This window comes from Arthrobacter sp. UNC362MFTsu5.1 (assembly GCF_000685965.1).
GTDB lineage: Bacteria > Actinomycetota > Actinomycetes > Actinomycetales > Micrococcaceae > Arthrobacter.
In genome coordinates this window covers 1-56,900 of sequence record NZ_JMLE01000017.1, presented here as the reverse complement: position 1 = coordinate 56,900, position 56,900 = coordinate 1, and the positions used below count along the sequence as shown (strand labels likewise).

Here is a 56,900-nt window from a genome sequence, read left to right as displayed (position 1 = left end):
GGGGAAGTGAGCCAGGAAAACGTTCGGATGGGCGGCTGGAGATCTCGTTCAAGAAACGCTGCCGTCGTCGCTTCCGGGCCTCAGAAGATTCCCGGGATGGCGTCGTCGGTTTCAGAGAAGGAGGTTTCCTTTTCTGCCAGGTACTCGTTCCAGGCCTGGGCATCCCAGATCTCCGCCCGGGAGCCTGCGCCGATAACGGCGAGCTCCCTGCCAAGACCTGCGTATGCCCGGAGTGCGGGAGGAATAGTCACGCGCCCCTGCTTGTCAGGTACCTCGTCCGAGGCTCCAGAGAGGAAAACCCGGATGTAGTCACGAGTCTGCTTGGAGGAGATGGGCGCCTCCCGCATTTGCTCGTGAATCCGCTCGAATTCCCGCTCACTGAAGACGTAGATGCAGCGTTCCTGGCCCCTTGTGAGAACCAGTCCGCTGGCAAGTTCCTCACGGAACTTCGCTGGGAGGATGATCCGCCCCTTTTCGTCCAGACGCGGTGAGTGAGTGCCAAGAAACATGGCCACCCGCCTGTCTGTCGTCAGGAGCTGCACGTCCCCTGTGCTGCCACTACCCTCTTACCTGCTCCACTTTACTCCACATCGCTCCACAGTCAACGCGACACGGAAGATTCGTCCCGGGTTTGGACAAATCCCGCCCCGGAAATCCGGGGTTCTGGGCGGGTGGTGGAAAGTGGAGGGATATCGGCGCCTGGAGGGGCGCGAAGAACAGCACGACGGCGGACGGCACGGACGGGACGGCGTCGCGTCCGCGAGCGCCGGCCGTTAAAAGCAAAAGACCCGCCGCGGCGGGTCTTTCTGCAGGTCTGCCAGGGGCAGGTGGTGCGAAGTGGAGCGTTAGCTGAACGCTGTCACGGTCGGGTTATTGCTGCTCACCCCGGCGCCGTTCATCCCAGCGTTCTTCAAGGCCGCTCATGAACGAACTGCGCCCCTTGCCGTTTTTCTTGCCACCGGTTGATTTCGCTTTGCCGGCGGCGGAGCTGCGCATCGTTGCGAAATAGACTCCGGCTCCCATCACGATAAATCCGAGGACACCAACAAAAATGCTCTGAAGTGATACGCCCACCAGCAGGAGGAGGACACCGGCCAGTGTGGCCAGCACGCCGATCACGATGTGGCGCGTGGACCAGTTGCGGCCCGGATCCGATCCCATTGAATTGGCAAACTTCGGATCGTCCTCGTGCAGCTGCTTCTCCAGCTGCTCGAGCAGCTTCTGTTCGTGCTCCGAGAGCGGCATCACGACCTCCTTAAGTCGGCCAACGTCGGGACCTGCCCTGGTCCTGTGTTGTCAATCCACTAACGTCCGGCATGCGCGGGAGGTTCCCGGCCACCGTATAACGAAAGGCCGGATTCCACGCATTCGGACGGCGGACCTGTTCAGCAGGGTGTGCGGTAAGTCCAGACGTTCGAAATCTATGTATATCTAAGGATAGTTTGTTGCGCCCTGTTCTGAAAGACACTCCGGCGCGGCGGAACGGTCACTCTCCGGGCGTGTGCGGGTCCATCAGGCGCGCCGGGAGCACCGATTTCGAGCCGAACTTGGCCGCCACCTTGTCCAGTGCTTGTTCCGCGGCCCGCCAGTTGTCGTCGCGGCGGTCAAAGCTCAGCTGGAGCGAAGTCTGGGCAGCTTCCTCAAGCTGTTCGGCCCGGACGCCGACGAGCCGGACCGTCATGGCCCGCGGACCGAGCGATTCCAGGAGCTGAACGGCCACTGCGTAGATCAGCTGTGCACTGTCGACCGGGGCGTGCACCGTGCGGCTGCGCGTGATGGTGGAGAAATCGGTGTAGCGCAGCTTGAGGGAAATGGTCCTCGCCACCATCCCCGTGCTTCGGAGCCGCTCGGCGGTCCGGTGGGACAGGCGCAGCAGTTCACGGTGCAGGAGGGCGTCGTCGGCTGTATCAACGGCGAACGTTTCCTCGGCGCCGATACTCTTCTCGAGGCGGACGGGGGTTACGGCACGGGGATCAATCCCCCACGACAGCCTGTAGACGTGCTCCCCTGACGCCCCCAGCAGCTTCTTCAGTACCGACGGCGGCGTCGCGGCGACATCGGCCACGCTCCGGATTCCCATGCGGGCCAGCACCTCGCCCGTCTTCGCCCCCACGCCCCACAGCGCGTTGACGGGAAGGCTGTGCAGGTAGGCGACGGTCTCATCCGGCCCGATCAGCAGGAGCCCGTCCGGCTTACAGCGGGTGGATGCGATCTTGGCGACAAATTTGCTGGCCGCAATGCCGACGGAGGCCGTGATGCCGAGTTCCTCGTGCACGCGCCGGCGGATGATCCCGCCGATCTCGCGCGGACTGCCCAGCCGCCGGATTGCTCCGCCGACGTCGAGGAAGGCCTCGTCGACGCTCAGCGGCTCCACCAGCTCCGTAATCGACCCGAAGATGGCCATGAGCTGGGCGGAAACCTCGTAGTAGAGCTTGTGCCGGGGTTCGATAATGACGGCCGAGGGGCACATGCGCGCCGCTATTGCCATGGGCATCGCGGACTTGACCCCGAATTTCCGGGCCTCATAGGACGCGGACAGCACCACCGAACGCTCCGCCGGGTAACCCACAATCACCGGTTTGCCGCGAAGTTCGGGCCGGGTCCGAAGCTCCACGGAGACGAAAAAGGCGTCCATGTCCACATGCATGATGCTGCTTCGCCGGAGCTCCCGGAGGGTCGCTTCGAGCTGCTGTTTATCCTGTTCCGACCCCACGTCTTCAATCCTATGCCGTGGTACTGACTAAACTGGAGGCTGCATCCGGCGTCAACACCAGGAGGAATGTCCCTGTGAAGGTAATTGGAAAGCTCAAGCCTGCGGGCTGCGCCGTGATCGTGGCCGGCGCGGTGCTGGCCCTGGCGGCGTGCACCCCGGCCAATCCCGGCGCCACAGCCACCGGGACTGCCAGCGCTTCAGCTTCCGTCACCGGACAGGCATCCGCCACCGCCCCCGCGAGCCCCACCGCCTCCCCTGGAACCACCGCCGCCGTCGGCGCATTGGTGGCCGGCTTCCCCGAGAAGCTGCTGCCCGTGATGCCGGGGGCAAAGGTGGTGTCCAGCAGCTTCGACAAGACCTCCACTCCGGCAACAGCGGCATTGGTGGGAAACATCACCTCCCCGGCTGCCGCCGTCGTAGCGTTCTACACCAAAGAGCTTGAGGCCCAAGGCTTCAAAGCAGTGCCCGGCGAGAACGTGGGCGCGGTCGCGTCCAAGGACTTCCTCCGCGGTGACAACGAAACCGTGAACATCGCAGTGGTGGAAACCGGCGGGGTCTCCACGTTCACCATCGGCGCCAACGTCGCAGCTGAGTCCGCGAAGTGACGGTCGCGGAGCAGCTGCGCCTGGAGCAGACGGCCTACGTAGCCGCTGTCGCGGGCAAGCTCAATGACTTCCTGGCGACCCGCCAGTCCGTGATGTCCGCCATTTCCCAGGACATCGACCCGCTGATGGGGTCCATCTCCAACCTGGTCACCGGCGGCAAGCGGCTGCGTGCGCTGATGTGCTACTGGGGGTGGCGCGGCGCAGGCGGGGATGCTGCTGCCAATGAGGTGATCACTGCCGGATCGGCACTGGAGCTCTTCCAGGCGGCGGCATTGATTCACGATGACATCATCGACCGGTCCGATACGCGGCGCGGCGGACCCAGCGTCCACCGGCGCTTCAGCCAGCTGCATGAAGACCAGGGCTGGGCCCTGGACAGTGAGCGGTTCGGCCATGCCGCAGCCATCCTGACCGGCGACCTCTGCCTGTCGTTCAGTGAAGAAACGTTCACGGACATCGGCCAGGCGGCAGCATCAGGGAGCCAGGCACGGCTGATCTTCAACCTGATGAGGGCCGAGGTGATGGCCGGGCAGTACCTGGACATCCTGGAAGAAGTCGCAGGTCCCATGCGCGACCGGGCCGGAGCGGTCAGCCGGGCCCAGTCAATCATCCGGTTCAAGTCGGCGAAGTATTCCACGGAGCACCCGCTCGCCCTCGGAGGTGCCCTGGCCGGAGCGTCCGATGAACTCCTCCGCGGCTACTCAGCGTTCGCGCTGCCGCTGGGCGAAGCGTTCCAGCTCCGGGACGACGTGCTGGGAGTGTTCGGCGATCCCGTGACCACCGGAAAGCCGGCGGGCGATGACCTCAGGGAGGGAAAGAGGACGGTCCTGGTGGCCTTCGCCCTCGACCAGGCGTCCCCGGAGGAGTCCCGCTTCCTCGACGCAAAGCTCGGAAGCCCGGACCTGTCCGACGATGATGTGGAGGAAATCCGCCGCATCATCGTGGACTGCGGTGCGCTCCAGGCCACCGAAGTCCTGATTGAGGAATTCGGCCGCGCCGCCTTCAGCGAGCTGGACATGCTTCCACTGGAAGACCTTCCCAAGACGGCCCTGCGGAAACTCGCCGAGGCCACCGTCAGCCGCGCCTCCTGATTTCGGGGGGCGCGGCCACCGCGCGTGGAATAACCGCGCGGTACTGCCGGGCGGGGATTACCAGGCGAGGGATTGTGCCCTGCGGCGGATTTCCGTCTTCCGGCCTTCACGCAGGGCGTCAATCGGACGGCCACGCAGTGATTCATCCGGGGTGAAAAGCCACGTGACGAGTTCCTCGTCGGAATACCCTGCATCCGACAGGACCACAATGGTCCCCTTAAGGCTCTCGACCGGATGGCCGTCCTGCATAAAGTCCGCCGGCACCGACCTGATGCGGCGTTCACCGACCCTCAATGCCACCAGTGCTTTTTCGTCCAGCAAACCGTGGACCTTAGTAATGGAGACGTTCATCATTTCTGCAACGTCGGGCAGGGGCAGCCATTCGCCTACAAGGCTTTCTACAGTACTCACGGATCAAGATTGCCACGCGGTGCACTGTTGCGCCTAGTCAGCACAATGAGGCGGGCGGAAGGCGTAAATCGACACTCCGAAAAAAGGCATATAAGAGATGCCATACATTTCTTGTGCTAATCAGCAATTCGTGAGAGATTCACATAGATCACACTTGCATCAACGCTAACTTTAGTAACACTAGTACCATTCGTAACAACGGCCTGACCGACAGCATTCGCCGCTGAGAAGAGGATCACTCCCATGACGACGCCCCGATCGCCAAAGCAGCACCCCAGGCCGAGCCTGCCTATGATTGCGGCGACGACGGCCGCCCTTCCGGCCGTCGTCCTGTCCTCTCTCGCCATCGCCCAGCCGGCGGCCGCGGAAGCCCGTCCGCGGGTTGTTCCTGCCACCTTGGCAGCCGCGATGCAGGCCCAGGAAGCCGCCCTCAAGGCGGGCATCATTCCGGCCGCGTCGGTCTCCACCTCAATCCCGGCCTCCCTCCGGCCCGCCCAGCCGTCCGCTCCGGCTGAGTACACCATTGCCCGCGGTGACACCATCAGCGGCATTGCGGGCCGCTACGGCCTCGACACCAATGCCATCCTGAAGCTGAACAACCTGCAGCCCAACACCATCATTTACCCGGGCCAGAAGATCAAACTGACCGGGTCAGCCCCGGCGCCTTCCGCTCCGGCGGCGAAGCCCGAGGCTCCTGCGCCCGCCACGTCCGGCGGAAGTGTCTACACCGTAAAGTCCGGTGACACCCTGGGGGCCATCGCCGCGCGCCACGGAGTGAAGCTGTCAGAGGTGCTGAGCTGGAACGGCCTCAACATGAATTCCATCATTTACCCGGGCCAGAAGATCAAGATCGGCGGCGGCCAGTCCTCCGCCCCGGCACCTGCCCCGGCCCCCGCGGCCACCCCGGCTCCTGCTCCGGCCCCCGCCCCCAGTTCGGGCTCCTACACGGTGAAGTCCGGGGACACGCTGTCCGCCATCGCCGCAAAGCACGGCGTCAAGCTGTCAGACATCCTGTCGGCGAACAAACTCACCCTGTCCAGCGTTATCTACCCCGGCAACAAGCTGGTCATCCCCGGCGCTTCGATCCAGCCGGCTGCCAGCGTCACTCCCCTGGTGCCGAGCTCCTTCCTTGGTTTCACCTACCCCGCTGCAGTGGTCTCTTCCGCCAACCAGAACAAGGCCCTGCTCAACGCTTCTCCCGTACCCACTCGGGAACAGATGAAGTCGATCGTCGCCGATACGGCACGTCGGATGGGCGTGGACCCCTCGCTGGCCCTTGCCTTCGCCTACCAGGAGTCCGGCTTCGACCAGCGCGCAGTCTCGCCGGCCAACGCCATCGGCACGATGCAGGTCATCCCGACGTCGGGCGAATGGGCCTCCGACCTGGTGGGCCGCAAACTGAACCTGCTCGATCCCTATGACAATGCAACCGCAGGCGTAGCCATCATTCGCCAGCTGATCCGCACGAGCAAGGACCTGGACCACGCCATCGCCGGCTACTACCAGGGCCAGTATTCCGTCAGCAAGAACGGCATGTTCGACGACACCAAGGCCTACGTGGCAGCCATCAAGGCGCACCAGAAGAACTTCGGCTAGAGCCATAACGGCACCGCAAAGGCGGGTGCCGGGAGGGTAACGATACGGGTCCGGATTGCATGTCGATTCGGGCCCGTTTCCGTGTAGCACTTAGGATCGTAAGGTGCAGGAAAAAGTGTCGGACTCCCTCGTTGGAACCCTGGTGGACAACCGCTACCGGGTTCAGTCCAGGCTGGCGCGCGGCGGAATGTCCACTGTCTACCTGGCCACGGACCAGCGTCTTGAGCGCGACGTCGCACTCAAGGTCCTCCATCCGCACCTCGTCAATGACGGAAACTTCCTGGACAGGCTGGGCCGGGAGGCAAAGGCCGCGGCCAAGCTGTCCCACGCCCATGTGGTGGGCGTCCTGGACCAGGGCAGCGACGGTCACACGGCCTACCTGGTCATGGAGTACATCAAAGGCCACACCCTCCGGGACGTCATCAAGGAGAAGGGCGCGCTGTCTCCGCGGCTGGCCCTGGCGCTGATCGACCCCGTGGTGGAAGGCCTCGGAGCGGCGCACTCCGCCGGGCTGATCCACCGCGACATCAAACCCGAAAATGTCCTGATCGCCGACGACGGCCGAATCAAGGTGGGCGACTTCGGGCTGGCCCGTGCCGTCACCACCTCGACGAGCACCGGGGCACTGATCGGCACCGTGGCCTACCTGTCCCCCGAGCTCGTGCTCGGCAGGCAGGCCGACGCCCGCAGCGACATCTACTCGGTGGGCATCATGCTGTACGAAATGATCACCGGGAAGCAGCCGTTCGACGGCGAAGTCCCCATCCAGGTGGCCTACCAGCACGTAAACTCCTCCGTCCAGGCCCCCTCGGCGGTTGTGCCGGGGCTGGCTGCCGAGGTGGACGAGCTGGTGCAGTGGTGCACGGCGCGTGACCCTGAACAGCGTCCGGTGGACGGCAATGCCCTGCTGTCCGAACTCAGGCACATCCGCACCAACCTGACCGACGCGGAACTGGATCTCCAGCCCCCGGCGGCTATTGCCGCCGTCGCCCATTCTCCGGCCGGACTGCGCCCTCCCGCCCACCCGCCTTCCGGTCGACCCGCCGCGGCCCGGCACCCTGAGCACCAGGACCACACGGAGGTCCTGTCCGCCGGCCAGCATCCGACGGAAATCATCACCCGCCAAAGCAATCCCACCACGGTGCTGTCTGCTTCCCCCGGGCGGTCGGGCCGGTTTGGCGCCCTGGCGGCCCCGCCGGAAACGGAATCCGACTTCGCGGATGCCGGCGACGACGGGCCGGACGACGCGGTTCCATTGAGTAAGCGGGCACAGCGCAAGCAGGACCGCGACGCCGCCAAGGCACAGTCGAAGGCGGCGTCAACGCCGGTCCGGTCCCTTCGCGAAGGTAGTCCCCGCCGTCGCGGCATCCTGTGGATCATCATCCTGGTCATCGCCGCGTTGCTCGCAACGGGCGCCGGCTGGTTCTTCGGCATGGGACCCGGCTCCCCCGGCACCATTCCGCGGGTAGCCAACAAGACGGTGGCCGAGGCCCAGCAGCTGCTTGGCACTGCCGGGTTCCAGTCCACCACAAAGGATGTTTTCGACGACGATATCCGGGCCGGGCTCGTCGTCGGCACCGAACCTGAGGCAGGGCGGGAAATCCGCAAGTTCCAGTTGGTGTCGCTTTTCGTGTCCAAGGGCCCCCAACTTTTTCCGCTTCCCGGACTGACCGGCAAGTCATTGGATGAGGCCAAGACCCAGCTCAACGGGGCAGAGATGGCCTTGGGCAAAGTCACGGAGACCTACAGCGAAACCGGTCCGGCGGGATCTGTCCTCGCCCAGGAACCGGCGGCGGGCACCCCCGCCCGCCGCGGCACGCCCGTCAGCCTCACTGTCTCGAAGGGGCCGGAGCCCATTGCCGTCCCGGATGTGCGCGGGCAGGAACAGGGCGCAGCAGTCAAGGCGCTTGAGGCGGCCGGACTGAAGGCAGTGATCTCCCCCGAAACGGTCAACGACAAGAAGGTCCCCAAGGGCGCCGTCGTGGCCCAGGACCCGTCCTCCGGCACCCTGACCCGGGGCGATACCGTCACCCTGACGGTCTCCAAGGGACCCAAACTCGTGGATGTGCCCAGCTACATCGGCAAGCAGGCCAATGATGCCCGCAAGGCGCTGGAGAAGCTCGGCTTCGAGGTACGGGTAAACAACATCCTGGGCGGCTTCTTCGGAACGGTGCGCGACCAGGATCCGGTGGACACCCAGGTGCCCGAAGGGTCACTCATCACTCTCACCGTCGTCTGACCTGGACCCACTAAAAAAGCTCCGCCCGGCTGGTTCCAGCCGGGCGGAGCTTTGTGATTAATCAGCGCAGTCAATCAGCGCGTCCGAGTCGGATCAGGGGCGCTTGGACAGGGCTCCTGCGACGAGGAAGGCCATCTCCAGGGACTGCATGTGGTTCAGGCGCGGGTCGCAGACCGATTCGTAGCGGTCCAGGAAGGCTTCCTGGTCGATCGGGTCGGCACCGCCGAGGCACTCCGCGACGTCGTCCCCGGTCATCTCAACGTGCAGGCCGCCGGGAATGGTGCCCAGCGAGTGGTGGACTTCGAAGAAGCCGCGGACTTCGTCGATGACGTCGTCGAAGTTCCTGGTCTTGTAGCCGTTGGGCGAGGTGACAGTGTTCCCGTGCATGGGATCGGTGACCCAGAGAACCTGCGCGCCGGAGGCCGTGACCTTCTCGACGATGGCGGGGAGCTTCTCGCGGATGTTGCCCGCGCCCATCCGGGTGATGAAGGTCAGCCGTCCGGGTTCGCGGTCCGGATCGAGCTTGTCGATGAGCCGCAGGGCGTCGTCGCCGGAGGTCTTGGGGCCCAGCTTGACGCCGATCGGGTTGCGGACGCGGGACAGGAAGTCGACGTGGGCGTGATCCAGTTCGCGGGTGCGTTCGCCGATCCAGAGGAAATGGGCCGAGGTGTCGTACGGAAGTCCGGTGCGGGAATCGATGCGGGTCAGTGCGCGCTCGTAGTCGAGCAGCAGCGCCTCGTGGCTCGCGAAGAATTCGACCCTTTTCAGGGCTTCGAAGTCCGCGCCGCAGGACGCCATGAACTTGATGGCCCGGTCGATGTCGCGTGCCAGCGACTCGTAGCGGGCGTGGGCCGGGTTCTCGGTGAAGCCCTTGTTCCAGTGGTGAACCAGGCGCAGGTCAGCGAAGCCGCCCTGCGTGAACGCCCGGATGAGGTTCAGCGTGGAGGCCGACGTGTGGTACGCCTTGAGCATCCGGCCGGCGTCGTGGGCCCGGGATTCCGGCGTGAAATCGTAGCCGTTGACAATATCGCCCCGGTACGCCGGGAGGGTGACGCCGTCGCGCGTTTCATCGTTGGAGGAACGCGGCTTGGCGAACTGTCCGGCCATCCGGCCCATTTTGATGACGGGCATGGCCGCGCCGTAGGTGAGGACGACGGCCATCTGCAGGATGGTTTTGACCCGTGCGCTGATCTTGTCCGCCGTGGCGGCCTCGAAGGTTTCGGCGCAGTCCCCGCCCTGGAGCAGGAACGCCTTGCCCTGCGCGGCAGCGGCCAGCCGTTCGCGGAGGATGTCCACCTCGCCGGCGAAGACGAGCGGCGGAAGGACGGAAAGTTCCTTCACGGACGTGTCAAAGACCTCTTTGTTTTGCCAGCTGGGCTGCTGGGAAACCGGCAGGTCCCGCCAGTGGTCCAGTCCCGGATAGTTGGCGGCGCCGCTCTGGGCGGTACTGGTCAGCAGGGAGGCAGGTTTTGCGGATAGCTCAGTCACACTACAAGACTAGTTCCCGGATCGGCGTTTACGCACCGCAACCGTCATTCGCCCCAAACCATCGTCACAGAACCGGCGTCACGCTTTGTCGGGTTCCGCGGGGCCGGCGCCCCCTCCGGATCCGTCCGAGCCGCCGGATACGTCCGGGCCGCCGGCGCTGCCTGAGCCGTCAGCGGGTGTGCCCGCCAGCCGCAGTTTGACGACTGCCGCATATTCGTCCACATACTCCTGCCCCGAGAGGCGCATGAGTTCGTACATGATTTCGTCGGTCACGGAACGCTGGATCAGCCGGTCTTCCTCCATGCCGTAGTAGCGGCTGAAGTCCAGCGGTTCGCCGAAGATCATGCCGATGCGCCGGATGTTCGGCATCCGCTTACCGATCGGCTGGACTTTGTCCGTGCCGATCATGGCGACGGGAATCACCGGAACCCGGGCCTGCAGGGCAAGTTTTGCCACACCCACCTTGCCGCGGTAGAGGCGAGAATCGGGGCTGCGGGTTCCTTCCGGATAAATTCCCAGCAGCGAACCGTGCGAGAGGACGTCCATTCCGGCGTTCAGCGAAGCGGCCGAGGCCGCGCCGCCCGACCGGTCCATGGGCAGCTGGTTGGTCAGCCGGAAGAAGAGTGCAGTCAGCCGGCCCTTGAGGCCCGTGCCGGTGAAGTATTCCGACTTCGCCAGGAAGACCACGGGACGCGGAACCATCAGCGGCATAAAGATGGAGTCGGAAAACGACAGATGGTTGGACGCCAGGATGGCTGCGCCTTCGGCCGGGACGTTGTCCAGCCCTTTGACCCAGGGCCGGAACAGGAGCTTTAGCACCGGTCCCAGGACGAACGTCTTCATGAACCAATAAAACACGTGGTGTACCTCTCCGGAAGGCGTCTGGCCGCCCCTTCGTCGGGCCCGGCCAGGACTTCAATGCAACCCTACTCTAGTGAGATTTGTGCTGAATGGTGACACGATGGGCACATGAGAGAAAGCAGCAAACCGACTGTGCCTGCCGCTTTCAGCTACCCCGGCCACGGGAGCAATGCCCGGATCGGCGTCGCCATTTGCCACGGCTTCACGGGAAGTCCCCTCAGCGTCATGCCGTGGGCCCTGCACCTGGCGGAGCAGGGGTTCGCCGTTTCCGTCCCGCTCCTGCCCGGGCACGGGACTGACTGGCGCGAGCTGGCCCGCTCGGGCTGGCGGGACTGGGCCGGTGCCTTCGAAGCCGCCTACCTTGAGCTCGCCGGCCGGACTGACACCTGCTACGTCGCCGGGCTGTCCATGGGCGGCGCCGTCGCCCTGCGCACGGCGTCCCGCCATCGCGTTGCCGGTGTGGCCGTGGTCAATCCCGGGCTCAGCTTCTACGACCGCAGAGTCCGTATTATCGGCATCCTGAAGTACTTCCAACAGACCACGCTGCCGATTGTGGAAGCCAACCCCACCGCGGCCACCACTGAGGACGGCGACTATTCGCAGACGCCGCTGGCCGCCGTCCACCAGCTGAAGAAGCTGTTTGCCGCCGCCCGCCGTGGACTGCCCCGCGTCACGGCGCCGGTTCTGGTTTTCAAATCGGACACCGACGACGTTGTGCCGCCGTCGTCCCTTGAGCTGATCAGGCGGCGGCTGGGGTCGGCCTCGCTTCGCGTGGTGCCGCTGCCCAACAGCGGCCACGTGGCCACCCTGGACAACGATGCCCCCGTGATCTTCCGGAATTCGTCCTCCTTCTTCCATGAGCACGCGCAGCACCACGTACCTTCGGAGACATCATGAGCATCGCCGCCGACCACAGCCCCCTGAGTTCCCCCTTTACCGGAGACGGCCCGTCGATCGGCGTTGCCGTGTCCCACGGCTTCACCGGAAGCCCGCACGGTGTGCGGGCCTGGGCCCAGTCACTGGCCGACGCCGGCTTTGCGGTGCGGATGCCGCTGCTGCCGGGGCACGGGACCAGCTGGCAGGAACTCGCCAGGACCCGCTGGCAGCAGTGGTATTCCGCCTACGACGCGGCGTACCTGGAGCTTGAGGCCGAATGCGACCATGTGTTCACGGCCGGCCTGTCCATGGGCGGGGCACTCGCCCTGAGGGTGGCAGCCCAGCGTCCGGTGGCGGGTGCCATCGTGGTCAATCCGGGCCTGGTCATTGATGATCCCCGGGCGCCGCTGGCCGGTGTCCTGAAGCTGGTCCTGAAAAGCACTCCAGCCATCGCGAACGACATCCTCAAGCCGAACACGGACGAGGGCGCCTACCCGCGGACACCCGTGGCGGCGGCGCACGAACTGAACAAACTGTTCAGGGACACGCGGCGGCTGCTGCCGCGGATCACTGCACCGGTCCGGGTGTTCCGTTCCACGGTGGACCACGTCGTGTCGGATTCGAGCATCGTGGCGCTGCGCCGCGGCCTCACCCATGCCACGCTCCAGCTGAGCACCCTGGGCAACAGCTACCACGTGGCCACCCTGGACAACGATGCCGCAGAGATTTTCAGCGGGACCGCGGAATTTATCCGCGCCGTGGTTCCGGGAAACCTGGACCCGTCCCCCGCTAGCCGTGAAGGACATGGCCGATGACCCGATCCGACTCCAATTCCTCAGACCAGAGCGCGAACCAGGACGACGCCGTATGGCTCGACCTGGTGGCCCGGCTCGAGGGCAGCGACACTCCGGCCGCTGACGGCACCGGTGACGCCGTCGAGGGCAGCCAGCCAGCCAAACGGCCCTTCCGTGACTTCGATCCGCTGGGCCTGTCCGGAGCCGCGCCGACGGAGCCCTCTGCGTCTGAACGCCAGGCCGCCGTCCGCGAGCCGCAGCTGGGGGCGGACCACGGAAGCACAGCTGAGACGGAGGCAACCGGCGGGCCGCGGGATTACGACGCCGATGACGATGAACCGTTCGTACCTGAGGAACCGCCGAGCCTGGCCGGCACGGATCCCCTGACCATGCTCGCCTGGCTGGGTGCCGTGGGCGGTCCCGTCGCCCTGGTGCTGGCCGCCATGTTCTGGCGGTCGGCGCCGCTGATGGCCATTTTGGGAATCGTCGCCGCATTCGTCGTCTCCGTGATCTACCTGATCATGCAGCTGCCGCAGGAAAAGGACGAGCACGACGACGGCGCGCGGGTTTAGTGCCCCGCGCCTAGCCTGCTGATTGCCCGGTTAGCCGTGCATCCGGCTGCTGACCCGTGACAGGTCCGCGGCGCCGATCAGCCCGGCGTTGGGGCCCAGGGCGGCCAGGGCGATTTCCGCCGCCGGGCGGAACCCGCGCCCGGTCAGGTTCCGGGCAAAAGCCTTGCGTGCCGGTGCCACCAGCAGCTCGCCGGCATCGCACAGGCCTCCGCCGATCACGAACTTCCCGGGGTCCAGCGCGGCAGCCAGGTTGGCCAGCCCCAGTCCCAGCCACTCCCCGACGTCTTCCAGGAGTTCCCTGGACGTCGGATCGCCCGCCTTGGCCAGTTCCGTCACAATGACTCCGGTGATCCGGTCAACCTGTCCGTCCACGGCTTTGAGGAGTTCCTGCGCGACGGGTGAATTGGCGGCGGCCAGCTCGCGGGCTTCACGGCCCAGGGCGTTTCCGGAGGCATACTGCTCCCAGCAGCCGCGGTTTCCGCATTCGCACCGGTGGCCTCCGGGCATGATGATCTGGTGGCCGAATTCGCCGGCAACGCCGAAGCGTCCGCGTTCCACCCGGCCGTCCATCACCATGGCGCCGCCGATCCCGGTGCCGAGGGTGATGCAGACGAGCCTGTTTTGTCCCTGCCCGGCACCAAAGCGCCATTCGGCCCAGGCCGCGGCGTCGGCGTCGTTGGTCAGTAGGACCGGCCGTCGCAGCAGGCGCTGGAGGTTGTCCCGCAGCGGTTCGTTGCGCCAGGCGAGGTGGGGGCTGAACAGCACTGTCCCGCCGTCGAGGTCCATCCAGCCGGCGGCGCCGATTCCCACCGACCAGATGCGGTGGCCCCGGCTTAGCTCTTCGACCAGTTCCACAATCACTTGTTCCACTGCCCGGGGGTCGTTCCCGGGCGTCGAGCGCCTGGCCTGGCTGAGTATCCTGCCGTCGGCGTCGACTACTCCTGCAGCGACCTTGGTGCCGCCGATGTCCACACCGATTGCCAGCCCCTTGCGCCCCAGCCGGAGATGCTCGCGAAAGCCCTGGCTTGCGGCCAGCGCGTCCTGCCCGGCGGGCTTCCGGCGCCGCCAGGAGGCCGTCCGTCGGTAGGGTCTGGGCAGGTCGCCGGGTGTTGGTGTGTGCATGGTTCCCCATTCTATTGCCCGGGCCCTGTTTTCCCGCGTGGCCGGGCGCTGCGTGAAGCGGCTCCGGACACGGCTCGCGGCGGGCCGGATTGGCGGGTTTCCGGCCGTTAACCGTAAAGTTACTCGCCAGTAGGTGAAACAGGACACACCTCCGCAACGGGCGTACTAGTGTTAGCAGTACCCCCTGCGGGTCTATGGATAACAAAGGAGCTATCGTGCGCGAATTCAGTGTTCCGCCCTTGGTGAATGTACCCCCCGAAACCAACATCACCGACCTGGTGCTGCGGCAGGCCGCCAAGGCCTCGAACCCGTCCCTGTATTCGCGGCTCGATGCCGCCGGGCAGTGGCAGGACATCACTGCCACCGATTTCGTCGCCGACGTCCGCGTCCTGGCCAAGGGACTCATGGCCAGCGGAGTGGCGGCGGGCGACCGCGTGGGCATCATGTCCCGCACGCGTTACGAGTGGGCCCTGGTGGACTTCGCCATCTGGTTCGCCGGCGGCATCTCGGTTCCCATCTACGAAACGTCGTCACCCAGCCAGGTTGCCTGGAACCTGGGCGACTCGGGTGCCGTGGCCGCGTTCGGCGAATCCGCGCACCATGAGGACATCATCCGGCAGGCCGCGACCTCGGAAGGACTCTCTTCCCTCGCCCACGTCTGGCAGCTCGAGGGCGCCGGGCTGGACGAACTCCGTGCCGCAGGAACCGCCGTCAGCGATGAGGACCTGGAAGCCCGCCGCAGCCTTGCCTCGCTCGCCGACGTCGCAACGATCATCTACACCTCCGGCACCACCGGCAGGCCCAAGGGCTGCGAACTGACACACGGCAACTTCGTGGAGCTGTCCGAAAACGCCCTGGCAACGTCGCTGTCCGGCATCGTCCACGAGCAGGCACGGACCATCATGTTCCTGCCGCTGGCCCATGTGTTCGCCCGGTTCATCTCCGTCCTGGCCGTAGCCGCCGGCGTCACCGTTGCGCACACCCCGGACATCAAGCACCTCCTGCCGGACCTGCAAAGCTACAAGCCCACTTTCATCCTGGCCGTGCCGCGGGTGTTCGAAAAGGTCTACAACTCCGCTTTGACGAAGGCTGAGGACGGCGGCAAGGGCGCCATCTTCCACAAGGCGTCCGACACTGCCATCGCCTACTCGAGGGCACGGCAGGCCGGCTCCATCGGCCTCGGCCTCAAGCTCCGCCACGCACTCTTCGACAAGCTCGTCTACAGCAAACTGCGTGCGGCCATGGGCGGCCAGGTTGCCCACGCCGTCTCCGGCGGCGGCCCGCTGGGCGAACGCCTGGGTCACTTCTTCCAGGGCATCGGCATGCAGATCCTCGAAGGCTACGGCCTGACCGAGACCACCGCGCCCATCACGGTCAACACCCCGTCGCTGATCAGGATCGGCACCGTGGGCGCTCCCCTGCCGGGCAATGCGGTGAAGATCGCCGACGACGGCGAGATCCTCGCCAAGGGCGTCTGCGTGATGCGCGGCTACTACAAGCGCGAGGACCTCGCAGCCGACACGTTCGTGGACGGCTGGTTCCGCACCGGTGACATCGGACAAATGGACGCTGACGGCTTCCTGACCATCACGGGCCGCAAGAAGGAAATCATCGTGACGGCCAGCGGAAAGAACGTCGTCCCCGCCCTGCTGGAGGACCAGATCCGGGCCGATGCCCTGGTCTCCCAGGTGCTCGTGGTGGGCGACAATATGCCGTTCATCGGAGCCCTGGTGACCCTCGACGAGGAAGCCCTGCCGGGATGGCTGCACCGGCACGGGCTGCCGACCACCACGTCCCTTGCCGAGGCGGCGGAACATCCCGTGGTCAAGGCGGCCGTGCAGGACCTCATCACCCGCGCCAACCAGTCGGTATCCCAGGCGGAAGCCATCAAGTCATTCCGGATTGTGCCGTCCGACTTCACCGAGGCATCCGGCCATCTGACGCCTTCGATGAAGGTCAAGCGGGCCCAGGTGATGAAGGACTTCGAGTCGGTCATCGGGGAAATGTACGCTGCACCGAGGCCGGCCCGCGCCGAGCCCTCCGGCCAGCACTAGCCCAAGGCAGCACTAGCCCGGACAACACAAAAGGGGCCTCCCGGCGGGAGGCCCCTTTTGTGTGTGCGTGGGTTACTCGACGACGAGCAGCAGGTCTCCGCCCTGGACCTGTTCCACGGCGCCGACCGCGAGGCGTCCAACGGTGCCCGCCACCGGCGTCGTGATGGAGGCTTCCATCTTCATGGCCTCGATCGTGGCAACGGTGTCGCCGGCATTGACGGCGTCGCCCACCTTGACCGTGAGCGTCACCGCTCCGGCGAACGGTGCGGCGACGTGCCCCGGCTGGCTGGCGTCGGCCTTTTCAGCTGCCTTGACATTGCTGACCACGGAACGGTCGCGGACCACCACTGGCCTGGACTGGCCGTTGAGCGTGCACATGACAGTGCGCATGCCCTTCTCGTCCGGCTCCGACACGGCTTCGAGGGACGCAATCAGGCGGACGCCCTTCTCGAGCTCGATCTCGTGCTCCGCTCCGCGCTGGAGCCCGAAGAGGTAGTCGCGGGTGTCCAGGACGGACAGGTTGCCGTAGGTCTCCACGCTCTTCAGGTAGTCCTTGGTGGGGCCTTCGAAGAGCAGGCGGTTGAGGGTCTGCTGGCGGGTCTTGGAATCACTCTTCAGGGCGGCGCTGTCCTCTGCGCTGAGCTCGGCATCGCGCACCTTGATGCTCCGGCCCTGGAGGGCTTTGGTGCGGAACGGCTCCGGCCAGCCTCCGGGAGGATCACCCAGTTCGCCGGACAGGAACCCGATGACGGAATCGGGGATGTCGTAGCTCTGCGGGTTTTCGTTGAAGTCCGCGGGATCGGCATTGAGGCCGACGAGGTGCAGGGCGAGGTCGCCCACCACCTTCGAGGACGGAGTGACCTTCACAAGGCGGCCCAGGATGCGGTCTGCCGCCGTGTACATGTCCTCGATGGCTTCGAAGCGTTCGCCGAGGCCCAGGGCCATGGCCTGCTGACGCAGGTTGGAGAGCTGGCCGCCCGGAATCTCGTGCTGGTAGACACGGCCGGTGGGACCCGGCAGGCCCGACTCGAACGGAGCGTACACCCGCCGCACTGCCTCCCAGTAGGGTTCCAGCGAGCTGACCTCGGCCAGGCCCAGGCCGGTATCGCGGGGCGTGTGGGCCAGGGCGGCAACCAGGGCGGATGCCGAGGGCTGGCTGGTGGTTCCGGCCAGTGACGCCGAAGCGACGTCCACCGCATCCACCCCGGCATCCACTGCCGCCAGGAGCGTGGCCAGCTGGCCGCCTGCGGTGTCGTGGGTGTGCAGGTGGACCGGAAGGTCGAAGCGTTCACGCAGAGCCGCCACAAGCTTCGCAGCGGCCGCGGGACGCAGCAGCCCTGCCATGTCCTTGATGGCGAGGATGTGGGCGCCGGCGTCGACGATCTTCTGCGCCAGCTCCAGGTAGTAGTCCAGCGTGTACAGCTTTTCGTCGGGGTTGAGCATGTCGCCGGTGTAGCAGAGGGCAACTTCAGCGACGGCGGTGCCGGTGGCGCGGACGGCGCGGATGGCCGGAGCCATCTGGTTGACGTCGTTGAGGGCGTCGAAGATCCGGAAGATGTCGATGCCGGTTGCCGCAGCCTCGTTGACGAATGCCTCGGTGACTTCCTCGGGGTACGGGGTGTAGCCCACGGTGTTGCGGCCCCGGAGCAGCATCTGCAAACAGATGTTGGGCAGTGCCTTGCGTAGCGCGGCAAGCCTGTCCCAGGGGTCCTCGCCGAGGAACCGCAGGGCGACGTCGTACGTGGCACCGCCCCAGGCTTCCACGGACAGCAGTTCGGGAAGCAGCGCGGATACGGCAGGGCCGGCTGCCACCAGGTCGCGGGTGCGGACCCGGGTGGCCAGCAGCGACTGGTGGGCGTCACGGAACGTGGTGTCGGTGACGGCGACCGCGTTCTGGTCGCGCAGGGCCTTGGCGAAGGCCTCGGGACCCAGCTCGAGCAGGCGCTGGCGTGAACCCTTGGGGGCGGGGGTGTCCCCCACTGCGGGGAGCTTGGCCGCGGGGTTCGAGTGGACCGTCAGTTCGCCGTTGGGCTTGTTGACGGTGACCTCTGCCAGCCAGGTCAGCAGCTTGGTGCCGCGGTCCGCCGAGACGCGGGCCTTGAGCAGCTCCGGGCGCTGGTCAATGAAGTTGGTGGCAACATCGCCGGCGATGAAGTCCGCGTCGTCCAGGACGGCCTGCAGGAAGGAGATGTTGGTGGAGACGCCGCGGATGCGGAATTCCGCCAGGGCGCGCCGGGCGCGGGCGACGGCTGCGGGGTAGTCGCGGCCGCGGCAGGTCAGCTTGACCAGCATGGAGTCGAAGTGCGGGCTGATCTCGGCACCCGAGTAGACGGTGCCGCCGTCGAGCCGTACACCGGCGCCGCCGGCGGAACGGTAACCGGTGATCTTTCCGACGTCGGGGCGGAAGCCGTTGGCCGGATCCTCGGTGGTGATGCGGCACTGCAGTGCGGCGCCCTTGAGCTGGACGGTTTCCTGTGACAGGCCAAGGTCAGCGAGCGTTTCGCCGGACGCAATGCGCAGCTGCGCCTGGACCAGGTCCACGTCGGTGACTTCCTCGGTGACCGTGTGCTCCACCTGGATGCGCGGGTTCATCTCGATGAACACGTGCTGGCCGGCGCGTTCGCCGACGGTGTCCACGAGGAATTCCACCGTGCCTGCGTTGACGTAGTTGAGCGCCTTGGCGAACTTCACGGCATCCCGGTAGAGCGCCTGGCGGATGCCCTCATCCAGGTTCGGCGCCGGAGCGATTTCCACGACCTTCTGGTGGCGGCGCTGGATGGAACAGTCGCGCTCGAAGAGGTGCATGATGTTGCCCTCGGCATCGGCCAGGATCTGGACCTCGATGTGGCGGGGGCGGAGAACTGCCTGCTCCAGGAACATGGTGGGGTCGCCGAACGCGGCGTCAGCCTCGCGCATGGCAGCCTGCAGCGCTTCCGGGAGAGCCTCACGGGTGTCCACACGGCGCATGCCGCGGCCTCCACCGCCGGCAACGGCCTTGGCGAAAATGGGGAAGCCGATGACGTCTGCGGCGGCGATCAGTTCGTCCAGGTCCTTGGAGGGCTGGCTCGACTTGAGGACGGGAACACCGGCGGCGCGTGCTGCTTCGAGGGCAGCCACCTTGTTTCCGGCCAGTTCAAGGACCTCAGCCGGCGGACCAACAAAGGTGATGCCGGCCTCTTTGGCGGCCCGGGCCAGACGCGGGTTTTCCGACAGGAAGCCGTACCCGGGGTAAATGGCGTCGGCGCCGGCCTCCTTGGCCACGCGAATCACTTCGTCTACATCGAGATACGCCCGGACAGGGTGGCCCTCTTCGCCGATCAGGTACGCTTCATCAGCCTTCTGGCGGTGGATGGAGTTACGGTCCTCATTGGGGAACACGGCGACAGTCTTGGCACCCAGCTCGTAGCCGGCACGGAAGGCGCGGATCGCGATTTCGCCGCGGTTAGCCACCAGAATCTTGGAAAACATACTTCTCCTGCATCATCGCGGGTGTATCGGTAAGTGGTCACAGTGTGTAAGACGGGCGCGGGGAAACACAAATCATTGTGTCGACCATCACAGAATTATCCGTCATGCAGGCCGGTTTAGGCAGGCCAATCCGGCAACCGGTGTCCTCCTGCGCGTGGGATGCGCCGCACAGCCGCCCGATGAAACGGGATTCGACACCTCGGCAACATATGATGAGTCGGGGGCGCTTACGGGCGCCCTCCGCTCCGGGGAGCCGGAGCCGGCACTACCCCAACACGGCAACCGGCGTTAGGTATTGGTTTTTCAAGTGCAAGTAGTCAGCATCAGCAGCCTCAAAGGCGGGGTCGGCAAAACTTCCGTCACCACCGGATTGGCATCTGCGGCCCTGGCCGCCGGCATCCCCACCCTTGTGGTGGACCTTGATCCGCACGCGGATGCCAGCACGGCGCTGGGCGTCCAGCCGGATGACCAGCTGGACATCGGCAGGATGCTCAAGAGTCCCCGCCGCGCCCGCCTGTCGGAAAACGTCGTCACCAGCAGCTGGGTGGCCCGGGAAAACTATAACGGTGCCCGGCCCGCCGTCCTGGACGTCGCTGTGGGCTCCGCTTATACGGGAATCTACGATCGCCCGGATCTGGGCCGCCGGGACCTGCGCAGGCTTTCGGCAGTCCTCGCCGGCACGGACAAGTACCAGCTGATCCTGGTTGACTGCCCGCCGTCGCTGAACGGGCTGACCCGGATGGCATGGTCCGCCAGCGACAAAGTGGCCCTCGTCGCCGAACCGGGCCTGTTCTCGGTGGCCGGCACGGAGCGCACCATGCGCGCCATCCAGCTGTTCCGCCAGGAGTTCGCCCCGAACCTCTCCCCCGCCGGCATTATTGCGAACCGCGTCCGCTCGGGTTCGTCCGAGCACGCCTTCCGGCTCACGGAGATGCAGTCGATGTTCGGTGAGCTGTTGCTGACCCCGCACATTCCGGAGCAGGCAAACTGGCAGCAGATCCAGGGTGCGGCGCATTCCGTGCACCACTGGCCGGGGGATTCCGCAAAGAACGCGGCCAGCCTCTTCAACACGCTCCTCGACAACCTCCTGGCCTCCAACGGCGCCGATTCGGCCGCAGCCCTCCGGGAACGCAGCCTCCGCTAGCGGGTCGGCGGCGTCGAAGCACGCACGGCCTGAACACACGGCTGAATGAGAATGGCCGCCTTCCCGAGGGAAGGCGGCCATTCTTTTTGGCTCTGATCGTTAAGGCACGGATCGATACGGTACGGGCTCAGCCGGTCTTCCGGGCTGCCCGGCGCTTGCTGAGCTCGTCATCCGGAAAGGACTGCTCGACGACGTGTTCGCTGGGAAGAGCCGCGAGGCTGCCTTCCACTTCGCGCCACACCCGGCCGACCGCGATCCCGAAGACGCCCTGGCCGCCCTGCACCAGATCTATGACCTCATCCGCGGACGTGCACTCGTAGACGCTCGCGCCGTCGCTCATAAGAGTGATCTGGGCGAGGTCCTCAACGCCGCGTTCCCGCAAGTGCTCCACGGCGGAACGGATCTGCTGCAGTGATACTCCGGTGTCCAGCAGCCGCTTGACCACTTTCAGCACCAGGATGTCGCGGAAACCGTAGAGCCGCTGCGAGCCGGAACCGGCGGCGCCCCGCACGGCAGGCTCAACGAGGCCCGTGCGTGCCCAGTAGTCGAGCTGGCGGTAGGTGATGCCCGCGGCCTTGCAGGCGGTGGGTCCGCGGTAGCCCGCGTCTTCGTCGAGGACGGGAAGGTCCTCCGTGAAGAGGAGGCCCTGGGCGCCGCTCGCAGGCAGGGCTACGCCAGCCGTTGACGCCTGCTTTAGCTCGCCCGCTTCGCCTTTCGGACTCACGTGGATCCTCCTCGTCGTATGCTCCCCTAGGGAAGTCGCAGCAACAGCGAACACAGATCTGAAATTCATCCGTGTAATTCAGCCGGGGCTGCACATTCCAGTGTGACTTGCGCGGCTGTTGTATGCAATGGGAACTTGATACTTCGACGTTAGGCCCGACGCGCCCCAAGGTCAAAGATGCTGGCCCCATTTCGGGGGCGTGTCGAAAGTTTCATCCTCAACTTTAACCTTAACGTGATCTCAGCCGTCGAAATCTTCCGGCTCCACGTCGTCCAGGAACTCCCGGAAGCGCCGCAGTTCGCGTTCCTCGTCCACAGTGGGACCCGGCTCTGTGTCTTCACCTTCATCGTGCTCGGTGATCCGGACCCCGGCCTCGTCCATCACCGAATCGGCGCACCAGATACGGCACTTGGCCCGCAGCGCCAGGGCAAGGGCGTCCGAAGCCCTGGAGCTGACGGTGGTGCCGTTTTCAAACTGCAGCTGTCCGTAGAAGATGTTGTCTTCGACGGCGACGATGTTCACGCTGACGATGGAGTGGCCCAGCGTTTCGACGACGTCGATCAGGAGGTCGTGCGTCATGGGCCGCGGCGGGACCACACCCTGCTGGGCCAGGGCGATGGCGCTGGCTTCCGGGGTGCCAATCCAGATGGGCACGTGCCGTTCGCCGTGGATTTCCCGCAGGAGCACCAGTGGCTGGTTGGACGGCAGTTCGATCCTCACACCCACGATCTCGACTTCAATCATCAGATATCCATTCGCGATATACGGTCCTGCACCAGGGCGCGGTGCAGCGTCAGGCAGAGATCACTTATTTCCCGGGCCGCTTCGGCGGCACGGGCGTGGGATGCAGCGTCCTTGCGGGAGGTCAGCGGCGCGACGGCCCGCTCCACCAGCCCGAACTCCCGCTCCGCGGCGGCCTGGAAGGGACGCAGGTGGCGAGGTTCGAGGCCGTGGCTTTCCAGCTGGACGCATGCGCGGGCCACCTGCAGGGCGTGTTCATCAAACTTGCCGTTGACGTGGCCGATGAGGCCGAATTCGAGGAGGGAGCGCAGCAGCGGCACGCTGGCTCCGGACTCGGCCCGAAGTTGATCCTCGCTCAGCCTGCGAACCTTGTTCTGGAGTTCGCTGGCGAGCTCGTCCGAGACGATACGCGGGGAGACCGTGACGCCGGGCGGAAGGTTCTCGGGGCGTTCGCCGCGGTCGATGGCGTCGAGGTAGTCCTTGATGACCTTCAGCGGAAGGTACTGGTCGCGCTGGAGTGCCAGCACGAATCGGAGCCGCTCAACATCCGTGTCCGCATACTGCCGGTAGCCGGCGGGAGTGCGTTGCGGGTTGATCAGGCCTTTTTCCTCAAGGAACCTGATTTTGGACGCAGTCATCCCGGGAAAGTCGTCGCTCAGCTGCGCGAGTACTTCCCCGATGTTCAGGACCTGGGGTCCGCGCCGTTCCGGTTGTGCCAGTGCCACAGGCAGCTACCCCGGGATCAGACGTTGCCTGCTGCGCGGGCAGGGCTGAGGTAGAAAGTGAGACGGAACTTGCCGATCTGGACCTCATTACCGGACTTGAGTTCGACGCTGTCCACGCGGTCGTGATTGACGTAGGTTCCGTTGAGGCTGCCCGTATCAACCACTTCGAAGCTCCGCGCTGTCCGGCGGAATTCGACGTGGCGGCGGGATACCGTGACGTCGTCCAGGAAGATGTCCGCATCCGGGTGCCTTCCGGCGGTGGTGACGTCGGAGTCCAACAGGAACCGTGCACCGGTGTTGGGGCCGCTGTGGGCCACCAGGAGCGCCGAACCGAACGGAAGGGCTTCAACGGCCACCCGCTCTTCCGGAGCGAGCTTGCGCGCGATGGTCGGCTCGTCACGGATTGGCGTGAGGTGGATCGAGGTGGTCTCCGAAGCTTTCACTCCGCCCGTGCCGTAATCATCACCGCTGTGGCTATTTTCGTGACCAACCATGGAGTCCTCCTTTTCCGTTGCAGATGTCCCCCTGCAAACAACGCGTGCCCTCCGGAAAAGCCTGGCAGATCCGGTACTACGGCGTGTCGTCCGGCTGTCAATCCCTCAACAGCCGGACCTCCAAGCCGGTTATCTTTAGCCTACCTGTTGTTCGTACTCCGATGCACTGAGCAGGGACTCCACTGCATCAGCCTCTGCGAGCTTGACCTCAATCAGCCAGCCTTCACCATAGGGATCGCTGTTAATGAGCGCCGAATCGGTGTCCAGGGCTTCGTTCCTGGCGACGACTTCGCCGCTGACCGGGGCGTAGATGTCACTGACGCTCTTGGTGGACTCAACCTCGCCCACGACCTCGTTTGCCGTCACCTTGGTGCCGACTTCAGGCATCTGCGCGTACACAACGTCGCCCAGTGCGTCCTGGGCAAAATCGGTGATGCCTACCCGCACCACGCCGTCGGCGTTGGGGGCGGTCACCCACTCGTGTTCGGCAGTGTAGGACAGGTCTTCGGGAATGTTGCTCATCAGGGGCCTTTCATCGGGTCAACCAGGAATGTTGGTCAATCAGCAATGTCAACGGAGGTCTGCAGAACAAGCCGCCGCTGAAAGTATATGCATACCAACATCCCCCGCAGGGAGTACCGTGTCGGACCCTTGTGGCACAGTAGTGACATGCCAGAACTTCCCGAAGTGGCCGGGCTGAGCGCTTTCCTGGGCGCCCGGCTTCGCGGAGCCGTGCTGACGAAAATCCAGGTGGTGTCGTTTGCAGTCCTCAAGACCGCAGACCCGCCGTATACGGCGATGGAGGGGCGCACCATCTCCGGCGTGCAGCGCCGTGGAAAGTTCATCATCCTGGAGGCAGACGGGATCTTCCTTGCGTTCCATCTGGCCAAGGCCGGCTGGCTGCGGTACACGGAATCGCCGTCGAACGCCGTGCTGGCGCGCGGCAAGGGATATATCGCGGCGAGGCTGGAGTTCGTCAGGCCGGACCCCGGCGGCGGCGAAACCCATCTCGGCATCGACCTGACCGAGGCAGGCACCAAAAAGAGCCTTGCCCTGTATGTGGTCAGGGATCCGGAAGCGATTCCCGGCATCGCCACCCTGGGCCCCGATCCGCTGGACGCCTCGTTCAGCCTGGACGTTTTCGCCGAGATTCTTTCCTCAAGCACCCAGCAGATTAAGGGACTGTTACGGAATCAGGGGGTGATCGCCGGGATCGGCAACGCGTACAGCGACGAAATCCTGCACGCGGCCCGGATCTCCCCCTTCGCCATCGCAAAGTCCCTGGACCCGGAGGCCGTCCGCGTCCTCTACGACTCCATCCACAGCGTTCTGGTCGCTGCCGTCACCGAGGCCGTGGGCAAGCCGCCGAACGAACTGAAGGACGCCAAGCGGAGCACCATGCGCGTCCACGGCCGGACGGGCCAGGAGTGCCCCGTCTGCGGGGACACGGTCCGGGAAGTGTCATTTGCCGACCGGGCGCTGCAGTATTGCGCCACCTGCCAGACCGGCGGCAAGATCCTTGCGGACCGGCGCACGTCACGCTTCCTGAAATAGCGGCCGGCAAAAACCCGGCGGCGAAACGGTCCGGGCCTGCACATAGAAAAACCGCCCCGCGTCCGGGATATTTCCCGGATACGGAGCGGTTGTTCATGCTGGTCGGGCTGACAGGATTTGAACCTGCGACCCCTTGACCCCCAGTCAAGTGCGCTACCAAGCTGCGCTACAGCCCGTTAGTTCCGCCGTTCTCCGCCTCGGTTGTCCTCCTGGGTTACCCCGGGATTTTTACCTCAGCAGTCCGGCCGAACCACCTCCAAAAGCTTACACGATTCCGGAGGGTGCAAGTGACACTTTGCGGGTGTCACCGGCGAGGTGTGTCGTAATTAACGCTTCTTGCCGCGCTTTTCACGAACACGCATGTTGACCTCAATGGGCGTTCCCTCGAAACCGAAGGTTTCGCGGAGGCGCCTGGTGATGAACCGGCGGTATCCGGGGTCCAGGAACCCGGTGGTGAACAGCACAAATTTCGGCGGACGGCTGGAGGCCTGGGTGCCGAAGAGGATGCGGGGCTGCTTGCCGCCGCGAACCGGGTGCGGGTGCGCGGCCACCAGTTCCCCGAGGAACGCGTTCAGGCGTCCGGTGGGGATGCGCTTGTCCCAGCTTTCCAGTGCCGTGTCCAGCGCCGGAACCAGCCGGTCCTTGTGCCAGCCGGTCAGCGCGGAAATGTTGACGCGCGGCGCCCAGGCAACGTGCGCCAGGTCCTGCTCGATTTCACGCTCCAGGTAGGTGCGGCGTTCGTCGTCCAGCAGGTCCCATTTGTTGAACGCGAGAACCAGGGCGCGGCCGGATTCGATGGCCAGCTGCAGGATGCGGACATCCTGTTCGCTGAGCACTTCGTCCACCGCAAGGAGCACGACGGCGACCTCCGCCTTTTCGAGTGCGCTCTGCGTGCGCAGTGAGGCGTAGAAGTCTGCGCCCTGTGCCATGTGCTGGCGGCGGCGGATGCCCGCGGTGTCGACGAAGCGCCAGGTGCGGCCGCCGAGTTCGATGAACTCATCGACCGGGTCGCGGGTGGTGCCGGCGGTGTTGTCCACGACAACGCGCTCGGAACCGGCCAGTTTGTTCAGCAGCGAGGACTTGCCCACGTTCGGACGCCCGATCAGGGCGATGCGGCGCGGGCCGCCGGAGCGCTCGAGGCCTTCGATCGTGGAGTACTCGGGCAGGGTGTCCATGACGTGGTCAAGGAGGTCGGCCACGCCGCGGCCGTGCAGCGCCGAGACCGGGTACGGCTCGCCGAAGCCAAGGCCCCAGAGCGTTGCCGAGTCGGCTTCCTGGGCGAAGTCATCCACTTTATTGGCCACCATGATGACCGGTTTCTTGGACTTCCGGAGCATCTTCACGACTGCTTCGTCCGTGGCGGTGGCGCCCACGGCGGAGTCGACGACGAACAGCACGGCGTCCGCGAGTTCCACGGCCATCTCGGCCTGTTCCGCGACGCGTGCGTGGATGCCGCGTGCATCGTGTTCCCAGCCGCCGGTGTCCACCACCGTGAAGTTCCGGCCGTTCCAGGTGGCCGAGTACATCACACGGTCACGCGTGACACCGGGGGTGTCTTCCACCACGGCTTCGCGGCGGCCGAGGATGCGGTTCACCAGGGTGGACTTGCCCACGTTGGGCCGGCCGATGATCGCGAGGACCGGGTCGAGCTTGACCGGACCGTCGAAGTCCTCGTCGTCGTAGTGGCCGCTCAGGAGGGCGGCGTCATCCTCGTCCAGTTCGTAGTCGTCCAGGCCGGCCCGGAGGGATGCGGCCCGAAGCTCTGCCTCGTCATCGTCCAGGGCAGCAAGATGCTCCGCCACCTGGTCCGTGCCGGTGGGCGTGTATTCGTCTTCGCCGGCGCCAAATTTGCCGGAGGCTTGAGTCGTATCGCTCATTGCACTTTCCTTAGTGGTGATCTGCCGGCGTCCCGGCTACTTCTTCATGACGTTCTTGCGGGGAATCCGCGCCGGGCAAAGGCTGCCCGCTGATTTGTATCGTTTGCTGGACATGCCGTGCCAGGGCAGCGCGGATCTCATTTCCCGCCCTGTCCATTGAAGCACGCCCCGTCTCGCCGGGCCTGCGCCCGATATCCACGGCCTCGCCGAAGCTGACGTGCAGCCGCCGGCCGGGCCGCGGAACGGCGTCGAGGTGTTCGCCGGCGATCCTGGTTCCCAGGATCGCGACGGGGACCACCGTCGCGCTGGAGTTCAGCGCAAGCCAGGCGACCCCGTTGTTGATGCTGGAGGCCTCGCCGCTCCCCCGCGTTCCTTCGGGGAGGATGCCGACGCACCGGCCGGCGTCGAGCGCTTTTTTGCTCAGCTGCAGGGCGGCGCGATCGCCGGAGCGGTCAACCGGCAGCTGGCCGGAGGCCGTGAGGACCCGTCCCAGGAAGCCCTTGAACATTTCCTTCTTGACCAGGATGTGCATGGGGCGCGGTGACGCGCCGAACATCACCGGTCCGTCCAGGAAACTGATGTGGTTCGCTGCGAAGATCACGGGACCTCCGGTTGGAACGTTCTGCCGGCCGTGGACAGTCGTCCGGTAGACGATGTGGTCCAGGAACCAGCCGACCGGCCGGCTCCAGGCCATGGTCCAGGCGCCCGGAAGGTCGCGACGGGCCGCCGGAAGGGTCAGCGGAGTCCGGCCGCCTGCGTCAGTCACGGTTCAACACCTTGTTGACTATTCCCAGGGCCGCGTCGACGGTGCCGTCGAAGTCCAGGTCCGAAGAGTCCAGGGTGACCACCCCGTCCGCCGCGGTGGTGAAGTTGACGACGGTCGAGTCCTTGGCGTCGCGCTGCGTGACCTGGGCGGCCAGCTGCTCTGCGCTCTGCGTTCCGCCCAGCTGGACGCCCCGGCGGCGGAGCCTGGCTTCCTCGCTGGCGGTCAGCAGCATGCGGACTTCGGCGCCGGGAGCGACGACGGTGGTAATGTCGCGTCCTTCCACCACGATGCGGCGGTGGTGGACCTCAATCAGCTCACGCTGCCGGCGCACCAGTTCCTTCCGCGCACCGAGGGTGGTGGCGATGGCACTGACGGCCGAGGAGATGGCCGGTTCCCGGATCGCCTCGGTGACGTCCGTGCCGCCGACACGGACGTATTCCTCGTTCGGGGTGGTGCTGACGTCCAGCGGCAGGTCCTCGGAGGCCTGCTCGATGGCCGCGGCGTCGGTCAGGTCGATGCCCTGGTCCAGGCAGTACCAGGTCAGCGCACGGTACATGGCACCGGTGTCCAGGTAGGCAAGGCGCAGCCGCCGTGCCACTTCCCTGCTGACGCTTGATTTTCCGGACCCCGACGGTCCGTCGATGGCGACGACCAGCGGCCTGCCCTGGCGAAGCATGGGCACGGTATCGATGAGTTCCTGTGTCATTACTGCAGTACCCGCCATCCACGGTCGTTGAGTGCTTCGATGAGCAGATCATGTTTGTTGGGCAAAACCGACAGTTCCACCATGCCCACATTCTGCCCGGAGGAATGATCCAGCCGCAGGTCTTCGAGGTTGACCCCGATTTCGCCGATCTCCGTCAGGAGGCGGGCGATCTGTCCCGGCTTGTCGTCCACCAGGACGGTCAGCCAGGAATAGGCCTGCGGGGGTCCGCCGTGCTTGCCCGGAATGCGGGACTGCCCGGCGTTGCCCTCGCTGATCAGCTGCGCCAGGTCAAGGCGGGCACCGGGGGCTGCCGGATCTTCGAGGGTCCCGATCAGCCGGTTGAGGTCGTCACGCACGCCGTGCAGGATGTCCACCATCGGGCCCGCATTGGCGCCCAGGATCTGCACCCACAGCGTGGGATCACTCGCCGCGATCCGGGTGACGTCGCGCAGGCCGTTTCCGGCCAGGGACAGCGCGTGCATGGGCGTGCCCTGCAGCCGGCTGGCCACCAGCGATGACATCACCTGGGGAAGGTGGGACACGAGCGCCACGGCCTGGTCATGTTCTTCGGCGCCGAACTGCGTGACCACGGCGCCCAGGTCGGTCGCCAGGGCGCGGGCGGCCTGCAGGGCACCGGGCGACGTTTCCCCGGAAGGGCAGACCACCCACGGCATGGAGGTAAAAAGCTCACCGCGGGCCGCGACGGGTCCTGACTTTTCCCGGCCTGCCATGGGATGCGTTCCCACGTATCGGGCGAGGTCCACGCCGCGTCCCCGAAGGTCGGCCAGGATACCGGCCTTGACGCTGGCGATGTCCACCACCGTTGCCGCGGGGTAGTCAGCCAGTGAGCTTTCCACCACGTCCGCCGTTACGTCCGGGGGCACGGCCACCACAACGAGTTCAGGCTGCTCGTCGCCAAGGCGCGACAACGGAAGGCCTGCCCCGATATCGACGGCGACAGCCTGGTTGGTGGGGGAAGGGTCGGACAGGAACACGGACACGCCGCGCCCCCGCAGTCCGAGACCGATGCTGGTTCCCAGCAGTCCGGTTCCGATAACCACTACCGGGCCGTTCAGGTGCCCGCGGCCGTGGGCGTGAAAGGCAGACATAAGCTACAGCCCTACGGATGCCAGCAGGTGGCCGACTTCCTGCTTGCCGAGGTTGCGGATGCTCCCCTGGCGCTGGTCTCCCAGGCCGATGGGGCCCACCTTGACGCGGACGAGCCGGAGTACCGGGAAGCCCACAGCGTCGAAGAGGCGGCGCACGATGCGGTTCTTGCCCGAGTGCAGCACAACCTCGATCAGCACGTGGCCCGGCGTGGAGTCCACCAGCTTGAACGAGTCCACCGAGGCGAACCCGTCCTCCAGTTCAACACCGGCCTTGAGCTGCGCGCCGATTCCCTGGGGGAAGGGGCCGCGGACCTGGACCAGGTACGTCTTGGGTACCTCGTAGGACGGGTGCGTCAGACGGTTGGCGAGTTCGCCGTCGTTCGTCAGCAGCAGCAGTCCCTCGGTGGCGACGTCGAGGCGTCCCACGTGGAAGAGGCGTTCGCCGTGCGTGTTGCGGACGAAGTCGCTGATGCACGGACGGCCGTCCGGGTCCTCCATGGTGGACACAACGCCCTTGGGCTTGTTGAACACCATGTAGACCATGTTTTCATCCAGCTGGATGCGGAGCCCGTCAACGTGGATCACTGCCGTTTTCGGGTCGACGCGGACGCCGAGCTCGGTGACCACCTTGCCGTCCACTTCAACGCGGCCTTCGGAGATCATTTCCTCGCAGACGCGCCGTGAAGCGACGCCGGCTGAGGCCATGACCTTCTGCAGGCGGATGCCGTCGGCGTCGTGCATTTCGGACTGCGGAACATCGCCGCGGGGTCCGCGCTTGCGCGAAGGCTTGCGGACGGGGCCGAGGTTCTGTCCGAACCGTTCGCCGCCGAAAGCGCGCGTACCGAAGGTTTTGGCTGACGCGGACCGCGGCTTGGGCTTGAGGGCGCCGGGCGTGCCTGGCTCCTTGCCGGCGCCGGGCTTCCGTGAACCGGGCTTCCGGGCGGCAGGTTTGCCCTGCTTCCAGTCAGCGGCTGCCGGGCGGTCTGCCGGTGCGCCGGCCGGACCCTGCAGGTCCGGATCGATGAAGGCCTCTTCGCGAGGCTTGGGGCGTTTGAAGGGGCGGTCGCCGCCTCCTTTGTAGCCGGCGGCGCCGCCTGCGCGGCTGGCACCGCCCTGTACCGGGCGTCCGGCTTTATTGTGTCCGGCGCTGTTGCGTCCCGAACTGTTACGTGGTGAACCCTGGCGTCCCGCCTGTGTCATGACCCGTCCTTCGTTATGGTGGCCGGCGATGGTTGTCTCCCGACAACCCTAGCCAGCCGGGCGGATTAAGTCCGCCCTGGTGGATACTCGTGCGCAGGCGTAAATGTGCCTACATTCTTCCGGCGTCGTAGAACTCTTCGATGCCTTCAAGCCCCGGAAGATGGAGTGAAAGCTGCGGCAACTCAGCCACCGAGCCGATTCCCATGCGTTCCAGGAAATACGACGTCGTACGGTAGAGGATGGCCCCGGATTCGGGATCGGTCCCCGAGTCTTCGATCAGTCCCCGCTGCATCAGCGTCCGCACGACAGAGTCAACATTAACTCCTCGAATTGCAGACACCCTGGCCCTTGATACGGGCTGGCGGTAAGCGATGACGGCGAGCGTTTCCAGCGCCGCCTGCGTCAGCCTGGCTGTCTGTCCTTCCAGCACGAATCCGCCAACGACATCGGCGAAATCCGCGCGGGAATAGATGCGCCAGCCTCCGGCGATATTCCGCAATTCAAAACCCCGGGGTCTGGATTTGTGGCCAGCAGTGGTGATCACAGCGGCAACGTCCGAGTCCGGGGCATTAACAGTATAGCCGTTATACTCGCGCTGAAGTTCCGCGAGCAACTGCTCGACGGCGTCCACCGTCAGGTTGAGTCCTGCGGCCAGCTCGACGGCGGTGGCCGGCTGGTCGATGACCATCAGCACTGCCTCGATGGCGGCGCGGGCGCCGCCGGGGAGTTCGGCGACGTCCACTCCCGTGTCCGCTTCCCCGCGGGCGGCCGGATCCGGCGTCGTGTCGCTCAAGTCTCCTCCTCGTATTGCTCGCTGTATTCCTCGGTCAGATTTTCGCTGTTCCAGTCGTTGGTTCCCGCCGTCCAGTGCACCGTCAGGTCGCCCAGGGGAAGGATCTGGTCGAAGCCGACCACCTTGTCCCGGAACATTTCCAGCAGCGCCAGGAAGCGCGCCACCACAACCAGCGTTGATTCGGCGTCGGCGGTGAGGGCCCGGAACGACAACGGCCTTCCGGCCTGGAGCTTCAGTCCCAGGATTTCGGCCTGTTCCTTCACGCTGACGGCGCTGCCGTGCAGGTGCGCCAGGCCGACTTCGCTCGGCGTCGCCTCCTTAGGCACCAGCGCGGCTTCCGCCAGGGCGGCAAACTGTCCGGGAGTGTGCCGCCAGACGAGCTCCGGCAGCAATGCCGCGAACTGTGCCTCCAGGGCAACCTGCCGGGGGAAACTGCGGGCCTCCAGCTCCAGGGTGGTGTTGATCAGCCCGGCCACATGCTTGAAGGCTTTGTATTGGAGCAGGCGGGCGAAGAGCAGGTCCCGCGCTTCGAGCAGTGCGACGTCTTCATCATCCTCGACCTCGCCGGCCGGCAGGAGCCGGGCGGCCTTGAGGTCCAGGAGCGTGGCGGCGATGACCAGGAATTCGCTGGCCTCGTCCAGCGCCCACTCCTCGCCCAGCTGTTGGAGGTTCCTGATGTACTTGATGAATTCATCAGTCACGGTGGCGAGGGCCACTTCGGTGATGTCCAGCTGATGTTTGCTGATCAGGCCGAGCAGCAGGTCAAAGGGACCGGTGAAGTTGGCCAGCCGCACTTCGAAGCCGGCCTTCTTCGATGGCTCCGTCTGCGGGGTGACTGCCAGTGCCACGGCTATGGCTAGGGCGCGCCGCCGCGCGAAATCAGCTCTTTGGCCAGGCGGCGGTATGCGTCGGCGCCGATGTGGTTGGCGGCGTAGCTGGTGATGGGTTCCGCGGCCACGGTGGCGTCGGCAAACTTGATGGAGCGCTTGATAACGGTCTCGAAGACTTTGTCCCCGAACGCTTCCACGAGCCTGCTGATGACCTCGCGGCTGTGCAGGGTGCGGGCGTCGTACATGGTGGCCAGCACTCCGTCCACCTGGAGCCTGGGGTTCAGCCGGTCCTGGACCTTGTCGATGGTTTCCACCAGCAGGGCCACGGCCCGGAGTGCAAAGAACTCGCAGATCAGCGGAATGATGACACCGTGGGCCGCCGTGAGGGCGTTGACGGTCAGCAGCCCCAGTGAGGGCTGGCAGTCAATCAGGACGACATCGTAGTCGTCCTCAACCTTCTTCAGGGCCCGGTCCAGCACCTGTTCGCGGGCAACTTCATTGACGAGCTGCACTTCCGCGGCGGAGAGGTCGATGTTCGCCGGCAGCAGGTCAACGTTCTCGACGCCGGTGTGCTGGATGGCGTCCCGGATGTCCACCTTGCGGTCCATCAGGACGTTGTAGACCGTCAGGTCCAGTTCATGCGGATTGGTTCCGAGGCCCGCGGACAGAGCGCCCTGGGGATCGAAATCCACCAGCAGGACACGGCGGCCGTATTCGGCGAGCGCGGCGGCCAGATTAATGGTGGAGGTCGTTTTGCCGACGCCGCCCTTCTGGTTCACCATCGCGATCACACGCGCGGGGCCGTGGGACGACAGCGGCGCAGGCTCGGGAAATTCGCGGTAGGGGCGCCCGGTAGGACCCATGACGGCGTCTTCCAGATCGAGTTCGGTGCCTTCCAGAGTTGCTGAACCCTGCTCGCTGCTCACGTATCTATCCACACTTTCGATGACGTTGATGTCCTGCCGCTGAAAGTTCAGCGCCTATGGTTCTTCCCACCAAGGTTACAGCGCCGCATCCGTGATTCAACGGAACTTGACACGCGCCCTTGCCTGAGCCTTTACCTTCTGGTAAAGGTCGAAGGTTGAGGCCGGGGGCACACAAAACCGCCCGTGCAGGATGATCCTGCACGGGCGGTTCCTTTGTAGCTACGGGTGTCGGTCCGGGTGTTGGTCCGGGCAGGCGCTTCAGGCGCGGGCGGGAACCTGAGCCGGAGCTTCCTGCTCAGTGTGGTGGCCGGCGATCATGGTCTGCTCGTCGAAGGGCTCTTCGCCGGACAGGACACGCTCCACCTGGCCGCCGTCGATCTCCTTGACCCAGGTGCCGATCAGGACCGTGGCCACGGCGTTGCCGGTGAAGTTGGTCAGGGCGCGGGCCTCGGACATAAAGCGGTCGATGCCGACGATCATGCCGACGCCGCCGAGCAGTTCGGGCTTGTGGGCCTGCAGGCCTGCGGCCAGGGTGGCCAGGCCGGCGCCGGTGACGCCGGCGGCACCCTTGGAAGCGATGATCATAAAGACCAGCAGGGAGATCTGGGCGCCCAGGTCCAACGGGGTGCCCATGGCGTTGGCCACGAACAGGGACGCCATGGTCAGGTAGATGGCCGTGCCGTCAAGGTTGAAGGAGTAGCCCGTGGGAACGGTGACGCCGACAACCGGCTTGGAAACACCCAGGTGTTCCATCTTGGCAATAAGGCGCGGCAGGGCTGCTTCGGAAGAGGACGTGGAGAAGATCAGCAGGTATTCGCGGGCCAGGTACTTCATGAGCCGGAAGATGTTGACGCCGGCCACAACCTGCAGCAGGCCGCCAAGGATGATCACGATGAAGAGTGCACAGGTGATGTAGAAGGCGAGCATCAGGGTGAACATGCTGACGATTGCCTGGAAGCCGGTGGCTCCGACGACGGCGGCGATGGCGCCGAAAGCTCCGACGGGCGCCAGCCACATGACCATGATGAGGATGCGGAACACCAGGGCCTGGCCGTGGCCGATGGCCTTGAGGATGGGGGCGCCCTGCGGACCCATCTTCTGCAGGGCAAAGCCCACGAGGATCGCTGCCAGCAGGGTGGGCAGCACCGGAATATCTCCCGGGATGATTCCCAGCAGGAAGTCAACGGTGCTGTCGGTGGCGGCCTTCTTGTTGGGATCGTAGGGCGTCAGCTTCAGGCCCTCACCCGGGTGGATAAGGTTGCCCACCACGAGGCCGATGGCCAGCGCGAAGGTGGACATGACGATGAAGTAGCCCAGCGCCAGGCCGCCCACCTTGCCGACGGTGGCGGCCTTCGCGATGGAGCCGATGCCCAGGACGATGGTGCAGAAGATCACCGGAGCGATCATCATCTTGATCAGCTTGATGAAGCCGTCGCCCAGCGGTTTGAGTGATTTGCCGACCTCCGGGAACAGAAGCCCGATCACGGCGCCGAGGATTACGGCGGCGATGACGGCGATGTAGAGGTAGTGCGACTTGTCGAGTCCTTTGCGCTTTGCCTTGACGGGCGCAGCTGACTCTCCTCGTTGAGAAGCCATGATGTGTCTCCTTATGGATAATCTGGAAGACGTTGCGGCACAGTCTCTGGGCTCCACACGTCCGTCCGGTGTGATATCCATCATTGGGCATGGCGTGACCTGGCTCACCGTTGCGTTCATATTGGTCGTGGAAGGGTTGCATGAGGCACAAATGGAGCATTGCGCGCCGGCTGTTCGTGGCGCATTTGTTGTTCATGCTCGCGCTGACCGCAACAGTTGGGACCGCCACGTTTATCGATGCCCGGGACCACGCCTACGACGAAGCCGGACGGCGGATGTCCGGTGTTGCCACGGCCATCGCGGACAATCCCCTGGTCCTGCAGGCTGCCGGGTCGGCCGACCCGTCCGCAGTGCTGCAGCCCTACGCACTGGACGTCATGGACGATGCCGACGCGGATTTCATCACGATCATGGCTCCGGACCGGACCCGTTGGACGCACCCGCGCAGCGAGGAACTCGGCAAGCCGTATATCGGGTCCATAGATGCCGCCCTGAACGGGCAGGTATTCACGGAAATCACGGCCGGCACGCTGGGTCCGTCGGTGCGGACGATTGCGCCGGTCAAGGACCAGTCGGGGAACGTCAGGGCCCTCGTGGCCGCGGGCGTGACAGTGCGGACGGTGGACGTGGCCATTTCAGGGCGCCTGCCGGCCCTGCTGGCCATCGCCTTCGCCCTCCTGGTGGGCGGCTCCGTGGCGTCCTGGCTTCTGGGCCGGTACCTGCGCAATGTAACCCGGGGCTGGGGACCCGAACAGCTCGCCCAGCTGTTCGCCTACTACGAGTCCGTGCTGCACTCCGTCCGTGAAGGGGTGATCCTGATCGACCCCAAGGGGCGGGTGGTGATGTACAACGACCAGGCCGCGGAGCTCCTGGGGCTTGCCCCTCGGCCATCCGGGGGTGATCCCGCCGACGCCTTCCTGCTGAGCGACCTCCCCCTGGCACCCAGCCTGAAGGACCTGTTTGAATCCGGCCGGACGACGCAGGATGAAATTCACCTGGCGGGTCCCCGCGTCCTGGTGATCAACCAGGGTCCGGCGGTGGGACCGGCGTCGTCGGCCGGCCGGCAGCGCCCGGCGGTGTTCGGCACCGTGGCAACCATCCGCGACCGCACGGAGATCGAGTCCCTGGGCAGTGAACTGGAAACCATGCGCACGCTGTCGGATGCCCTGCGGGCCCAGACCCACGAGCACGCCAACCGCCTCCACACCATCGTGTCGCTGATGGAACTGGGCCGGTCCGACGAGGCCCTGGATTTTGCCACCAAGGACCTGGAGCTCAGCCAGCAGCTCACCGACGAGATGGTGGGTGCCATCGAGGAGCCGGTGCTGGGCGCACTCCTTATGGGCAAGGCCGCCGAGGCACACGAACGCGGTGTTGAACTGGGCCTGCAGGCGAACAGCACGGCGGGGACGGCCGGTGTGGCCGTGCAGGACCTGGTGACCATTCTCGGCAACCTGCTGGACAACGCCATCGATGCGGCGGCGGATGCCCCGGCACCGAGGTGGGTTGAGCTGTCCGTGGAGTCGGGAGCCCGGGGCGTTGAGATCACGGTGGAGGACTCGGGCCGCGGAATCGACCCCGATGCCGTGGATGATGTGTTCCGGCACGGTTTCAGCACCAAGGCCCCCGGCAAGTATGGCCGGGGGCTGGGCCTGGCCCTGGTCCGGCAGGCCGTCCACCGGCTGGGCGGCACCATGGCCATCACGAATCCCCGCGGGGCGCACTTCCACATATTCCTCCCCGCAGCGGGCACCACCAAGGAGACACCATGAGCGACATCCGAGTTCTCGTCGTTGAGGACGAACCGGTAGCCGCGGCAGCGCACGGCGCCTACGTAGGGCGGCTCAACGGCTTTTCGCTGGCCGGCACGGCCCCGGACGGCCAGTCCGCGCTGCGCCTCCTGGCTGAATTCGCCGCGGCAGGCAACCCGATTGAACTCGTCCTGCTGGACATGAACCTTCCCGACCTCCACGGCCTGGACATTGCGCGGCGGATGCGGGCCTCCGGGCTGCTGCCGGACATCATCGCGATTACTGCCGTGCGTGAGCTGAACATCGTGCGCAGTGCCGTGTCCATCGGAGTGGTCCAGTACCTCATCAAACCCTTCACCTTCGCCACTTTCGCGGACAAGCTGGCCAGTTACCGGCAGTTCCGCGAGCAGCTCGCCGCCGGCCCGGGCGGGACCAGGTCGGGAGCGTCACAGAGCGACGTCGACCAGGCGTTTGCGAGCCTGCGGGCGCCGAGCGAGCTGCCCCTTCCCAAGGGCCTGTCGACGTCGACCCTGGACGCGGTGCAGGAGTTCATGAAGCAGCAGGCGGAGGCGGTCTCGGCCACGGAGGTCATGGATGCGCTCGGGATGTCGCGGGTGACGGCCCGGCGCTACCTTGAGTACCTTGCGGATGCCGGAACCGTCTCCCGGACAGCCCGCTACGGCGCACCGGGCAGGCCGGAGAACGAGTACCGCTGGAACCGGAGCTGACTGCTGGTTGCGGGGCGCTAGTTCCGGGGCGTTGCGGGGCGAAGGGTTCCGATGAGCTGGTCGATCACGCCGGCGTCCTCAATGGTGGACGGCACCACGTACTCCTCGCCGTCGGCAATCTGCCGCATGGTCTTGCGGAGAATTTTGCCGGAGCGGGTCTTGGGCAGTGCATCCACCACTGCCACGTGCTTGAAGTCCGCCACGGCCCCGATATCGCGGCGGACCAGCGCGATCAGGTCCTTGACCAGGACGTCCTCCGCCACCTCCACACCCGATTTCAGCACCACGTAGCCGCTGGGACGCTGGCCCTTCAGCGGGTCCGCCAGGCCGATCACGGCGCACTCCGCAACCGCGGGGTGCTGGCCGATGACCTGCTCCATGGCGCCGGTGGACAGCCGGTGGCCGGCAACGTTGATGATGTCGTCGGTGCGGCCCATCACGAACACGTAGCCGTCCTCGTCCCGGTAGCCGGAGTCTCCGGTTGCATAGGAACCTTCGAACGCCTGGAGGTAGGAGGAGATGTAGCGGTCGTCGTCGCCCCAGAGCGTGGTCAGCGTGCCGGGCGGAAGCGGGAGCCCGAGCACAATGTTGCCTTCGGTCCCGGGTTCGACGTCCTCCCCCAGTCCGTCCACGATGGTGAGCTTGAAGCCCGGCATCGGGACGCTCGGCGATCCCGCCTTGATCGGGAGTTCTTCCAGTCCCCGCGGGTTGGCGCAGATGGCCCAGCCTGTCTCGGTCTGCCACCAGTGGTCCACCACCGGGACGTTCAGCGACTTCGTGGCCCAGTGGAAGGTATCGGTGTCGAGCCGCTCCCCGGCCGCGAAGAGCGTCCGCAGGCTGGAGATGTCGTAGTCCTGGAGCAGCTTGGCCTCGGGGTCGGCTTTCCGGATGGCGCGCAGCGCGGTGGGCGCGGTGAACAGGACATTGGCCCGGTGGTCCCGGATCACGCGCCAGAAGGCACCTGCGTCGGGAGTTCCCACCGGCTTTCCCTCATAAAGGACGGTGGTGGCGCCGGCCAGCAGCGGACCGTAGACGATGTAGGAGTGCCCCACCACCCATCCGACGTCCGAGGCGGTCCACATGACGTCTCCCGGGCCGATGTCATAGATGTTTTCCAGGGTCCAGCTGAGCGCCACGGCATGGCCGCCGTTGTCGCGCACCACTCCCTTGGGCGTGCCGGTGGTTCCCGAGGTGTAGAGGATGTAGAGCGGGTCGGTGGCTTTGACGTCGACCGGAGCCGCCGGTTCCGCGGCGGCCATCTCGGTTTCCCAGTCCAGCCAGCCATGGTCCGAGGCTGAGGAGGTGAAGCCGTCCCGTGCGGTGACGATCACCGGCAGCTCCGGAGTTCCGGCCAGGCGGAGGGCCTCCTCGACCGCAGGGAGGTATTCGATCCGGCGAGACGGCTCAATGCCGCCGGATGCCGTGACCACCACGGCCGGAGCGGCATCCCGGATGCGGGCCGCCAGCTCCTTGGGCGCAAAGCCGCCGAAGACCACCGAATGGACGGCGCCCAGCCGCGCAGTTGCCAGCATGGCGATCGCGGCTTCGGGGATCATGGGCATGTAGATCACCACCCTGTCCCCCCTGCCGACCCCGCGGCCCCGGAGGACGCCGGCAAAACGTGCCACAAGCTCCGTGAGTTCGGCATAGCTGAAGCGCTGCTGGGTCCCGAGCATCGCGGAATCGTAGATGAGCGCATCCTGGCTGCCCCGCCCGGCCTCCACATGGCGGTCGAGGGCGTTGTACGACGTGTTAAGAACGCCGTCCGGAAACCAGCTGTACAGCGGTGCCCGGCTGGAATCCAGGGCACGGCGCGGCGGCACCGACCAGGTAATCTTCCCGGCGGCATCCAGCCAGAAGTCTTCGGGGTTCTCCAGGCTCTGTGCGTAGCTGTCCTGATACCTCTTGGTAACCATGAAATGCATCCCGTCCACGACATTGTGATGCGAGCCATGCTAGTCCGGCCGGGGAAGCGCGCACAAGGGTCTATGTATACAAATTCGAAGCACTTTTGATTTTCTAGGGCAATTGCTGGGCAAAACTGCCGTCTGTGTATACACTGAGGAGCGTCAACCAACGAAGGAGGCAGGGATGCGCGCCAGCGATAGGGCCTACGCGGCACTGCGCGACGACATCATCGAATGGCGCCTCCTGCCCGGGACGGTACTTGCCGAAGTGGAGCAGTCAGAGCGGCTCGGCATCTCCCGCACCCCTCTCCGGGAGGCCCTGAGCCGGCTCACCGCTGAGGGACTGACGACGACGGCGGGCAGCCGCGGCGTCGTCGTCACCGATATTTCGCTGGAGGACATCGACGAGCTGTTCGAACTGCGCGAAACCCTCGAAGGCAAGGCGGCCGCACTGGCCGCCGAACGCGGCGATCCCGCCACCTTCGAGCAGCTCAGGCTGGAGCTCCTCCAGGCCCCGGAACTGATCAACGGCGGCGGGCCGGGCCTCCACGCGTACTACGAGCTCGCGGGCCGCCTCGACGCGGCCATCGATGCCGCGATTTCCAACTCCTACCTTGCCCAGGCCATGCGCAGCCTTCGCGTGCACCTGGTCCGGGTCCGCCGCCTGGCCGCCGACGACGCCCGGCGGCTCACAGCTGCCGCCGCCGAGCACGCCGCCATCGCCGAAGCCATCGCCGCCGGCAACCCCCGGCTTGCCGAGGCTGCCACCACCGTGCATCTGCACCGAAGCCTTTCCCACGTCAAAGTCACGCATACACCTCACTAGAAGGAGCACCATGGTCAAGGAACACCACGTCCGCGTTTACAAGAGCGAGGAAAACCTGCCACGCGAGGACCAGCTCGCGTACAAGATCGCCAAGGTTGCCACCGATCCCGTCGCCGTCACCGACGACGTCACCGACATGGTGATCAACCGCGTGATCGACAACGCGTCGGTGGCCGTCGCCTCCTTGAACCGGGCCCCCATCGTTGCCGCCCGCGCCCAGGCCCTGACCCACGGACCCACCACCGGCGGCAAGGGATCCAAAGTCTTCGGCATCGACGAGCGGGTGTCCCCCGAATGGGCTGCCTGGGCCAATGGCGTCGCAGTCCGCGAGCTCGACTACCACGACACCTTCCTGGCTGCGGACTACTCCCACCCGGGAGATAACATCCCGCCGATCCTTGCCGTCGCCCAGCACGTGGGCTCCAGCGGACAGGACCTGATCCGCGGCATCGCCACCGGCTACGAGATCCAGGTGAACCTGGTCAAGGCCATCTGCCTGCACAAGCACAAGATCGACCACGTAGCCCACCTCGGCCCGTCCGCCGCCGCCGGCATCGGCACCCTCCTGGGGCTCGACGTCGAAACCATCTTCCAGTCCGTCGGCCAGGCGCTGCACACCACCACCGCCACCCGCCAGTCGCGCAAGGGCGAGATTTCCACCTGGAAGGCGCATGCACCGGCGTTCGCCGGGAAGATGGCCGTCGAGGCGGCGGACCGCTCCATGCGCGGCCAGACCTCCCCCGTGCCGATCTATGAAGGCGAAGACGGCGTGATCGCCTGGATGCTGGACGGCCCCGACGCCTCCTACATGGTGCCGCTGCCCACGCCCGGCGAGGCCAAGCGTGCCATCCTGGACACCTACACCAAGGAACACTCCGCCGAGTACCAGGCCCAGGCCTGGATCGACCTCGCCCGGAAACTGAACAAGGAGCACCCGGAAACCATCGATCCGGCAAATGTGAAGTCGGTGCTGATCAAGACCAGCCACCACACGCACTACGTGATCGGCTCGGGCGCCAACGACCCGCAGAAGTACAGCCCCACGGCCAGCCGGGAAACCCTGGACCACTCCATCCCTTACATTTTCACGGTCGCCCTGCAGGACGGTGCCTGGCACCACGTGGACTCCTACGCCCCGGAGCGGGCAGCGCGCCCGGACACCGTGGAGCTGTGGCACAAGGTCACCACGGTGGAGGACCCGGAATGGACCCGCCGCTACCACTCCCTGGACATCGCAGAGAAGGCCTTCGGCGGATCGGTGGAGATCACCCTGACCGACGGCACCGTCATCACCGACGAAATCGCCGTGGCCGACGCCCACCCGCTCGGCGCGCGGCCGTTCGCCCGGGAGCAGTACGTCAACAAGTTCCGTACCCTCGCCGCCGGTGTTGTTGACGAAGAGGAGATCGAACGCTTCCTCGCCGCCGCGGCCCGGCTCCCGGAACTGGCAGCCGGAGAGCTGGACCAGCTGAACATCAAGGCAGCCGACGGCGTGATCGACCTCGCCGCCGCTCCGAAGGGACTCTTCTGATGCTGTACTCGAAGGTCACGCCGGAGCAGAAACGGATCCGGTTCCGCGAACTCCTGGCGTCCGGGACCATCCAGCAGTTCCCCGGTGCGTTCAACCCGCTCTCGGCGCGGCTGATCGAGGAGAAGGGCTTCGCCGGCGTCTACATTTCCGGCGCCGTGCTGGCCAACGACCTGGGCTTGCCGGACATCGGCCTGACCACGCTCACCGAAGTGGCGACGCGGGCCGGACAGATCGCCCGGATGACGGACCTGCCCAGCATCGTGGACGCGGACACCGGGTTCGGCGAGCCCATGAACGTGGCCCGCAGCGTCCAGGAAATCGAGAACGCCGGCCTGGCCGGCCTGCACATTGAGGACCAGTTCAACCCCAAGAGGTGCGGCCACCTGGACGGCAAGAACGTGGTGGACCTGGAAACCGCCACCAAGCGCATCCGCGCCGCAGCCGACGCCCGCCGCGACCCCAACTTCCTCATCATGGCCCGGACCGACATCCGCGCCACGGACGGTCTGGAAGCGGCACAGGAACGCGCCAAGGCACTTGTCGAGGCCGGGGCGGACGCCATCTTCCCGGAAGCCATGAAGGACCTCGGCGAGTTCCAGGCCATCCGCGACGCCGTGGACGTGCCCATCCTCGCCAACATGACCGAGTTCGGCCAGAGCGAGCTGTTCACCGTGCAGCAGCTGCAGGACGTCGGGGTGAACATGGTCATCTACCCGGTCACCCTGCTCCGTAGTGCCATGGGGGCAGCTGAGCGTACTCTGGAATCGATCAAGTCCGACGGCACCCAGGAGGCACAGGTAGAGAGCATGCTGACCCGTGCGCGGCTGTATGACCTGGTGGACTACGAGGCCTACAACCGCTTTGACACCGGGGTCTTCAATTTCAGGATTCCCGGCACCAACTGACCCCCTATTCATCCGGACTTCCGGCTCCGGCCGGCACACAGCATAAGGAACGAAGGAGTTTCAGCATGGCTGAAAATGAGATCAAAAAGGGCCTCGCCGGCGTCGTGGTGGACTACACCGCGGTGTCCAAGGTCAACCCCGACACCAACTCGCTGCTGTACCGCGGCTACCCGGTGCAGGAACTTGCAGCCAAGTGCAGCTTCGAGGAAGTGGCCTACCTGCTCTGGAACGGTGAACTGCCCACGCCCGAGCAGCTGGCCGAGTTCACGGCCAAGGAACGTGCCGGCCGCGCTTTGGATCCGGTGGTCAAGCAGGTGATCGACGCGCTGCCCATTACGTCCCACCCGATGGACGTCTGCCGGACTGCTGCATCGGTCATGGGCGCACGGCACCCGCTCGCCGAGGATTCCTCCCGGGAAGCCAATCTGGCCAAGGCTATGGATCTGTTCGCCGCGATGCCAGCCGTCGTAGCGTATGACCAGCGCCGCCGCCACGGCCTGGAGCTGGTGGAGCCCCGCGATGACCTGGGCTATGACGCCAACTTCCTCTGGATGACGTTCGGCGAGGAGGCTGTCCCCGAAGTGGTCGACGCGTTCAATGTCTCCATGATTCTGTACGCCGAGCACTCCTTCAACGCGTCCACGTTCACGGCCCGCGTGATCACGTCCACCCTGTCGGACCTGCATTCGGCAGTGACCGGCGCCATCGGCGCCCTCAAGGGAACACTCCATGGTGGTGCCAACGAAGCAGTGATGCACACCTTCGACGAAATCGGCATCCGGCCGGAGGAATCCCTGGAAGAAGCCGCCGCCCGGGCCAAGGCCTGGATGGAGGACGCCCTGGCCCAGAAGAAGAAGGTCATGGGCTTCGGCCACCGTGTCTACAAGCACGGCGACTCGCGCGTCCCCACCATGAAGGCCGCGCTGGACAAGATGATCGCGCACTACGGCCGTCCGGAACTCCTGGGCCTCTACAACGGGCTGGAGACCGCAATGGACGAGGCCAAGGGAATCAAGCCGAACCTCGACTACCCCACCGGCCCCACCTACCACCTCATGGGCTTCGACACTGATACGTTCACTCCCCTGTTCGTTGCCAGCCGAATCACCGGCTGGACTGCGCACATCATGGAGCAGCTGGATTCGAACTCGCTGATCCGTCCGTTGAGCGAGTACAACGGCGTGGAAGAGCGGCACCTTTCCTAGGCCCTCAGGTCCTTTCCCCAGGACTGCGTGCGCAGGACTTTAGGAGCGCACGACGGCGGCCGGTCACTTTTCAGGTGACCGGCCGCCGTCGTGCGTCATGCTCACAGGTTCCGCAGGACGCTCACTGAAGACGCCACCGTCTCGTTGTCGGCGTTGAGGGTGACCAGGATGTCCACGGTCCCGCCTTCCAGCACCGGCGGCAGCCAGTGGTCCGCGTCCTGCCACATGCGGTCCACCGGCAGCGACAGCGCATCAAACCATTCGGGTTCTATCTCCGGACTTTCCGCCGGTTCGCCGTGCCACCGGCGGGCGGTAAACAAGGTGGTGTGCATGTTCCACTCCGGCCGGTGGGGGAAGACAAACTCCACAACGCCGGCAGGGTGCAGATCCCGCTCGAGCACGACGACGCCGGACTCTTCCTGGACCTCCCGGCAGGCCGCCTCGGCGTGGCTCTCTCCCGGCTCCACGTGACCGCCCAGCCCCACGATCTTGCCCCTGCCGAAGCCGGTCTTCTTGAGGCCGAGCAGCACATCCGTTCCCCCGTCAGGCCGGTCCCGGAGCAGGAAGCAGAGTGTTACGGGGGTCGAAGTCATGGACCCAGACTAGCGTTGCCGGGCTCAGCCGGCGTTGATCTGCAGCGATGTGATCATGCGCCTGGCGTTGAGGTAGCCAGGCGTCTTCATATACGCCTGCGCTTCACCGATATTGGCAAACACCTTTATGCCTGTTTCGTGGGCAGGCAAAGGATCCGATCTCACCTGCACTGCGTCAGCGAACATGTACGTGGGAGACTCTTCCGGGCCGTTGACCATGTTGTAGAACAAGCACGATTTTCCATCGATACCGGCGGTGGTGGACGTGATACCGAATGAGGCATTGACTCCGGAGCCTGTTTCGACGGCCCGGAAAACGAATCTCGGAGTCACGTTGCTTCTCTCGGGGTTGTAAGGCACTTGCATCTCTTCGGTATCGAGCACGGTATAGGGCCGAGGCCCTTCACATCTCCCACCGAGGCCCCCGTGGACCCCATAGACAAGTTCCGCGACAAACATTCCGTCATCGTTGGTGACCTGGAGCCTCACTGCGTTGCCGTCGCCATCCCCTGGCAGCGGAACGATATCCCAGCTGGCAGGGTGGTCAAAGGTAACTTTTCCGTTCGCGCTTGCATACGCCAGCCAGCCCATTTCTGCTGCGGAGGGTGCCGGCGGCGGCACTGCGGAAGCGGACGGTTGAGGGATGTCGGCCGCCGTGGCCGGACTGCCGGGGGACGGCCCGGACGAGGGGGCTGAAGCGCCCGCCGTGGTGCCGGCAGCAGGTCCCGGCGGGGGTGTGTTGATGAATCCCGTGTTGCCCGCCACTGTGGCAAGGGCCACCACAGCTGCCGCTGCCAGCCCTGCAACAGCCGTCCGAATGACAGTCCGGCGTTTGGAATGGCGGGCACGTTCGGGGGCCATGACGCCGTTACGGTCCGTGAACGGCGAAGAGGACTCATGCCCGGCGGCGGATACCTCCAGTTCCCCCGGGACCGAGTAGGGGTCCGGTGGCCCTGCCTGCTGCCGAAGCACCGGCACCTGCGGTTTTGCGTTCCTCATGAGCTGTTCGATCCGGTCCATGGCTAGGGCATCCTTTCGTTCATCAGGTGTGCAGGAACGATTCCGGCAAAAGCCTTCCTGGCCCGGTGCAGGCGGACGCCTGCGGCCGAGATGGAGCAGCCGAGGCTTTGTGCGAGTTCGGCTGTGGTCAACCCGTCCCAGTAGGCCAGGATCAGGACTTCACGGTGCTTTTCGTTCAGCTTCGCCAGGACGTCCGCCACGGCACCGCTTTCAGTGTCGTTGGCCGCCCCGGCAGCCCTCGCCCCTTCCTGCAGCCCTTGCCGCAGCAGCTGCTGACGGAGACGGCCCTTGTACTCGTTCGCCACAACGTTCCGGGCGACGGCAATGAGCCAGCCAATCCCGGGTTCCTCCGGGAGGTCCTTCTCCCAGGCAATCCTGAAAACGTCTGCCGCGAGCTCCTCTGCCCGGTCTGCATCGTTGATTCGATAAGCGATATACCGGTAGATGCGTCCGAAGTGCTCCGAATGCAATGCCGTGAATGAGCGCTCCCGTGCCCCCAACATTCGTCCCCCCAAGAATCCTGAACCAACCTGCTAACAGTTAAGTGTTTGGCGGGTCGGAGTTATTACATCCGGCAGGAGAATATTTCGTCCGCCAGGTCAGCCCAGCGCCCGCGGGTGGGCGGCGGCGTAGATCTCCCGCAAGGTATCGGCCGTGACCAGCGTGTAGACCTGCGTGGTGGTCACCGAGGCGTGGCCCAGGAGTTCCTGGACCACACGGACGTCCGCGCCGCCTTCCAGGAGGTGGGTGGCAAAGGAGTGCCGCAGGGTATGGGGCGAGACGTCCTTGGTGATGTTGGCTTTGTCCGCGGCTGCCTTGAGGATGGTCCAGGCGCTCTGCCGGCTGATCCGGCCGCCGCGGGCGTTCAGGAAGAGCGCCGGCGTGCCCTTGCCCTTGGCGGCAAGCAAAGGCCGCCCGCGCACCAGGTACGCGTCAAGGGCACGTGCGCCGTAGGACCCCAGCGGCACCAGGCGTTCCTTGGATCCCTTGCCGAACAGCCGGACAATCGCCGGGCCGGCCAGCTCCGATTGCAGCGATATGTCGTCCACATCCAGGCCCACCGCCTCGCTGATGCGGGCGCCGGTGGAGTAGAGGAATTCCAGCAGGGCCCGGTCCCTCAGGCCTGTTGCCGTGTCCGTGCCGGCCGCTTCCAGGATCCTGGTGACCTCATCGACGCTGATCGCCTTGGGCAGGCGCTTGCCCGGCATGGGCGGGTGGACGTCGCTGGCGGGATCCGCCGTCGTGATTCCCTCAAGTGCCCAGAACTTATGGAGCCCGCGGACCGCCACGACCGTCCGCGCCGCAGACCTGACACCGAGGGCAGTCCCGCCGTCGGAACCGTCGGACAATGCCTGCACGAACCCGGTGACGTGCCGGCGGGTGACTTCACCCGGCCGGTCCGGGCCGCACGCCGCGAGGTAGTTGGCATAGCGGGACAGGTCGCGGCGGTAGGCGGACAGCGTGTTCGCTGCAAGCCCCCGCTCCACGCCCATGTGTTGGAGGTAGTCGCCCACTGCCCGGTCTATGGCGTTGCGCGGCCGGACGGCCGCTTCCGCGCCGGACGCCGCCTGCGCCTGTTCGGCACCGGCACGTTCCGGCGCGGGAGTGACGGTGCTTCCCATCAGCGCTGGCTGGGATGGGCGGGCCAGGGTGCGTTCCCCGGGCGCAGGTGCTCGAAGCCATCTGCGCGGGCCGCCGCTGCGGCAAGAATTCCGACGACGGCGGACGGGTTGTGCAGCCGGCCCTCCAGGACTGCAGCGACCGCGTCCTCCAGCGGCGTCCAGTGCAGTTCGATCTCCGCTTCCTCATCCGTGCGGACATGCAGTTCGTGATCGGGCACATCGCTGAGGTCCCGGGCGAGGTAGATGCGGATGGCCTCGCTTGAGGATCCGGGCGAGTTGAAGAAGTCCGCCAGCACATTCCAGGTCCCGGCTACCAGGTCCGCTTCCTCGGCCAGCTCCCGGGCGGCGCCGACGACGAAGTCCTCACCCTCAACGTCCAGCAGCCCGGCCGGGATCTCCCACAGGTCCATGCCCACGGGATGCCGGTACTGCTTCATCAGCAGCACCTCGCCGGCTTCGTTCATGGGCAGGACGGCCACCGCGCCCGGATGGTCGATGTAATCGCGGACCAGCTCGTCGCCGTGTTCGCTGAGCTGGAAGCTGTCGCTGACAACGTCCCAGATGCGGCCTTCGTACACCTTCCGGGACGACAAAAGACGGCGCGGGCTCGGCGCATCCGAAACCTGCCGTGCAGCATTGGGGGTTTCAGACATACCGGGCATCGCGCCGTCCTTTGATTTAGTTGGTGACTACTTGGCCGAAACCTTGCGGGCGGAGCCGCCGGCCCCGGCCGGTGCTTCCGCACTGGTTACTTCCGCACTCTTCGTTTCCGCGCCGTTAGCGACGGGAAGCAGGTCCCCGCCCTTCTGGTGATCCAGCGCAGCCTTGACCAGGCCCGCGAACAAGGGATGCGGCCGGGTGGGGCGTGAGCTGAGCTCGGGGTGCGCCTGCGTTGCCACATAGTACGGGTGGACGTCGCGGGGAAGCTCCACGTACTCCACCAGCTTGCCGTCCGGGGAGGTTCCGGAGAACACGAGCCCCTTCGCCGCAATCTGGTCGCGGTACTTGTTGTTGACCTCGTAGCGGTGGCGGTGGCGTTCGCTGACCTTCGTGGTCCCGTAGGTCTCGGCGATGACGGAGCCTTCGTCCAGCTTGGCTTCGTAGAGGCCAAGGCGCATGGTGCCGCCAAGGTCGCCCTTGCCGTCCACGATGTCCAGCTGCTCTTCCATGGTGGCGATGACCGGGTACTTGGAGTCCGGTTCGAATTCGCTGGACGATGCGCCCTCGAGGCCCACCACGTTCCGGGCGTATTCGATGACCATGCACTGGAGGCCCAGGCACAGGCCCAGGACCGGCAGCTTGGTTTCGCGGGCGTACTTCAGGGCGCCCAGTTTGCCTTCGAGGCCGCGGATGCCGAAGCCGCCGGGCACGCAGATGGCGTCCACGCCGTCCAGCGAGTTGACGGCGCCTTCGTGCGTTTCGCATTCGTCCGAGGGGACCCAGCGGATCTTCACCTTGGTGTCGTTGGCGAAACCGCCGGCGCGCAGGGCCTCGGTGACGGAGAGGTAGGCGTCCGGCAGGTCGATGTACTTGCCGACCAGGGCGATTTCCACCTCGTGCTTGGGGTTGTGGACCGCTTCGAGCAGCCTGTCCCAGCTGGTCCAGTCAACGTCCTTGAACGGCAGGTCCAGTGCACGGACGATGTAGGAGTCCAGGCCCTGGGAGTGCAGGGTCTTGGGAATGTCGTAGATGCTCGGGGCGTCCGGGCAGCCGATCACGGCGTCGATGTCGACGTCGCACATGCGGCCGATCTTGTCGCGCATGGCCTGCGGGACTTCGCGGTCCGAACGGATCACGATCGCCTCGGGCTGAATGCCGATGGAGCGCAGCGCGGCAACGGAGTGCTGCGTCGGCTTGGTCTTCAGTTCCTGGGACGGCCCGATGTACGGGACCAGGGACACGTGCAGGAAGAAGACGTTGCCGCGGCCGATGTCCTGGCGGACCTGGCGGGCGGACTCGAGGAAGGGCTGCGACTCGATGTCGCCGACGGTTCCGCCGATCTCGGTGATGATAACGTCCGGCGCATTCTTGCCTTCGGCAGGAAGGCGCATCCGGCGCTTGATCTCATCGGTGATGTGCGGGATGACCTGGACGGTGTCGCCGAGGTACTCGCCGCGGCGTTCCTTGGCGATAACCGTGGAGTAGACCTGGCCGGTCGTGACGTTGGCCGACCCTTCGAGGTTTTCATCGAGGAAGCGCTCGTAGTGGCCGACGTCCAGGTCAGTCTCGGCGCCGTCGTCAGTGACGAAGACTTCGCCGTGCTGGAAGGGGTTCATCGTGCCCGGATCCACATTCAGGTAGGGATCGAGCTTCTGCATTGTTACAGACAAACCGCGTGCCCGCAGCAGGTGGCCGAGGCTCGAAGCCGTCAGTCCCTTGCCTAGCGAGGACGCCACACCGCCGGTGACGAAGATGTGTTTGGTCGTCTTGGACGAGCCCGGGAACCGGGAATTTACACGGGAATTTGATCGCTGCACCACGGAATTCGAGCCTATCATCAATTGAGCCTTCCACGGGTCGAAAATCGGATTCCCCAAATGCTTCAGTCTCCCCCGCTGTCCCCTCCTGATCAAGCCTGCTCAGGGGACGGCGGCTTCCGGGTGCCTGACCGGTCCGGCGGATGTGACCAGTCTCGCAGTGTTCTCAGGCCCGCTGCGGCAGCAGCTTGGCGTCGTCCAGAAGCTCCTGGGCGTGGGCCTGTGCCGTCTCGGAGTCCTCCTGGCCGGCGAGCATCCGGGCCAGCTCCTTGACCCTTTCGGGGCCGTCGAGCAGCCGCACGTCGCTTGAGGTGAACCCGGTGGCGGTGCCGCCGTCGGCCCCTCTGACCGATGTTTTAGTGACGGTGATGTGCTGGTCCGCGAACGCGGCCACCTGCGGCAGGTGCGTGACCACCAGGACCTGCACATGCTGTGCCAGCATCGCCAGCCGTCGGCCGATCTCGACGGCGGCCCGCCCGCCCACGCCGGCGTCCACTTCGTCGAACACAAAAGTGGGCACCGGATCCACAGCCGCCAGCACCACTTCAATGGCCAGCATCACGCGGGAAAGCTCGCCCCCGGAGGCACCCTTGCCCAGCGGCCGTGCCGGCGCTCCGGAATGGGGCTGGAGCAGGAACGAGATCTCATCCGCGCCGTACGGCATCAGCTGGGCGGCAGGTTCGATGGTGATCACCAGGGTCGCGTCGGCCATGGCCAGGGCCTTCAGCTCGGCGCTGACCCGTGCCGAGAGGTCCTTGGCGGCCTTGCCTCGGACCTTGCTGATGGCCGCAGCCTCTTTCTTCAGCTCAGCCTCGGTCCGGGCAACCTCAGCGTCCAGCGCCTCGATCCGGGTGGAGTCGTCCTGGAGTTCGTCGAACCGGACGCGTGCATTCTCCGCCCACACCAGGACCTCGTCGATGCTGGGCGCATATTTTCGGACCAGCTTGGCCAGGGCAGCCCGCCGGTCCTCGATTTCCGCGAGCCGTTCCGGCCCCTCTGAATCCAGCCCGGCCTGGTAGCTTGCCAGTTCCGTGGCGATGTCGTTCAGCAGGAAACCGACCTCCGCGAGGCGTGCGGCTGCCGCCCCGAGTTCGGCGTCGTGCTCGGCGACATGTTCGAGGGTCCGTTTCGCCGCGTCCACCAGGGTGGTGGCGTCGCCCTCGTCGCCATAGTCCTCCGCGATGAGCGCCTGGTGCGCGGTATTTGCCGCAATCCTGAGTTCTTCCACGTTGGCCAGTTTCACGGCCCCCGCTTTGAGGGACTCGTCCTCGCCCGGCTGCGGATCCACGTCATCGATCTCCGCCAGGGCAATCTGCAGCGATTCCGCTTCCCGGAGCCTGTCCCGTGCAGCACCGCGCAGCGTGTCCAGCTCCGCCTGGCTGGCCTTCCAGTGGCTGTACAGCGACTGATACGTGTCCAGGGGGCCTGCCAGGGCGTCGCCGGCGAACTTGTCGAGGGCGCCCCGCTGGGCAACTGCCCCCTTAAGCCTGATCTGGTCCGACTGGCCGTGGACCACCACCAGGCTTTCGCCGATCTCCGCGAGGACCCCCACCGGGGCGGCGCGCCCGCCAAGGTACGCACGGCTGCGTCCGTCCGCCCCCAGGCGACGGGCAAGGATCAGCTCGGCGCCGCCGTCGAACTCTTCAACGTCAGCGCCGGCTTCCCGGGCCCGGTGCACGGCCGCGTGGCCGGCGTCCAGCTTCAGGACAGCCTCCGCCGAGGCGCTCTTCGCGCCGCTGCGGACAGCGCCAGCATCGGAGCGGGCACCCAGCAGGAGCCCGACGGCGGTGACCACCATGGTCTTGCCGGCGCCGGTCTCGCCGGTCACCACGCTGAGGCCAGGGCCGAGCGGGAGGGTTGCGTCGGTTATGACGCCGAGGTCGCGGATTCTCAGTTCTTCAAGCATGATTCACTTCGCAGTCGTCGGATCAGTCTCGGACGTCCCGGTGTGCCGGGGACCCGCAGGCGGCACCATCGGCCTGGGGGTACGGATGATGGGCACGGGCCCGGTGTGGATGGATTCGGACTGGGGCATGGGCCCGCGCCAGCCGTGAATGGGAAGCTGGAACTTCCGGACCAGCCTCGCTGAAAACGGTGTCTGGTGCGTCCGCGCGAGCCGCACCGGCGTAGCCGAGCGGGTAACTTCCACGCGTGCGCCCGGCGGCAGGTCAACGGAACGGCGGCCGTCACACCAGAGCACACCCTGGGCATCGGTCCGGTTCAGGACCTCCACCGCCAGCCTGGACCGGGGTGAGACCACCAGGGGCTTGGCGAAGAGCGCGTGGGCACTGATGGGAACGATCACCAGGGCCTCCACCTCAGGCCACACCACCGGACCGCCGGCGGAGAAGGCATAGGCCGTGGAGCCGGTGGGCGTTGCCATCACCACGCCGTCACAGCCGAAGGAGGTCAGCGGACGCTCGTCCACTTCCGTGACCACCTCAAGCATCCGTTCCCGGTTGCCCTTCTCGATGGCGGCCTCGTTCAGCGCCCATGTGTGCCAGATCTTCTGTCCGCGGACCCAGACCTGGACGTCGATGGTCATCCGCTCTTCCACCGTGTAGTCGCGGCTGGCGATCCATTCCACGGTCTGGGCAAGGTCGGCCCGCTCGCTCTCGGCGAGGAAGCCCACATGGCCCAGGTTGACGCCCAGCAGCGGCACGTCCACTTCCCGGACCAGCTCGGCGGCACGGAGGATGGTGCCGTCACCGCCGAGGACCATGACAAGCTCGACGTCGGCGAGCTGGATGTGGTCATGGAGGATCTCCACGGGGTCATCGAGCCGGCCGAAAAAGCCTTCCATGTCTTCGAGTTCGGATTTTTGCATCACGGGAACAATGCCTGAAGCATGCAGTTGGATGCATGCCTCCCAGGCAGCCTTCAGTGATTCCTCGCGGCCGGTGTGGGCAAGGACCAGTACACGCCTGCTCATCGGGTTCCGCTTTCTAGTGGTTCGGCCAGATTGTTCCGAGCAACGCAGCAAGGGCTGCGTCCCGCTCTTCGATCTTAGGCAAGTCTGAGGTGATCCTGCGCTTTATCCACAGGAAGTATTCGACGTTTCCGTCCTGGCCGGGGAGGGGGCTCGCCGCGAGGCCGCGCAGTTCAAGCCCGGCGTCCAGCGCCGCATTGGCGACTTTTTCCACCGCCATCCTGCGTTCACGCTCGGAATTCACCACGCCCGTGCGGCCCAGCCGGTCCTTGCCGATCTCGAACTGCGGCTTGACCATCAGGACCAGGTCGCCGCCGGGATGCGTGCATGCCGCCAGCGGCACCAGGACCAGGGTCAACGAGATGAACGACAGGTCAGCAACCGTCAGCGCTGCGGGACCGCCGATCGCGTCCGGCGCCATGTAGCGCACGTTGAGGCCTTCGTGCACGGACACGCGGGGGTCGTTCCTGATCTGGGGAACCAGCTGGCCGTGTCCGACGTCGACCGCCACCACATGGTCCGCACCGCGCCTCAGCAGGACCTCAGTGAAGCCGCCGGTGGAGGCTCCGGCGTCCAGGCAGCGCTTTCCTTCCGCAGTGACGTCCGGGAAGGCGTCCAGGGCCCCGGCCAGTTTGTGGCCGGCCCGGCTGACGTAGGTGTCCTGCCCGTCATGGGCAACGTCCAGGGGCGTGAGATCGTCCACCTGGACGGAGGCTTTGGCCAGAACTGTTCCGTCTGTACTGACTTTGCCTTCGGCAATCAGGCGCGCGGCATGGGTGCGGGACCTCGCCAGCCCGCGGGTGACGAGCATTTGATCAAGCCTTGCCATCCTCAGGCGTCGCTTTCAGCCGACGGGTCGTCATCGTTGAGTGCGTCCAGCAGTGCATCGTGGAGGGCGGAATACGCCTCGGCGTGCGCGGCAACGGGCAGGCCCGGAATGCCGGCCAGGCGGTCCAGGACGGCGTCGACGGCAGAGTCTCCGACCGGGCTCACGCCGCTGCCGGCGTCCGGAATGTTGTTCAGCTCGGTCATGTTCCCAGTCTAGTGAGTCGTCTTAGTGCGTCAGCCATTCGATGGCCGGTGCCAGCGGAGCGTCTTCCTGCGGATTTGCCGTCCACCACGCCGAGCAGGCCGCACGCCACGAGTCCAGGTCACCGGGAAGCCCGCTGATGTGGACCGCTTCTCCCCGTACGACCGCGGAGGCCGCACCGCAGCGGAACGTGCCGCCGTCGTGCTCTTCCACCGCGGGGTACGGGCGGTACAGATCGCTGAGGTCATTGATGAGGTAGTCCGGCCGCTCGGCCGTGCGGGCGGCGAGGATCGATTCCCTGGTGTCGACGCCGGTGAGCACTGCCACGGTGGCGAAGCCGGCGTTGTTCCCCCCGAGGATGTCCGTGTCCAGCCGGTCGCCGACGACGAGCGGCCGGTCGGAGGTCAGCCGCTTGGCGGCCGTGCGGAACAGCGGAGCCTCCGGCTTTCCGGCCACCAGGGGCCGCTGTCCGGTGGCCGCCGCAACGGCAGCCACCAGGGTTCCGTTGCCCGGAGCAATGCCACGGGCCTGCGGGATGGACATGTCCGTGTTGGTGGCAACCCAAAGGGCGCCGCCGGCGATGACATACGAGGCCTCGGCGAGGTCCTTCCAGCCGATCTCGGGATTGAATCCCTGGACCACGGCCACTGGATTGTCCTTGGCGCTGTGGACCGGGGTCAGTCCCACCAGTTCCACCTCATGCGCCAGTGCCGGGCTCCCTGTCACCAGGACTTTTGCGCCGGGGGGAAGGAGGCCGGCGAGCAGCTCGCCGGCAGCCTGCGAGGAACTGACCACCTGCTCGTCTTCGGCGGGAGCGCCAAGCTCGCGCAAGTGGGCTGCCACCTGCGCGGGCGTCCGTGAGGCGTTGTTGGTCACGTAGCCAAGTCCGACGTCGATACCTGCCAGTTGCCGCAGGGCCTCGACAGCTCCCGGAATGGCGTGGGGACCGGCGTAGACGACTCCGTCAAGGTCCGACAGCAGGGCGTCGAACCTTGAGATCAATGAAGCACCGCTCATGGGCAGTTATTCCCTTTCGCGGTCCGGGTTTGCGGTATCGGCATCTCCGGCATCGTAGGCGTAGTCTTCGGCGGCGCCTTCGGCGTCTTCGGTGGTGCCGTCTTCGAGTTCGTCCGCTTCGACGGAGTCCTGGTCCGATTCAGCGTCGTCGGATTCGAAGTAGTCACCTTCCGCATCGTCGGAGCCTTCGTCCAAGGCAGCGGCGTCTGATGCGGCAGCGTCCGAGGCCGCAGCCTCGACGACGGCCGACTGGCTCTCGTCACGAACGCCGGGCGCTGCGGCCGGAGCGCTGTCGGCCTGCTGCTGGGCAAGCAGGCGGCGCCGTGCTTCTTCTTCGCGGGCTTCTTCTTCCTCGTCCCAGCCGAGGTCGATGATGTCAGGTTCCTCATCCTCGCCAAGGCCGAGGGCGTTCTCGGCCACAACGGCCTGGCGCTGCCACTTTGCGGATTCCTCCGTGCGGCCCACTGCCGCGAGAGCATCGGCATAAGCGCGGAACAGCCGGGGGCTGTAGGAGAAGGCGCGGTTGATATCCAACTGGGCGATTTCCAGTTCGGCCACGGCAGCGTCGAGCTGGCCAAGGTCGGTACGGGCGCCGGCAGCCACGATGGCCAGTTCAACCTTGCCGGGTGCGTCGAGGTCGTTGGCTTCCTCCGAGCGCGCCACATCAAGGGCACGGTCCGGACGTCCCAGGCCGCGTTCGCAGTCCGCCATCACGGGCAGGTGGACGTTGGAGCCGCTGATCCGGCGGTAGGTGCGGAACTCTCGGAGGGCTTCACCGTAGTGGCCTGCGGCGTAGGCGGTCAGGCCAACTGCCTCGCGCACTGCGGACAGGCGTCCGCCGCGCCGGCTGGCGGCCAGGGCATGCTGGAAGGCAAGCTCCGGTTCTTCGTCAATGAGGCGGCCGGCCATCACCAGGTGGCGTGCGACCCACTCAGCGCTCTTGGGTTCGAGGGTCTTGATCTCGTGCTTGGTGGCGCGGTCCAGCTCCTGGCCCGTGACGTCCTCGTCGATCTGGGGAGAACGCTCGCGGTCCGGACGGTTGGCGCTGCGCAGGTCGCGGGCGTTGGGCACGCGTGCAGGGCGGTCCTCGGGGCGGTCGCGTCCGAAGTCGCGGGGGCCTGATTCGCTTCGGTCAAAGCTCCTGGGAGCGCGTTCCTGGCGGTCGCCGAAAGGCTTGCGGTTGTCGCCGCCACCAAAGCTGCGGCGTTCGCCATCGCCTTCACGGCGCGGACGGTCGCCGAACGGTTTGCGGTCACGGTCGCCACCGCCGGCACCAAACGGCTTACGATCACGATCGCCACCACCAAAGCTGCGGCGTTCGCCATCGCCTTCACGGCGCGGACGATCACCGAAAGGCTTACGGTCACGGTCGCCACCACCGGCACCAAACGGCTTACGATCACGGTCACCACCACCAAAGCTGCGGCGTTCCCCGTCGCCTTCACGGCGCGGACGATCACCGAAAGGCTTACGGTCACGGTCGCCGGCGCCGAACGGCTTACGATCACGGTCACCACCACCGGCACCAAAGCTGCGGCGCTCTCCACCACCCTCACGCGACGGACGCTCACCGAACGGCTTGCGGTCACGGTCGCCGGCGCCGGCACCAAAGCTGCGGCGTTCCCCGCCACCTTCGCGCGACGGACGCTCGCCAAAGGGCTTACGATCACGATCGCCACCACCGGCACCGAAGCTGCGGCGCTCTCCGCCACCTTCGCGCGACGGACGCTCGCCTCGGTGCTTCCTGGCACGGAATCCGCGGGGTTCGCCCCCTGAGTTATTCGATGGGCGGAAGGGGCCGCCGCCCGAGGGCCGGCCGCTTCCGGAACTGCCGCGGTCTTTTCCGCTTCGATTTCCGCCGTTGTGCTCAGCCATGTTGGATTCCTCCTGTTGTGAGCCGACCACTGGCGCAATCGCAGCCGCTCTTATCCGTGTTTCGTTATCCTACGCAACCCGAAATAAAGCGCTTCGAAGTCCGTACATCTCATGCAATTCTAGGCGAGTCACCGCTCACGAACTAACTGCCCCGGCCCCATGAGCCGCTGCCGTGGCAAGCCTCACAAGGACCTCGAACCCAACTCGGCGTTTGGGCACGGACGGCTTCCGGTCCGCTCCGCGCGGGGGAAATCCCTGAGCAGCGGACGCTCCTCCCCCACCAACGCTCTCTCACCTTTCGTGCCCGCCCCGGCAACGCTCTCTCAGTTCCTGCGGGTTCCAACCCGACGCTCAATCATGGGGGTTCGACGGCGGTGGCTGGGGTTGGGTGCCTGGCCGGCGTGGCCGG

51 protein-coding genes and 1 tRNA gene are annotated in these 56,900 nt (G+C 65.9%); 16 read left to right on the top strand and 36 right to left on the bottom strand.

Features of this window, described 5'->3' with window-relative positions:
* Positions 1 to 80 precede the first annotated feature (80 nt).
* The 3 genes from mraZ to dinB all read right to left on the bottom strand — a co-directional run bounded on the left by mraZ (position 81) and on the right by dinB (position 2,647).
* On the bottom strand, positions 81 to 509 hold the full coding sequence (mraZ, locus tag BS38_RS0115985) for a division/cell wall cluster transcriptional repressor MraZ (RefSeq protein ID WP_028271726.1): 429 nt from the start codon (positions 507 to 509) through the stop codon (positions 81 to 83).
* A 361-nt stretch (positions 510 to 870) separates the two neighbouring features.
* Positions 871 to 1,245 (bottom strand): DUF3040 domain-containing protein, encoded by a 375-nt coding sequence (locus BS38_RS0115980; protein WP_028271725.1) that lies wholly within the window; start codon positions 1,243 to 1,245, stop codon positions 871 to 873.
* Positions 1,246 to 1,486: 241 nt separating this feature from the next.
* Positions 1,487 to 2,647, bottom strand: a complete 1,161-nt coding sequence (gene dinB, locus BS38_RS0115975) for a DNA polymerase IV (RefSeq protein ID WP_156037151.1) — start codon at positions 2,645 to 2,647, stop codon at positions 1,487 to 1,489.
* A gap of 140 nt (positions 2,648 to 2,787) precedes the next feature.
* On the opposite strand from dinB, the gene BS38_RS0115970 reads away from it, so the two are divergent.
* A complete protein-coding gene (locus tag BS38_RS0115970) occupies positions 2,788 to 3,318 on the top strand; it encodes a hypothetical protein (protein ID WP_028271723.1) in 531 nt (176 codons plus the stop codon).
* Positions 3,315 to 4,409 carry a polyprenyl synthetase family protein gene (locus BS38_RS0115965; RefSeq protein ID WP_028271722.1) on the top strand — a complete coding sequence of 365 codons (1,095 nt, stop codon included), beginning with the start codon at positions 3,315 to 3,317 and terminating at the stop codon, positions 4,407 to 4,409. Before BS38_RS0115970 ends, BS38_RS0115965 begins: the two co-directional genes overlap by 4 nt.
* A 57-nt stretch (positions 4,410 to 4,466) precedes the next feature.
* Here the strand turns inward: BS38_RS0115965 and BS38_RS0115960 are convergent, their stop codons facing one another.
* Positions 4,467 to 4,820 (bottom strand): Rv2175c family DNA-binding protein, encoded by a 354-nt coding sequence (locus BS38_RS0115960; protein ID WP_028271721.1) that lies wholly within the window; start codon positions 4,818 to 4,820, stop codon positions 4,467 to 4,469.
* 243 nt (positions 4,821 to 5,063) lie between these two features.
* On the opposite strand from BS38_RS0115960, the gene BS38_RS0115955 reads away from it, so the two are divergent.
* Positions 5,064 to 6,416 (top strand): lytic transglycosylase domain-containing protein, encoded by a 1,353-nt coding sequence (locus tag BS38_RS0115955; RefSeq protein ID WP_028271720.1) that lies wholly within the window; start codon positions 5,064 to 5,066, stop codon positions 6,414 to 6,416.
* 103 nt (positions 6,417 to 6,519) lie between these two features.
* Positions 6,520 to 8,655, top strand: a complete 2,136-nt coding sequence (locus tag BS38_RS0115950) for a Stk1 family PASTA domain-containing Ser/Thr kinase (RefSeq protein WP_028271719.1) — start codon at positions 6,520 to 6,522, stop codon at positions 8,653 to 8,655.
* Positions 8,656 to 8,748: 93 nt separating this feature from the next.
* Here the strand turns inward: BS38_RS0115950 and BS38_RS0115945 are convergent, their stop codons facing one another.
* On the bottom strand, positions 8,749 to 10,143 hold the full coding sequence (locus BS38_RS0115945) for a class II 3-deoxy-7-phosphoheptulonate synthase (protein ID WP_028271718.1): 1,395 nt from the start codon (positions 10,141 to 10,143) through the stop codon (positions 8,749 to 8,751).
* 78 nt (positions 10,144 to 10,221) lie between these two features.
* Complete coding sequence (locus tag BS38_RS25355) at positions 10,222 to 11,001, bottom strand: lysophospholipid acyltransferase family protein (protein ID WP_043438927.1); 780 nt, start codon at positions 10,999 to 11,001, stop codon at positions 10,222 to 10,224.
* 111 nt (positions 11,002 to 11,112) lie between these two features.
* Between BS38_RS25355 and BS38_RS0115935 the strand changes: the two genes are divergently transcribed.
* Genes BS38_RS0115935 through BS38_RS0115925 form a run of 3 tightly spaced genes read left to right on the top strand, consistent with a single transcriptional unit; the run spans position 11,113 to position 13,246 of the window.
* Complete coding sequence (locus tag BS38_RS0115935; RefSeq protein ID WP_028271717.1) at positions 11,113 to 11,901, top strand: alpha/beta hydrolase; 789 nt, start codon at positions 11,113 to 11,115, stop codon at positions 11,899 to 11,901.
* Complete coding sequence (locus BS38_RS0115930) at positions 11,898 to 12,695, top strand: alpha/beta hydrolase (protein ID WP_028271716.1); 798 nt, start codon at positions 11,898 to 11,900, stop codon at positions 12,693 to 12,695. The genes BS38_RS0115935 and BS38_RS0115930 overlap by 4 nt, the downstream gene beginning before the upstream one ends.
* The gene (locus BS38_RS0115925) at positions 12,692 to 13,246 is read left to right on the top strand and encodes a hypothetical protein (RefSeq protein WP_028271715.1); all 555 of its coding nucleotides are present in this window, start codon (positions 12,692 to 12,694) and stop codon (positions 13,244 to 13,246) included. Before BS38_RS0115930 ends, BS38_RS0115925 begins: the two co-directional genes overlap by 4 nt.
* A gap of 30 nt (positions 13,247 to 13,276) precedes the next feature.
* On the opposite strand, the gene BS38_RS0115920 is transcribed toward BS38_RS0115925, so the two are convergent.
* A complete protein-coding gene (locus BS38_RS0115920; protein WP_028271714.1) occupies positions 13,277 to 14,368 on the bottom strand; it encodes an ROK family glucokinase in 1,092 nt (363 codons plus the stop codon).
* 215 nt (positions 14,369 to 14,583) lie between these two features.
* On the opposite strand from BS38_RS0115920, the gene BS38_RS0115915 reads away from it, so the two are divergent.
* Positions 14,584 to 16,422, top strand: a complete 1,839-nt coding sequence (locus BS38_RS0115915; protein ID WP_028271713.1) for an AMP-dependent synthetase/ligase — start codon at positions 14,584 to 14,586, stop codon at positions 16,420 to 16,422.
* Positions 16,423 to 16,494: 72 nt separating this feature from the next.
* Here the strand turns inward: BS38_RS0115915 and BS38_RS0115910 are convergent, their stop codons facing one another.
* Positions 16,495 to 19,890, bottom strand: a complete 3,396-nt coding sequence (locus BS38_RS0115910; RefSeq protein ID WP_028271712.1) for a pyruvate carboxylase — start codon at positions 19,888 to 19,890, stop codon at positions 16,495 to 16,497.
* Between the two features lie 307 nt (positions 19,891 to 20,197).
* Between BS38_RS0115910 and BS38_RS0115905 the strand changes: the two genes are divergently transcribed.
* Complete coding sequence (locus BS38_RS0115905; RefSeq protein ID WP_028271711.1) at positions 20,198 to 21,034, top strand: ParA family protein; 837 nt, start codon at positions 20,198 to 20,200, stop codon at positions 21,032 to 21,034.
* Between the two features lie 127 nt (positions 21,035 to 21,161).
* Here the strand turns inward: BS38_RS0115905 and BS38_RS0115900 are convergent, their stop codons facing one another.
* The 5 genes from BS38_RS0115900 to gcvH all read right to left on the bottom strand — a co-directional run bounded on the left by BS38_RS0115900 (position 21,162) and on the right by gcvH (position 24,240).
* Positions 21,162 to 21,758 carry a MerR family transcriptional regulator gene (locus tag BS38_RS0115900; RefSeq protein WP_028271710.1) on the bottom strand — a complete coding sequence of 199 codons (597 nt, stop codon included), beginning with the start codon at positions 21,756 to 21,758 and terminating at the stop codon, positions 21,162 to 21,164.
* 240 nt (positions 21,759 to 21,998) lie between these two features.
* Positions 21,999 to 22,502, bottom strand: coding sequence for a bifunctional nuclease family protein (locus tag BS38_RS0115895; protein WP_028271709.1), 504 nt, complete (start codon positions 22,500 to 22,502; stop codon positions 21,999 to 22,001).
* Complete coding sequence (gene ftsR / locus BS38_RS0115890) at positions 22,502 to 23,218, bottom strand: transcriptional regulator FtsR (protein ID WP_028271708.1); 717 nt, start codon at positions 23,216 to 23,218, stop codon at positions 22,502 to 22,504. The genes BS38_RS0115895 and ftsR overlap by 1 nt, the downstream gene beginning before the upstream one ends.
* 23 nt (positions 23,219 to 23,241) lie before the next feature.
* A complete protein-coding gene (locus tag BS38_RS0115885) occupies positions 23,242 to 23,718 on the bottom strand; it encodes an FHA domain-containing protein (RefSeq protein ID WP_028271707.1) in 477 nt (158 codons plus the stop codon).
* 135 nt (positions 23,719 to 23,853) lie between these two features.
* Positions 23,854 to 24,240, bottom strand: a complete 387-nt coding sequence (gene gcvH, locus BS38_RS0115880; RefSeq protein ID WP_028271706.1) for a glycine cleavage system protein GcvH — start codon at positions 24,238 to 24,240, stop codon at positions 23,854 to 23,856.
* 147 nt (positions 24,241 to 24,387) lie between these two features.
* Between gcvH and BS38_RS0115875 the strand changes: the two genes are divergently transcribed.
* Entirely contained in the window at positions 24,388 to 25,272 is an 885-nt protein-coding gene (locus BS38_RS0115875; RefSeq protein ID WP_028271705.1) for an Fpg/Nei family DNA glycosylase, read from the top strand.
* A 99-nt stretch (positions 25,273 to 25,371) separates the two neighbouring features.
* Here the strand turns inward: BS38_RS0115875 and BS38_RS0115870 are convergent.
* The 10 genes from BS38_RS0115870 to BS38_RS0115825 all read right to left on the bottom strand — a co-directional run bounded on the left by BS38_RS0115870 (position 25,372) and on the right by BS38_RS0115825 (position 35,075).
* Positions 25,372 to 25,448: transfer RNA gene (locus BS38_RS0115870), tRNA-Pro, on the bottom strand.
* A gap of 150 nt (positions 25,449 to 25,598) precedes the next feature.
* A complete protein-coding gene (gene der / locus BS38_RS0115865; protein WP_028271704.1) occupies positions 25,599 to 27,149 on the bottom strand; it encodes a ribosome biogenesis GTPase Der in 1,551 nt (516 codons plus the stop codon).
* 10 nt (positions 27,150 to 27,159) lie between these two features.
* A complete protein-coding gene (locus tag BS38_RS0115860; RefSeq protein WP_028271703.1) occupies positions 27,160 to 27,843 on the bottom strand; it encodes a lysophospholipid acyltransferase family protein in 684 nt (227 codons plus the stop codon).
* Positions 27,844 to 27,907: 64 nt separating this feature from the next.
* The gene (gene cmk / locus BS38_RS0115855) at positions 27,908 to 28,621 is read right to left on the bottom strand and encodes a (d)CMP kinase (RefSeq protein ID WP_028271702.1); all 714 of its coding nucleotides are present in this window, start codon (positions 28,619 to 28,621) and stop codon (positions 27,908 to 27,910) included.
* On the bottom strand, positions 28,621 to 29,730 hold the full coding sequence (locus tag BS38_RS0115850) for a prephenate dehydrogenase (RefSeq protein WP_028271701.1): 1,110 nt from the start codon (positions 29,728 to 29,730) through the stop codon (positions 28,621 to 28,623). The genes cmk and BS38_RS0115850 overlap by 1 nt, the downstream gene beginning before the upstream one ends.
* A gap of 3 nt (positions 29,731 to 29,733) precedes the next feature.
* Positions 29,734 to 30,930, bottom strand: a complete 1,197-nt coding sequence (locus BS38_RS0115845) for a pseudouridine synthase (protein ID WP_028271700.1) — start codon at positions 30,928 to 30,930, stop codon at positions 29,734 to 29,736.
* Positions 30,931 to 31,039: 109 nt separating this feature from the next.
* Positions 31,040 to 31,723 (bottom strand): SMC-Scp complex subunit ScpB, encoded by a 684-nt coding sequence (gene scpB / locus BS38_RS0115840; RefSeq protein ID WP_081818926.1) that lies wholly within the window; start codon positions 31,721 to 31,723, stop codon positions 31,040 to 31,042.
* Entirely contained in the window at positions 31,720 to 32,571 is an 852-nt protein-coding gene (locus BS38_RS25350; RefSeq protein WP_231511276.1) for a segregation and condensation protein A, read from the bottom strand. Before BS38_RS25350 ends, scpB begins: the two co-directional genes overlap by 4 nt.
* Before the next feature lie 8 nt (positions 32,572 to 32,579).
* Entirely contained in the window at positions 32,580 to 33,479 is a 900-nt protein-coding gene (locus tag BS38_RS0115830; protein ID WP_028271698.1) for a ParA family protein, read from the bottom strand.
* Between the two features lie 258 nt (positions 33,480 to 33,737).
* Entirely contained in the window at positions 33,738 to 35,075 is a 1,338-nt protein-coding gene (locus BS38_RS0115825; RefSeq protein WP_028271697.1) for a cation:dicarboxylate symporter family transporter, read from the bottom strand.
* Between the two features lie 140 nt (positions 35,076 to 35,215).
* Between BS38_RS0115825 and BS38_RS0115820 the strand changes: the two genes are divergently transcribed.
* Both BS38_RS0115820 and BS38_RS0115815 read left to right on the top strand, forming a co-directional pair.
* Positions 35,216 to 36,847: a sensor histidine kinase gene (locus BS38_RS0115820; protein ID WP_028271696.1), complete on the top strand. Its 1,632-nt coding sequence runs from the start codon at positions 35,216 to 35,218 to the stop codon at positions 36,845 to 36,847.
* Positions 36,844 to 37,554 (top strand): response regulator, encoded by a 711-nt coding sequence (locus BS38_RS0115815; protein ID WP_028271695.1) that lies wholly within the window; start codon positions 36,844 to 36,846, stop codon positions 37,552 to 37,554. The genes BS38_RS0115820 and BS38_RS0115815 overlap by 4 nt, the downstream gene beginning before the upstream one ends.
* A 17-nt stretch (positions 37,555 to 37,571) precedes the next feature.
* Here the strand turns inward: BS38_RS0115815 and BS38_RS0115810 are convergent, their stop codons facing one another.
* Positions 37,572 to 39,470 (bottom strand): AMP-binding protein, encoded by a 1,899-nt coding sequence (locus tag BS38_RS0115810; protein ID WP_028271694.1) that lies wholly within the window; start codon positions 39,468 to 39,470, stop codon positions 37,572 to 37,574.
* Between the two features lie 175 nt (positions 39,471 to 39,645).
* Here BS38_RS0115810 and BS38_RS0115805 point away from each other — a divergent pair, with 175 nt between their 5' ends.
* From BS38_RS0115805 to BS38_RS0115790, 4 genes are all read left to right on the top strand, one after another.
* The gene (locus BS38_RS0115805; protein ID WP_028271693.1) at positions 39,646 to 40,287 is read left to right on the top strand and encodes a GntR family transcriptional regulator; all 642 of its coding nucleotides are present in this window, start codon (positions 39,646 to 39,648) and stop codon (positions 40,285 to 40,287) included.
* 10 nt (positions 40,288 to 40,297) lie between these two features.
* Positions 40,298 to 41,818, top strand: coding sequence for an MmgE/PrpD family protein (locus BS38_RS0115800; protein ID WP_028271692.1), 1,521 nt, complete (start codon positions 40,298 to 40,300; stop codon positions 41,816 to 41,818).
* Positions 41,818 to 42,723, top strand: coding sequence for a methylisocitrate lyase (gene prpB / locus BS38_RS0115795; protein WP_028271691.1), 906 nt, complete (start codon positions 41,818 to 41,820; stop codon positions 42,721 to 42,723). Before BS38_RS0115800 ends, prpB begins: the two co-directional genes overlap by 1 nt.
* Positions 42,724 to 42,788: 65 nt before the next feature.
* A complete protein-coding gene (locus BS38_RS0115790; protein ID WP_028271690.1) occupies positions 42,789 to 43,928 on the top strand; it encodes a bifunctional 2-methylcitrate synthase/citrate synthase in 1,140 nt (379 codons plus the stop codon).
* Between the two features lie 101 nt (positions 43,929 to 44,029).
* Here the strand turns inward: BS38_RS0115790 and BS38_RS0115785 are convergent, their stop codons facing one another.
* The 12 genes from BS38_RS0115785 to BS38_RS0115730 form a co-directional block, all read right to left on the bottom strand.
* On the bottom strand, positions 44,030 to 44,521 hold the full coding sequence (locus BS38_RS0115785) for an 8-oxo-dGTP diphosphatase (protein WP_028271689.1): 492 nt from the start codon (positions 44,519 to 44,521) through the stop codon (positions 44,030 to 44,032).
* 24 nt (positions 44,522 to 44,545) lie between these two features.
* Positions 44,546 to 45,541, bottom strand: coding sequence for a hypothetical protein (locus BS38_RS0115780; protein ID WP_028271688.1), 996 nt, complete (start codon positions 45,539 to 45,541; stop codon positions 44,546 to 44,548).
* A 2-nt stretch (positions 45,542 to 45,543) separates the two neighbouring features.
* Positions 45,544 to 46,011 carry an RNA polymerase sigma factor gene (locus tag BS38_RS0115775; RefSeq protein WP_231511274.1) on the bottom strand — a complete coding sequence of 156 codons (468 nt, stop codon included), beginning with the start codon at positions 46,009 to 46,011 and terminating at the stop codon, positions 45,544 to 45,546.
* Positions 46,012 to 46,140: 129 nt separating this feature from the next.
* Positions 46,141 to 47,163 carry a site-specific tyrosine recombinase XerD gene (gene xerD / locus BS38_RS0115770; RefSeq protein WP_028271686.1) on the bottom strand — a complete coding sequence of 341 codons (1,023 nt, stop codon included), beginning with the start codon at positions 47,161 to 47,163 and terminating at the stop codon, positions 46,141 to 46,143.
* Positions 47,163 to 47,825: an NUDIX domain-containing protein gene (locus BS38_RS0115765; RefSeq protein ID WP_028271685.1), complete on the bottom strand. Its 663-nt coding sequence runs from the start codon at positions 47,823 to 47,825 to the stop codon at positions 47,163 to 47,165. The genes xerD and BS38_RS0115765 overlap by 1 nt, the downstream gene beginning before the upstream one ends.
* 27 nt (positions 47,826 to 47,852) lie before the next feature.
* A complete protein-coding gene (locus tag BS38_RS0115760) occupies positions 47,853 to 49,661 on the bottom strand; it encodes a CTP synthase (RefSeq protein WP_028271684.1) in 1,809 nt (602 codons plus the stop codon).
* Positions 49,662 to 49,806: 145 nt separating this feature from the next.
* Positions 49,807 to 51,546 (bottom strand): DNA repair protein RecN, encoded by a 1,740-nt coding sequence (gene recN, locus BS38_RS0115755; RefSeq protein ID WP_028271683.1) that lies wholly within the window; start codon positions 51,544 to 51,546, stop codon positions 49,807 to 49,809.
* Positions 51,547 to 51,549: 3 nt separating this feature from the next.
* Positions 51,550 to 52,572: an NAD kinase gene (locus tag BS38_RS0115750; RefSeq protein WP_028271682.1), complete on the bottom strand. Its 1,023-nt coding sequence runs from the start codon at positions 52,570 to 52,572 to the stop codon at positions 51,550 to 51,552.
* A 13-nt stretch (positions 52,573 to 52,585) separates the two neighbouring features.
* Positions 52,586 to 53,398, bottom strand: coding sequence for a TlyA family RNA methyltransferase (locus BS38_RS0115745; protein WP_028271681.1), 813 nt, complete (start codon positions 53,396 to 53,398; stop codon positions 52,586 to 52,588).
* A gap of 2 nt (positions 53,399 to 53,400) precedes the next feature.
* Complete coding sequence (locus BS38_RS0115740; protein WP_028271680.1) at positions 53,401 to 53,601, bottom strand: hypothetical protein; 201 nt, start codon at positions 53,599 to 53,601, stop codon at positions 53,401 to 53,403.
* Between the two features lie 22 nt (positions 53,602 to 53,623).
* On the bottom strand, positions 53,624 to 54,616 hold the full coding sequence (locus BS38_RS0115735) for an HAD-IIA family hydrolase (protein WP_028271679.1): 993 nt from the start codon (positions 54,614 to 54,616) through the stop codon (positions 53,624 to 53,626).
* Between the two features lie 6 nt (positions 54,617 to 54,622).
* Positions 54,623 to 56,491 carry a hypothetical protein gene (locus tag BS38_RS0115730; protein WP_028271678.1) on the bottom strand — a complete coding sequence of 623 codons (1,869 nt, stop codon included), beginning with the start codon at positions 56,489 to 56,491 and terminating at the stop codon, positions 54,623 to 54,625.
* Positions 56,492 to 56,900: the final 409 nt, after the last annotated feature.

Excerpts from the sequence above, each read along its gene's own strand:
- BS38_RS0115780 (WP_028271688.1), bottom strand. The coding sequence starts at position 45,541 with ATGGACCGGATCGAACAGCTCATGAGGAACGCAAAACCGCAGGTGCCG.
- dinB (WP_156037151.1), bottom strand. The coding sequence starts at position 2,647 with ATGCATGTGGACATGGACGCCTTTTTCGTCTCCGTGGAGCTTCGGACC.
- BS38_RS0115750 (WP_028271682.1), bottom strand. The coding sequence starts at position 52,572 with ATGAGCAGGCGTGTACTGGTCCTTGCCCACACCGGCCGCGAGGAATCA.
- BS38_RS0115810 (WP_028271694.1), bottom strand. The coding sequence starts at position 39,470 with ATGGTTACCAAGAGGTATCAGGACAGCTACGCACAGAGCCTGGAGAAC.
- BS38_RS0115825 (WP_028271697.1), bottom strand. The coding sequence starts at position 35,075 with ATGGCTTCTCAACGAGGAGAGTCAGCTGCGCCCGTCAAGGCAAAGCGC.
- cmk (WP_028271702.1), bottom strand. The coding sequence starts at position 28,621 with ATGACACAGGAACTCATCGATACCGTGCCCATGCTTCGCCAGGGCAGG.
- BS38_RS0115745 (WP_028271681.1), bottom strand. The coding sequence starts at position 53,398 with ATGGCAAGGCTTGATCAAATGCTCGTCACCCGCGGGCTGGCGAGGTCC.
- BS38_RS0115875 (WP_028271705.1), top strand. The coding sequence starts at position 24,388 with ATGCCAGAACTTCCCGAAGTGGCCGGGCTGAGCGCTTTCCTGGGCGCC.
- BS38_RS0115785 (WP_028271689.1), bottom strand. The coding sequence starts at position 44,521 with ATGACTTCGACCCCCGTAACACTCTGCTTCCTGCTCCGGGACCGGCCT.
- BS38_RS0115760 (WP_028271684.1), bottom strand. The coding sequence starts at position 49,661 with ATGATAGGCTCGAATTCCGTGGTGCAGCGATCAAATTCCCGTGTAAAT.
- gcvH (WP_028271706.1), bottom strand. The coding sequence starts at position 24,240 with ATGAGCAACATTCCCGAAGACCTGTCCTACACTGCCGAACACGAGTGG.
- BS38_RS0115935 (WP_028271717.1), top strand. The coding sequence starts at position 11,113 with ATGAGAGAAAGCAGCAAACCGACTGTGCCTGCCGCTTTCAGCTACCCC.
- BS38_RS0115910 (WP_028271712.1), bottom strand. The coding sequence starts at position 19,890 with ATGTTTTCCAAGATTCTGGTGGCTAACCGCGGCGAAATCGCGATCCGC.
- BS38_RS0115735 (WP_028271679.1), bottom strand. The coding sequence starts at position 54,616 with ATGAGCGGTGCTTCATTGATCTCAAGGTTCGACGCCCTGCTGTCGGAC.
- xerD (WP_028271686.1), bottom strand. The coding sequence starts at position 47,163 with ATGGGAAGCACCGTCACTCCCGCGCCGGAACGTGCCGGTGCCGAACAG.
- BS38_RS0115765 (WP_028271685.1), bottom strand. The coding sequence starts at position 47,825 with ATGCCCGGTATGTCTGAAACCCCCAATGCTGCACGGCAGGTTTCGGAT.
- BS38_RS0115930 (WP_028271716.1), top strand. The coding sequence starts at position 11,898 with ATGAGCATCGCCGCCGACCACAGCCCCCTGAGTTCCCCCTTTACCGGA.
- der (WP_028271704.1), bottom strand. The coding sequence starts at position 27,149 with ATGAGCGATACGACTCAAGCCTCCGGCAAATTTGGCGCCGGCGAAGAC.
- BS38_RS0115740 (WP_028271680.1), bottom strand. The coding sequence starts at position 53,601 with ATGACCGAGCTGAACAACATTCCGGACGCCGGCAGCGGCGTGAGCCCG.
- prpB (WP_028271691.1), top strand. The coding sequence starts at position 41,818 with ATGCTGTACTCGAAGGTCACGCCGGAGCAGAAACGGATCCGGTTCCGC.
- recN (WP_028271683.1), bottom strand. The coding sequence starts at position 51,546 with ATGCTTGAAGAACTGAGAATCCGCGACCTCGGCGTCATAACCGACGCA.
- BS38_RS0115980 (WP_028271725.1), bottom strand. The coding sequence starts at position 1,245 with ATGCCGCTCTCGGAGCACGAACAGAAGCTGCTCGAGCAGCTGGAGAAG.
- BS38_RS0115850 (WP_028271701.1), bottom strand. The coding sequence starts at position 29,730 with ATGTCTGCCTTTCACGCCCACGGCCGCGGGCACCTGAACGGCCCGGTA.
- BS38_RS0115815 (WP_028271695.1), top strand. The coding sequence starts at position 36,844 with ATGAGCGACATCCGAGTTCTCGTCGTTGAGGACGAACCGGTAGCCGCG.
- BS38_RS0115730 (WP_028271678.1), bottom strand. The coding sequence starts at position 56,491 with ATGGCTGAGCACAACGGCGGAAATCGAAGCGGAAAAGACCGCGGCAGT.
- BS38_RS0115820 (WP_028271696.1), top strand. The coding sequence starts at position 35,216 with ATGAGGCACAAATGGAGCATTGCGCGCCGGCTGTTCGTGGCGCATTTG.
- BS38_RS0115955 (WP_028271720.1), top strand. The coding sequence starts at position 5,064 with ATGACGACGCCCCGATCGCCAAAGCAGCACCCCAGGCCGAGCCTGCCT.
- BS38_RS0115845 (WP_028271700.1), bottom strand. The coding sequence starts at position 30,930 with ATGACACAGGCGGGACGCCAGGGTTCACCACGTAACAGTTCGGGACGC.
- BS38_RS0115800 (WP_028271692.1), top strand. The coding sequence starts at position 40,298 with ATGGTCAAGGAACACCACGTCCGCGTTTACAAGAGCGAGGAAAACCTG.
- mraZ (WP_028271726.1), bottom strand. The coding sequence starts at position 509 with ATGTTTCTTGGCACTCACTCACCGCGTCTGGACGAAAAGGGGCGGATC.
- BS38_RS0115805 (WP_028271693.1), top strand. The coding sequence starts at position 39,646 with ATGCGCGCCAGCGATAGGGCCTACGCGGCACTGCGCGACGACATCATC.
- BS38_RS0115790 (WP_028271690.1), top strand. The coding sequence starts at position 42,789 with ATGGCTGAAAATGAGATCAAAAAGGGCCTCGCCGGCGTCGTGGTGGAC.
- BS38_RS0115925 (WP_028271715.1), top strand. The coding sequence starts at position 12,692 with ATGACCCGATCCGACTCCAATTCCTCAGACCAGAGCGCGAACCAGGAC.
- BS38_RS0115920 (WP_028271714.1), bottom strand. The coding sequence starts at position 14,368 with ATGCACACACCAACACCCGGCGACCTGCCCAGACCCTACCGACGGACG.
- BS38_RS0115860 (WP_028271703.1), bottom strand. The coding sequence starts at position 27,843 with ATGGCCTGGAGCCGGCCGGTCGGCTGGTTCCTGGACCACATCGTCTAC.
- BS38_RS0115885 (WP_028271707.1), bottom strand. The coding sequence starts at position 23,718 with ATGGTTGGTCACGAAAATAGCCACAGCGGTGATGATTACGGCACGGGC.
- BS38_RS0115895 (WP_028271709.1), bottom strand. The coding sequence starts at position 22,502 with ATGATTGAAGTCGAGATCGTGGGTGTGAGGATCGAACTGCCGTCCAAC.